We start from the raw sequence: 55,439 nt of genomic DNA, 5'->3' as shown, positions 1-55,439 counted from the left end.
ATTCATTAAAAGAGTTAATAAATTTATCCATATTCTCTTTATTTAATAAATTTATACCAAGCTTATCATCTTTATCTGCATTAGACTGATTATTAGAGCTCTCTTCTTTTGCATAAATTTGATAGCTCTTATTTGTCTTTTCATCACTTTTTAGCTCTTTGCTTAGTTTGTCGTCTTCATATATATTTATCTCATTTGATGAGATATTTTTATTTATATATAAGTAACTATCATTTTTTATTAAAGCATCGTCTTTATTATCACTAAGCTTTAATTTAGCATCAAATGCCTTCTCTTTTATAGCATGCTCAAACTCATATATAACTAGCTTATCATCTTTAAATTTAATATATAAAGGTATCTTTATATCTATTCTTATATGATTTTTGCCATATCTTGTATAAAACTTAAATTTATCCTTATCGCCTTCAAGATATGCAAAAAATACTATAGCATGACCACCTTGTTTTAGCTTATCTAGATCATCTTTTTGTATAACATCTGAAATTTTAAATGTTATCTCTTTACCTTTTTGATCTTTTAAGACTACTACATCTTTTGGATTTGATTTGGATAGCTCATCATACTCTTTACTTTTTATTACCTTATATCCCCAAAGTATCTCTTTATATCTCTTACTACCTTTTTCTTGTTTATATATAGCCTTTAAGCATATTGGCTCATTTGTCTTAAATGGATACTCACTATCAGAGATTACATTTGTTATATGATCTGTTATATCTCTTAACGAGACCTTATTGCTATAGCAAAAGTTAGAGCTACTCTTATCTTGATATCCTAAAGATATTACAGCTGTATCAGTGTGAGCATGAATATCTTTAGTGCTATAAACTTTACTTAGATCACTTGAATAAAGTATAAATTTAGTATCTCCTTTATTCTCTTTATCTATTGGGATATTAAATGTAGCTGTATATGAGTTCTTGATATCTGAGTCTTCATTTTTTACTAAAGATATACTCTCATATATACTTTTATCAAAGCAGTGATGAAGATATATCTTATCTATATCTTCACTTGCCTTACCATCTTCGTTTTCAATGATAAGATTGTTTATTGTAAGAGTAAGACCTGAACTTGATGCTGATGTAGGCACTACATTGTTGCCATGAGCTAGACGAAGCTTTATATCAAACATAGCTGAGTCTTTATCATCTCTTAGGGTAAAGTTATTCTCTTTGGCGAAATTTAATAAAGAGAAATTTAGGTGTTTGTTTTTGGATGTTTGGTCTTCAAAGTACTTCATACTTATAATGCCATCTTCTAGTTTATACTCTATATCATCGCTATTTTGCTTTATGCTAGTAAAGGTAGCACCATTTATCTTATCTTCTTCATTTTTGTTTTCTTGATAGAGTATTACCGTATCTTTGCTCTTTGCATTTTTAAATTTTATCTCTTCATTTTTACTATCTTCGTAAGAGTCAAATTTAAAGTCAGTAAGTATTAGCTCACATAAATTTACCTTGCCATAGTTTGGTCTACTAGAATTTAGCTCTTTTGGGTTTAGCTCACTGCAATCAAATGGAGTCTGACTAGCTAGCACAACGGTAAATTCGCTCTTTTTAGGTTGAAAGACTCTAATAGGAGTTGTCATCTTTCTTGGACATAGCAAGAGTATATTTTCTTGTTTGTAAAATTCCTCCTCTCTTTGCCTTAAAAGCTTATTTATTCTTGAAGTGTTTGAAGCATTTGAGCTGATTAAATTTACGCAGTATACATTTTCAAGGTTGAAGGTCTTTGTACTTTGAGTGCTTAATAAAGAATTTATCTTTGTAACAAATGGCTGAAATAAAGCCTCACACTTTGATACATCTGATGCGTTTAAATTTGATCCATTTTCTTGAAGCTTCATAAATTCTAAATGAGTGACGTTTTGGATGATCTCTTTATTGTTTTGGTTTTTTGATTTATATTTTACTTTGGATATATTTAAATGGCTAAAAACATCTATGCACTCGGCAAAATTAACATTTTGTTCATCACTTTCATAAAGCCCAAACTGAGTTGAAATTTTTTCTCGCAAAAGAGATATTTTATTGCTTGCTTCATCACTAAAGCTTTCATATGCTAGCCAAAACCAGGCCTTAAAACGATTTTTGCTTTTGATGTAGCTTGCTAGGGATGGATCAATATTGCTTTTCTTACTGATATAAAGAAGTGCTAAAAGTGCGACATGCTCTCTTGAAATTTGACCATTTTGCGTATCGGAAGTAAGTGAAACGGCTTGTAAATTTTTAAGCGGAGAGTTATTTAATTTTTGATTTATCTCTTGGATTAGCGGCGTAAGCTTTTGCTCCAAGATGGCATTTAGCTGATCTTCCGAGCTAAATTCAAACTCAGGCAAAGTATCGGCACCTCCAGACTTTGCATAAGCCCCTTTTGCGGCATCATTTATCTTTTTAAAAAGTTCATCTGTGTCTATCTTTTCTATGGTAGTCTTACTTGTGGTGTTAGCAATAGTTTGCTTGACATCTTTTATGACTTTGTCTTTGTTGTTTTTATAAATTTGAGCACAAATAAGTTCTATATCATCTTTTAGGCTAAAGCCATATCCAATAAGTAGTTTGTTGTTAGATATAAATGGTCTGCTTATGTCATTGTCATATGAAAATTTTATAATATCTATTAAATTTCTTTTAAAATTTACATCATTTCTGGGCGTTAGAGGCATTAAACTTCCTTGGAAATTTTTGCTAAATATTAGCACAAACTTAAAAAGTATTCAACAATAAAACTTTATAGTAAAAATTTATGTCAAAAACACAAATTTGCATGTTTTTATTTTTGACAAGGCTACTTAAAAGGGCTTGTAAATTTAAAGCGCCTTTATAAACTCTTTAAATTTATCGCCTCGCTCGGCATAGCTCTTAAACTGATCAAGGCTCGCAGCTGCCGGGCTAAGAAGTGCTATCTCGCTGGTCTTTAGCTCTTTATTTATCTCATTGACAGCATTTTGTAAAAAATCGCATTTTAAAGCCGGTATGCCAAATTTAGTCGCTAATTTCATAAGTTTGTCACTATTTGAGCCAATGGCGTAAATTTTTACTCTTAAGCTCTTTAAGTCTTCAAAAAGTAGCGTCATGTCAACACCCTTATCATCGCCGCCAAGTATTAGATGTATGAAATGATCTTTGTAGCGTTTTACAGCCTGTATGCTCGCATCAATGTTAGTCGCTTTTGTGTCATTGACCCAGGTTTTGCCATTTTTATCGCTAAATTCTTCGAGCTTGTTTGCTTCAATAACAAATGTGTTTAAAAGCTCCACGTCGCAGCGGTCAAATAAAATTTTCTCCACCGCAAGTGCTAGCAGCGCATCAAGCAAAAATGGCGTTTTAAAATTTATACTATCTACGCTTACACCGCAAAATTTAGCCAGATCGCTCTCGTCTTTGTAAGCGATCACTTTTGCCTTTGTTGGCGTATTGGCGTAAATTTCAGGCACGATCACCACGCTACTTTCGCTCATACTAGCAAGCGGCTTTAGCTTAGCCTTTTCGTACTCGCTCATGTCGCCATGCCAGCTTAGATGATCTGGAGTGATCGGCAAAAGCACGTAGATACCAGGTGTAGCGTGATTTGTGTAGTGAAGTGTAAATGAGCTAGTCTCAAGTATCCAAATTTTAGCGTTTGAGTCTAAATTTGCCAGCGCGATGCCAACGTTGCCGCCCATGACTGAGCCCTTGCTCCCTAGTAGGTGCTGTGTCATCTTGGTTGTCGTAGTCTTGCCGTTTGTGCCGCTTATCCAGATATTAAATGGCAGATTTTCTTTATAAATTTCATAAAAATAGTCATACTCGCTTACCAAATTTCTAGCTTTTTTAATAAGCTCGTGATGAGGCGGGATACCTGGACTTGGTATCTCTAGGCTGCTTTTTGCTGGATCAAATTCGCTAACTGGCAAAAAAGCGTTGCCAAACTCATCTTTTGAAATTTCACTAAATTTATCATCATAGATATCCCAAAGGCCGTCCTTTATGAAATTTTTAGCGATCGCCTTTATCGTGCCACCGTAGCCAAATAGCGATTTTCTCATGACTTTCCTTATCTGATCTTTAGCGCAGTTAATGCGATTAGATTTGCTAAAAGTGCGATGATCCAAAAGCGAACGATGATCTTATTTTCCGCCCAGCCTTTTATCTCAAAATGGTGATGTATAGGCGCCATAAGAAAAATTCTGCGTTTAAAAATTTTAAAGCTGCCAACCTGCAAGATGACGCTTAGTGTCTCAACGACAAAGATGAGGCCGATGATAATGAGTAAAATTTCATTTTTGGTCGCAACGCCCATAAAGCCGATATATGCGCCAACGCTTAGGCTGCCGCTATCGCCCATAAAGACCTCGGCCGGATGGCAGTTAAACCACAAAAAGCCCATGAGTGAGCCAATGAGCGCAGAGGCAACGACGACGCTCTCGCCAACGCCTGAGATCTTTGGTAAAAGTAGGTACGAGCTAAAGACAGCGTGGCCACAGATGTAGGCAAAAACGCCAAGTGTCAGAAGCGAAAATATAGATGGCACAGTAGCTAGCCCGTCAAGCCCGTCTGTTAAATTTACTGAATTTGAAGCAGCGACTATGACCAGTGTCCAAAAGAAAATGGCAAAAATTTTCATGTCAAAGATCGGTTGCTTATAAAATGGTAGGTAAAATTCAGTGTTTAACTCTTTGCTAAAGTACAAAAATGATGCGATCAAAAAGGCGATGAGAAACTGAAAAAAGAGCTTTGCTTTTGGGCTTAGGCCGGCGTGATTTTTTGCTCCTAAAATTTTGCTGTAATCGTCCTTGTAGCCAAGCAGCGTAAAGCAAACTAGGCAAAAGAGAGATGTTAAGACAAATGCGTTATCAAGCCTTGCGCAAATTACCGTGGAAAGTACGGCTGTGAAGACAAAAACAAGTCCGCCCATGGTCGGCGTTTTGGCCTTTTTTTGGTGAGTTTGTGGGGCAAGCTCGTAGATAGGCTGGGCGGCGTTTTTTGCCTTTGCCCAAGCGATAAATTTGGGCATCAAATAAGTTGTGAGTGCAAAAGCGATGAAAAAAGCGATACCAGCACGAACGGTGATGTATTGAAAGATATTAAAATTTAAAATTTCATAGATATAGTAAAACATGAGAGCCTTTATTTTTAAAAAAAAGCAATTTTAGTATAATGGCCTTAAAAATTATCTAAAATTAAGGATAAATTTTCAAAATGAGTCAAAAAACTATTTTAATAATAACTGATGGTATTGGATTTAATAAAAGCGCTAAATTTAACGCATTTGAGGCGGCTAAAAAGCCAAATTACGAGAAATTTTTTAAAGAAATTCCAAACTCGCTCATAAAAACCTCTGGAAACGCTGTGGGACTACCTGAAGGGCAGATGGGAAACAGCGAAGTAGGGCATATGTGTATAGGAAGTGGGCGAGTTTTGTATCAAAATTTGGTCAAAATTTCACGCAGCTTCGCTGATGGCTCGATAGCAGAAAATGAAGCGCTAAAAGCTCTTTTTAAAAAGTGCAAAAAGATCCACATCATAGGGCTTTATAGCGATGGCGGCGTGCACTCACATATGGAGCATTTTGATGGTATGTGCGAGCTTGCTAGCAAAAATGGCTGCGAGGTTTTTGCCCACGCTATCACCGACGGACGCGACGTTAGCCCAAATAGTGGTATAAATTTTATAAAAAGTTTGGAAGCTAAATTTAAGGTAGCTACCGTTTGTGGGAGATTTTATGCGATGGATAGAGATAAACGCTGGGAGCGCGTAAAAGAGGCCTATGATAGCTTGGTAAAGGGAGCAAATTTAAGCAGCTTATCGCCTAGCGAATATCTACAAAAAAGCTACGATGAGGGCGTGACAGATGAGTTTGTAAAGCCAGTAAGCTTTAATGGCTTTAAAGGCATAGGCGAAGATGACGGCGTGATCGTAATAAATTTTAGAAATGATAGAGCAAGAGAAATTTGCCAGGCTCTGGGCGAAGAGAAATTTAGCGAGTTTGAGCGACCTTTTGCTATCAAAAATCTAATTACTATGACCGAATACGACGCAAATTTTAAATTTGATGTGCTATTTAAAAATGAAAAGATAAAAAATACCCTAAGCGAGGTCATAGCAGCTGCTGGGCTAAGGCAGCTTCACACTGCTGAGACTGAAAAATACGCCCACGTAACATTTTTCTTTAATGGCGGCGTCGAGGAGTTAGCCAGCAACGAAACGAGGGTGCTAATCCCTAGTCCAAAGGTAAAGACCTATGATGAAAAGCCAGAGATGAGCGCAGCAGAAGTTTGCAAAGCCGTGCTAAAAGGTATGGATGACGAGCAAGATTTTATCGTGGTAAATTTCGCAAATGGCGATATGGTGGGACACACTGGCAACTATGAGGCCGCTATAAAAGCGGTAGAGGCAGTAGATACGGCTCTTGGAGAAATTTACGCTAAAGCAAAAGAGAAAAACTATGCGATGATCATCACGAGCGATCACGGAAACTGCGAAGAGATGCGCGATAGCAGCGGTGAGCTACTGACAAACCACACGACCTACGACGTCTTTTGTTTTGTGATGGCTGATGGAGTAAAAAAGGTAAAAAATGGCGGTCTAAATAATATCGCTCCTAGTGTTTTAAAGATCATGGGGCTTGAAATTCCAGCTGAGATGGACGAGGCGTTAATATAAAATAATGGAACTAGTCGAGTTTTTTGGAGCGGATAAAGTCATAACCTTTATGCTCCTTTTTGCACGTCTTAGTGGGCTTATTGTATTTTTTCCATTTTTTTCTCACAATCAAATCCCACTTAGTATAAAAACTTTGCTAGTTTTTGCTCTTTGTGTTGTGCTTTTTCCGCTCTCACACGCTCATGAGCATGCTATAAATTTTTTGATTATGGAAATTTTAAGTGAGGCTATGCTCGGACTTTGTGCTGGGCTTTTGCTAAATATCGTTTTTGCAATACTTCAAATGGCTGGCGAGCAGATCTCGATGATTATGGGTTTTTCGATGGCTTCAGTGCTTGATCCACAAACCGGTACAAATTCACCAGTGATCGCAAATATTTTAAATTTTATCGCGCTTCTTGCATTTTTGATGCTTGATGGGCACCATTTAATATTACAGTTTTATTCCACTTCACTTTCTGCTATACCGCTTGGAGATTTTTATCCAAGAAGTGGTGTGATGAGCTACGCCCTAAAGCTTTTTGGCAATCTTTTTATGTTTGGATTCGTTCTGGCTTTTCCTATCATCGCGCTTTCTATACTTTCAGATGCTATTTTTGGCATGCTTATGAAAACCATGCCACAATTTAACCTATTAGTCGTTGGCTATCCTATTAAGGTAAGTATCGGCTTTTCGGTTTTGATAGCTATTTTAGCTGGCATTATAAAAATCATAACTGATATGATGGTGCAGATTTTAAACGATATGCCAGCACTATTTTTTTAAGTAAATAGCAATGAAATTTATCATAGAATACAGCCTCAAGCTCTTCAAGGAGGGATCATGAAAGTTGCACTTGTAAACAAAAACCCAGCAGTTTCTCGTCTTATAACGTTAAGTTTAAATAAGCTAGGCATAGAATATAGCGAATTTGACGATGTTAATAGTGTTGGAGATCAATTTGATTATATTATCATCGATAGTGATATGGATAGCAGTGATGTTAATTTAAATCAAAAGATAATGTATCTAGCACCTAGAGGCGGTGAAAAGCCTGATTTTGCTGATGTTATGCTTGAAAAGCCCTTTTTACCAACAGAATTTATTAGTTTATTTGAACAAAACAAAAATACTGACAATGATAAAGAACTTGAACTTGGACTAGATGAGTCTGCAAATTTTAATGACTTTGACGAAAGCAATAAAAACTTTGATGATTTAGAAAATTTTGAGCTTCCAGAAATTGATATGGGTCTTGAAAATTTAGCAAAAGAAGATGATGAAGCAGATAAATTTGATAACGAGGCTTTAGATGACGAGTTTTTAAAAGAGGAGCTAAGTGAACTAGAGGCCGAGGATTTAAAGGATAAAGATATCAGTTTTGATGAAACAGATACTGAACTTATAGATGATGATATGATAAATGACATAGCTAGCAAATATATGGCTGATTCAGAAGATATAGACAAATCCTTAGAGCAAAACAATGAGCCGCCTGCGATAAAAGAAGAGCATAGCAATGACTTTGATGAGCTTAGTTCGCTTGTGGATGAGATAGATGATATGGGTGAGAGCGACTTGGCGGATGAAGAGGCTAAAAACGAGCTTGATAAAATGGTCGAGCAAAATTCTCAAAATTTAGAAACTGCCGAGCTTAATGAAGATTTTGTAGATGATATAAGTCAAAGTAAAAAAGAGCTCAGTGAGATCGAATCTTTGGATAAAGAGCTAAACGAAGAAGCTAGTGAAGATAGCGAAAATTTTGATGAGCTAGAGACTGATTTTGGTAGTGATGAAAATTTTGAGCCTGAAAGCAGCGAGGCAAATTTGATAGATGAAGCTAGTCAAAATTTAGAGGAAGATATAGATGAAGAATCTACCAAAGAAGCAGAGGAGATTTCTTTGGATGAAGATATAGACCTTGAAAAAGGGTCAGCCAAAGAAGATCATGAAGAAATTTCTGAAGAAGTCCTTGCTCAAGAAGATCTAGGTATGGTAGATGAGGTATTTGAGGAAGAAAATTTTAAAGAAGAGACGTTGGGTAGCCCAAATTTTGATGTAGCGTCTATTGAAGAAATAGATGAAAATACGATGCAAGCAGCATTTGGATTAAATATTGCTCCACAAACTAGCTCATGCGATGAAACAAAAATCGATGCTAACTATAAAGAAGAGCTAACCAAAAAGATCACAAAACACGTCCATGAGTCGTTAAATGAAAGCTCGCTAAGAGATGTGCTAAAAGATATGAACATAAAGATAAATATAAGTTTTGAGGAAAAGTAGTTGCAAGGACAAATTTTAGTAGTTTCTGGGCCTAGTGGAAGTGGGAAAAGTACGCTTTTGGGTCGTCTTTTAAAGGAAGAGAAGGATCTTTATTTTTCTATTTCAAGTACGACAAGGGCAAAAAGAGAAGGCGAAGTCGATGGAGTGGATTACTATTTTATAAAAGAAGATGAATTTAAAAGCGGCATAGAAAAGGGTGAATTTTTAGAATGGGCACAGGTGCATAAAAACTATTATGGCACGAGTCTAAAGCCTGTTTTAGCAGCACTTGAGGCTGGAAAGATAGTGATATTTGATATCGATGTGCAAGGCTTTCATATCGCACTTGAAAAATTTAAAAGCTACATAACTTCGGTTTTTATAACAACTGCAAATAAAAAAGAGCTTAAAAAACGCTTGAAAAACCGCGGAACTGATAGCGACGAAACGATAGAAAATCGCCTAATGAACGCGATTGGCGAGATGGAGCACATCTTAGAATATGATTATTTTTTGGTAAATGATGACATTGAAAAGAGTTATAAAGGCCTAAAATCAATTCTTAGAGCGATGAGGCTAAAAAGTACGAAAATAGACTTAAGGCGCGTTATTGATGAGTGGATAGATTGCTAGAAATTCAGGAATTTATGATAACATTTTGAAAAATTTATTGAGGAGAAAAAATGGGTTCTTTTAGTATTGGTCACTGGCTAGTTGTTTTAGCGATTATTGTTTTACTTTTTGGAGCAAAGAAGATCCCAGAACTTGCAAAAGGACTAGGCAAAGGCATAAAGACTTTTAAGGCTGAGATGGAGGACACAACCCCTGAAAAGAGCGAAAAAGTCGAGCATAAAGAAGAGAGTGCTCCTAGTCAAAAGATAGAAGAAACAACTAAAAACGCATAGGTTTTAGAGTTGAAAAATAAAATAAAAGCTGAAATTTCAAAGGTTTTAGAGCGTGAATTTGTGCTTGAAAAGCCAAAGGATAAAAATTTAGCCCACTATGCAACGCCACTTTTTAGCCTTGCAAAGGAGCTAAAAAAGTCTCCAGTTATGATAGCTAGCGAGTTTGCTGATAAATTTAGTGACAGTAAGATAGTCGAAGCCAGTGCGGTAAATGGATATTTAAATTTCAAGCTAAAAAGCGAGTTTTTAGATGAAATTTCAAAGCAAATTTTGCTAGACAGCGAAAATTTTGCAAAAGAAGATGTGAAAAAAGATAGCTATTTAATAGAATACATTAGCGCAAATCCAACTGGGCCACTTCACATCGGACACGTTAGAGGCGCAGTTTATGGCGATACTTTGGCAAGACTTGGCAAAAGACTTGGCTACGCTATCTCAACAGAATACTACATAAACGACGCTGGTAATCAAATCGACCTGCTTGGCACTTCTATATCGCTTGCGGCAAAAGAGCAGCTTTTTAATGAAAGCATCGTCTATCCAGAGAAATACTACCGCGGAGATTATATTTTAGATATTGCTAAGCTTGCAAATGAGAAATTTGGCAAGGAAATTTTTTATGACGAGAGCAGAAACCTTGAGCTTGCCGAGTTTGGCAAGGATATCGTACTTGAGATCATCAAAAAAGATTTAGCAGATGTTGGGATATTTATAGAGAGCTGGGCTAGTGAGAAGGCTCTTTATGACGGCCTAGAGCCAACTATAAATAAGCTAAAACGTTCAAATCAAATGTATGAAAAAGAGGGCGCTACTTATATCGCTTCAACCACGCTTGGTGATGATAACGATAGGGTTGTGGTTAGAAATGACGGCAGACCAACATATCTAGCTGGCGACATTATCTATCATAATGCTAAATTTGAGAGAAATTTTGACCACTACATAAACATTTGGGGCGCGGATCACCACGGATATATCGCAAGACTAAAGGCTGCGATAAATTTCCTTGGATACGATGAAAACAAGCTTGAAGTGATACTTATGCAGATGGTTAGTTTGCTAAAAGATGGCAAGCCATACAAGATGAGCAAGCGTGCTGGTAATGCTGTGCTAATGAGCGATATCGTAAGTGAGATCGGTGCTGAGGCACTTAGATTTATCTTTATAAGCAAGGCAAATACGAGTAGTTTGGAATTTGACGTAGATGAGCTTAAAAAAGAGGATAACTCAAATCCTATCTTTTATATAAACTATGCTCATGCTAGGATAAATCAAGTCTTTGCAAAGGCTGGGAAAAATATTCAAGATATAATCAATGCAAACTTCGAATGCCTAGATGAAAATGCGAAAAATTTACTTTTTGAGGCGCTGATATTGCCAGAAATTTTAGAAGATGCTTTTATCTCAAGGCAACTTCAAAAGATCCCAGACTATCTAAAGTCGCTGGCTGCTAGCTTTCATAAATTTTATAATGAAAACCGTGTGGTTGGAAATGAAAACGAGGATAGCTTACTAAAAGTTTTTGCAGTTGTCGCTATCTCGATAAAAACAGCATTTAATATAATGGGAATTACGGCTAAAGATAGGATGTAGAATTTACATTTATTTTGGCTAAAAGCAACAAAATTAAATTTGAAAAAAGGTTTATTTAAAATATCTCAAACTCATGATGCTCTTTAGAATTTAAACGCCTTTTTTCTCAAATACAATCGCAATAGTTTTTACTATGATCGTTATCTCTAGCCAAAGTGACCAGTGTTTGATGTAGTAAAGGTCGTACATGAGCTTTTGTTTTGCGTCGTGTGTATTTGAGCCATAAGGATAGTTTACCTGCGCCCAGCCAGTAATCCCTGGGCGAACAATGTGACGTTCATTGTAGTAAGGTATCTCTTTTTCAAAGAAATTTATCCAGTGTCTTCGCTCAGGCCTTGGACCTATTAGATGCATTTGCCCTCTAAAGACATTTATACACTGCGGCACCTCGTCTATACGAGTTTTTCGCATAAATTCGCCAAATTCAAATGCTCTCTCGTCATTTTCGCTAGCAAATTTTGCCCCATCTTTCTCGGCATCTTCCATCATCGATCGAAATTTTATGCACTCAAATTCTCTATTGTCCAGCCCAACTCTACTTTGTAAAAAGTAAAGGCTTCCGGGTGATTGCTCGTCTATCTTTCTCTTTACATAAAATTTTAGACCAAAAAGCAAGATAAAAAGCACCAAACAGCTAGCATAATCGATCATTCGCTTGAGTGCGTAAGCAAAAGCACCATAAGGCCTTATTTCATCTAAAAAATTAAGATTTTCGCCATTTTCTGGGATATAACATTTGTGTAGATAAATTTCTAAAAAATTCTCTACGTTTAGAAATTTTATCTTTTTATACTTTGTCTTAAACTGCAAAAGCGTGAGAAATCTAACCAATTTGCTATCGACTGGTTTTGCGGTATTTAGTACGATCAGCCTTTGATTGCCTGATTTTATAAGATTTTCTAGCGCACTTCGCAAGGCTTTTGCGTCGCTATTTTCATGGGATAAAAAATTTACTTGACCAAATTTCTTTCTAAGCTTTTCTAGTTCTAGGCTGGTAAAAGTATATTTTTCGCCAAGGATGATCATGGGCCTATCCCTTTATCTTTATTTTAAATTTGCATTATAAAATTCGTCTAATTATACCCAAACGTGCTAATTGCATTTTTAAAAAATATATTAAGGTTAAAATATGTCTCATAAATTTCTTGCTGTGCTTGTTTTAGCGCTGATCTCTGCCATTTCTTTTGCGCTCTCAAACACGATTTTAGCTAAATTTCACACCAGCCCGCTCATTATCTCTATCATTTTAGGCGCCATTTTTGCAAATCTTTTCACCAAACAGACACAAATTTTAAAATCTAGTGGCGTCGTAGCGATCGCTGGGAAGCAAATTTTAAGGCTTGGCATCATACTTTTTGGCTTTAATATAAGCCTTAGCGAGATCGCAAGTGTCGGCACTCTTGGCGTGATATATGCAGCTTTTATGGTCTTTGCGACCTTTTGTTTTGCACTTTTTACCGCTAAGGCTTTGGGGCTTAGCAAAGATAGTGCCGTGCTCATTGGCTCAGGGGCTAGTATATGTGGTGCAGCTGCTGTTATGGCTACTCAAAATGAGATAAAAGCAGACGCAAACAAGCTTGCTATCGCCATTTGCACGGTGGTGCTCTTTGGGACGATTGGTATGTTTATCTATCCATTTATCGCTAAATTTCTAGCTCTCACGCCACACCAAACCGGCTTTTTTATCGGTGGCTCACTTCATGAGGTAGCCCATGTAGTCGCAGCCTCAGCAGCATTTGATAGCACAGCAAGCAGCACCGCCGTCATCATAAAAATGCTTCGTGTCATCATGCTAGTACCATTTTTGTTTTTGTTAAATTTCTTAAATTTAAGCCAAAATAGCGGTGGCTCAAAGCTAAAGAGCATACCTTGGTTTGCGCTATTTTTCTTAGTGGCGATCTGCGTTAGATCTTTGCCATTTTTCCCTGAAAATTTGGTGCAAATTTTAAAGCTAACCGCTAGCATATGCCTTTGCGTTGCGATGTGTGCTTTGGGATTTGGGATAGATAGGAATATATTTAAAGCGACGGGCAAAAAACCATTTTTGCTAGCATTTTTTATATTTTTATGGCTTATTTGCTCATCGCTTGTTTTAGTTAAGACTCTTTACTAGTTTTTAGTTTTTGCAAAAACTCTTCGATGTTGTATTTTGCTCTGTAAGCTGGACTTAAAAGATGTATCAAAATGTCTCCAAGGTCCATCACGATCCAATCAGGCGAGCTCTCAGTCCCTATAAATTTTTCTCCAAGAGGTTTAAGCTCCTCTTTTAGATCCTCGCTCAGTGAGTAAGCATGCCTCTCACCAAGCGTTGTAGCGATAACTACGGCTTTTACGAAATAATCATCTCCACTCATATCAAATACTTGTATCTCTTCAGCCTTTTTTGAGTCTAAAACCTTAACTATACTTTCGGTGCGCTCTTGCATCGATCTCTCTTGCATCTTTAATCCTTGGTAAAAATTTATAATTTCATCTTTTATCTCGCTAGGCAGCTCATCAAGCCCCTTTTGGTGCCTGATCTGCGATGAGCTAACATCCACGTGTACGTCCATTTTTTGTAAATTACGTGGAATTTCTATGTGATTGCGCTTGGCGATCACAAACTGCACTAAATTTTTTAGCTCCTCGTACCCGTGCCATTTATTAAGTGTGGCTAGGTGGTCCGCGCCTATTATGAGATAAAATTTTTCTATCTTGAATTTCTCATACAAATACTTAACCGTCTCTATGGTAGGCACCGGGCGAGCTAAATTTATCTCATAGTCAGAAATCTCGACCTTCTCTAGGCCGCCCCAAATTTCTCTTATCCACTTTAGGCGAAGCTCTGGTGGAGCTGAAAATTCGCTCTTAAAGGGACTTATAAAAGTTGGCATGATGATGAGCTTGTCGATATCTAGGCTACTTAGTGCCATTTTCACAATGCTATCGTGTCCTAAATGAACCGGATCAAAGCTCCCGCCAAAAAGTGCTAACTTCATCTATTAAAGTGCCTTGTTTATATTTGTTTTAAAATTCTTTTTTGTAGAATTAGGCGTAATTATATCAAAAGGAGCTAAGATGTCAGTTAAAGTAGCAATAAACGGCTTCGGGCGTATCGGCAGGTGCGCTGCTCGTATTATTTTAGAGCGAGACGACGTTGAGCTTGTTGCCATCAACGATACGGCGACGCGCGACATGACGCGCTATCTGCTCAAATACGACAGCGTGCATGGCGAATTTAAGCAAGACGTTAAGGTGATAAGCGACGATTTTATAGAAGTAAATGGCAAAAAGATAAGAGTTTTTTCAACAAGGGATCTAAACGAGCTTAGCTACGCAGACTACGGTGCAGACGTGGTTTTAGAGTGTACGGGTAAGTTTTTGACCACTGAAAAGTGCGAGCCGTATCTAGCTCGAGGCATCAAAAAAGTCGTTATGAGCGCTCCGGCAAAAGACGACACGGCGACGTTCGTAGTCGGCGTAAACGACGATAAATACGCAGGCGAAGCGATCGTCTCAAACGCAAGCTGCACCACAAACGGCCTAGCTCCAGTGGCAAAGGTGCTAAACGATAAATTTGGCATCGTAAAAGGACTCATGACCACGATCCACGCCTACACCAACGGTCAGAGTCTAGTAGATGTAAAGGCTAAAGACTTCCGCCGCTCGCGTGCTGCAGCCCTAAATATCGGACCTACGACCACCGGAGCCGCAAAGGCGATCGCAAAAGTACTTCCCGAGCTAAACGGCAAGATGCACGGACAAAGCGTGCGCGTACCAGTAGCAAACGTCTCTATGGTAGATTTAACGGCGGTTTTAAAAAGACCTGCTAGCAAAGAGGAGATAAACGAGGCGTTTAGAGCGGCTGCTGAGTCAAATTTAAAGGGAATTTTATTCGTCGATGACGATTATAGGGTTAGCAGCGACTTTTGCACGAGCGCATACAGCAGCATCGTGGCGAGCGACACTACGCAGGTCATAGCTGATGATATGGTGAAGGTCTTTGCATGGTACGACAACGAGTGGGGCTACTCGACAAGGCTTGTAGACCTAGCTAAGATCGTGGCTACGAAGTAAATTTAAAGGGTAAAAAATGAGTGAAATTTTATCGATCAACGATCTTGAGCTCGGCGGCGCGAAGGTATTTGTCAGGTGCGATTTTAACGTGCCGATGGACGAGTTTTTAAACATCACCGACGACCGCCGTATCCGCTCGGCGATCCCTACGATCCGCTACTGCCTAGATAACGGCTGCAGCGTGGTTTTGGCTAGTCATTTAGGGCGACCTAAAAACGGCTTTGAGGAGAAATTTTCGCTGCGAGGCGTGGCAAAGAGGCTATCAAGGCTGCTTGATAGAGATGTGATATTTGCCGAGGACGTGGTCGGCGCGGACGCCAAAGCTAAAGTCGCAGCGCTAAAACCGGGCGAAATTTTACTTCTTGAAAATTTACGCTTTGAAAAGGGCGAAACCAAAAACGACGAGGCGTTAGCTGCCGAGCTCGCTAAATACGGCGAATTTTACATCAATGACGCGTTTGGCGTCTGCCACAGAGCGCACAGCTCGGTCGAGGCGATCACTAAATTTTACGACGAGAAGCATAAGGCGGCGGGATTTTTGCTACAAAAGGAGATAAATTTTGCCCAAAATCTCATCAAACATCCTGCGCGCCCGTTCGTCGCGGTCGTCGGCGGTAGTAAGGTAAGCGGCAAGCTTCAAGCCTTGCATAACCTTTTACCACGCATCGATAAGCTCATAATTGGCGGCGGTATGGCATTTACATTTTTAAAATCACTTGGAGAAAACATCGGAAATTCGCTCCTTGAAGAAGAACTCATCGAAGATGCAAGGCAAATTTTACAAAAAGGCAAAGAGCTAGGAGTGAAAATTTACCTGCCAGTGGATGTCGTCGCTGCTCAGACATTTTCAGCTGAAAGTGCCGTAAAATATGTCCCTGCGCAGGAAATCCCAAGCGGCTGGATGGGGCTTGACATCGGACCTGCGTCTATTAGGCTATTTAAAGAGGTCATCGCCGATGCGCAAACTATCTGGTGGAACGGACCTATGGGCGTTTTTGAGATGGATAAATTTAGCAAGGGTAGCATCAAAATAAGCCACGCTATCATCGACACTCACGCGACAACCGTCGTTGGCGGTGGCGATACGGCTGACGTGGTCGAGCGCGCGGGAGATGCCGACGAGATGACCTTTATCTCCACGGGCGGAGGTGCGAGCTTGGAGCTCATCGAGGGCAAGGAGCTGCCGGGTATAAAACCGCTTAGAAAGGCTGCGGAGTGAGGTTTTTAGCAAATTTAAAGTGCAATCACACGAGAGCTAGCTTTGCTAAATACGCTGAAATTTTAGATGCAAATTTAAGCGCAAACGACGACGTGACGGTATTTCCTCCGTTTAGCGCGCTTGATGGCGCGGCTCATAAATTTAAACTCGGCGCGCAAAATTTCTACCCGTGCGAAAGCGGCGCTCACACCGGCGAGATCGGCAAGGCGATGCTGGACGAGTTTGGCGTAAAAAGTGTACTGATCGGACACTCCGAACGGCGTGAGCTGGGCGAGAGCGAGGAGCTTTTGCGAGCTAAATTTGACTTCGCCGTAAAAGCGGGCTGGCAGATCGTCTACTGCATCGGCGAAAATTTGAGCGTGAACGAAGCTGGCGGTACGAAGGAGTTTTTGGCGGAGCAGCTGAAAAATATCGACCTTGGCTACGAGCGGCTACTGATCGCCTACGAGCCCGTGTGGGCGATAGGTACGGGCAAGAGTGCGAGCACGGAGCAGATAGAGAATGTTTTAAATTTCATCCGCGAGCAGACGAGCGCGCCGCTGCTTTACGGCGGAAGTGTAAATACCGCAAATATCGGCGGGATAGCTGGTATAGCGAACTGTGACGGAGTACTAGTAGGCACGGCGAGCTGGGACGCGACGAAGTTTTTGGAGCTTATACGCGTTGTCTCGCATCGCTATACTTCGTTGTCTTAAAATTTTGCTCGGTCATTACCTGCGTGGTAACTCCCGTCGCAAAATTTTAAGTCGCCTAGTCTAGCTTTGCGATACTGTCGCTATCCAATTTGGTTTCAAATTTGGCGTTTTCGCGAGATTTCGCGAATTTTAATTTATAGAATTTTAAGTCAAATTGCGCAGGATTTTTCGCTTAGTCAAGGCAAAATTTAAAAATAAACAGAGTAAGCATATAGTTTGTGAGTATTGCTTTTAAATTTTTAATGAAAGATAAATAACTCTGCTTGTAGCTGTAAGCTTGTGAAGCAGAAAAAGTTAAGTAGCTTTAATAAAAAGGAGAACAAATGATACTAAAAGGTAAAAAAGGTCTAATCATCGGCGTTGCTAACGCTAAGTCAATAGCTTATGGCATTGCAAAAGCTTGCTGCGATCAAGGTGCGCAGATGGCATTTACATATCTAAATGACGCTCTTAAAAAGCGCGTAGAGCCGATCGCAGAGGAGTTTGGTAGCAAATTTGTTTACGAACTTGATGTGAATAATCAGGCACATTTAGATGGGCTTGCTGGTCAAATCAAAAAAGACCTTGGCGAGATCGATTTTGTTGTGCATGCAGTGGCTTACGCACCAAAAGAAGCGCTTGAGGGTGAGTTTGTAAACACGAGCAAAGAAGCCTTTGATATAGCGATGGGTACTAGTGTTTATTCGCTACTAAGCCTTACTCGTGCGGTTTTGCCAGTGCTAAAAGAGGGTGGCTCGGTGCTTACTCTTACATACCTTGGTGGACCAAAATTTGTGCCACACTACAACGTAATGGGCGTTGCTAAAGCAGCACTTGAAAGCTCGGTTCGCTACCTAGCGCACGACCTTGGTGCTAAAAATATCCGCGTAAATGCAATCAGTGCAGGCCCTATCAAAACGCTTGCTGCAAGCGGTATAGGCGATTTTAGGATGATTTTACGCTATAACGAAGTAAATAGCCCGCTAAAACGCAACGTCACGACTGAAGATGTCGGTAACAGTGCTATGTATCTGCTTAGTGACCTAGCTAGCGGTGTAACAGGCGAAGTTCACTACGTAGACTGCGGCTATAACATCATGGGCATGGGCGACGTGGCTACCGACGCCGAAGGTAACACGATCCTAGCTTGGGACGCAAAATAATCTATTAATACAATTTTTTGGCGGGGCGACTCGCCAAATTATTCTTTAAAATTTCACCAAATTTACCGCAAGGGCATACAAAATGAGCTTTAGATGAGCTTATAGACGCAATAGGCTAGGCTGGGCACTGATCAAGGAATGGCTAAAAGAGGCTAATGAAATTTTGTCTCTTGATGAAAGCATGGTGCAAAGCGAGCTTTTAGGACTTCAAGTAACTACTCGCTCGCATATGGGAGCGCTTGTTTATGAGTGTAGCAACATTGTGAGGTGGTTGGCCGCGCCTACTTGGTTCAGGATGCGAGCAGATAAAGCGTGGAATTTATAGCTTTAACCTTGACAAAAGCTTTAGTGAGATAGGGCAGATGCCTAGCAATTTGCTCGTGGCAAACGATGTTTTGTGTAAAATTTTCGCTATAAACAGCGGTGTCTTTGGCGGCAAAGCTGGCAATGTCTTTTACTGCGTGCCAGATAGCGGCAAATGGGAGGATACGTAGCTTGGCTACTCGTAGTTTTTATACTGGGTGCTTTGTGGCGATATATCTAAATTTTACAAGCTTTATCACTAGGATGGCTGGCCTGAGGATGTAAGAAATTTTAGCCTTGATAGGATGATATTTGTACTACTGCCGATACTTTGGCAAGGCGTCGACATAAGTTTAAGACTAAAAGACTTTAAAAAAGATGATATTTATGTGAATTAATATTTCATTTTTGCCTTCAAGGGTGTCTAGTAAATTTATATAATACTTCCAGTAGATCCAAGAGTTTTGCTCTATCTTATTTAAAATTTATAATTTTTTTTCATAATCTACTTAAGAGTGTTTATAAAAACAATTCTGAGCATTAAAAAGCAAAATTTATTTTAGATTTCTTAAGCTTTTCTTGATAAAAATTATCTACAAAATTTAAGAATTTTTATACTTATAAGACTTTTTCTATTAAAAATTAACCTTATTTACTACCTTGATAAAATCATATAATTTTATCCTTTATTTCGATATCTAATTAATTTATTAGATAATTAGAATTTAAAAATAGTTTATATTTTTGCCAAAAAACTCAAAAATTTATCCAAAATTTATACTTAAAATTATAATATTCAATCTCAAAATTGTGCTATAAAATTAAAATAGTAATTTTAATAACCAAATTAGGAGGAAATATGAGATTTAAAAGCTTATTTAAACTCTCTCTTGCAGCAAGCATAGCAGTTTGTGCAAACGGGGCAGACGAGAGCGTATTAAGCGGAGTTGAGGTAACAAGTAGTAGTGGCGGATACGGCGTTGATGACATCAAAATTTCAACTAGAAATGCTAGCCTAGTAAAAGACGTGATGAGAGATATCCCTGGGGTTTACGTAGGCGGAACAAACGGCATGAATCAAAAAATTTACATGAGGGGCGTTAGCGACCGCGGTCTAAATATCACGATAGATGGCGCAAAACAAAACGGAAATACCTTTCACCACAATGCCGACTTGCTGATCGATCCAGATCTTATAAAAGCTGTTGATGTCGAGGTTGGCTCAAGATCAGTGGTAAACGGCTCGGGTGCGCTTGGCGGTTCAGTCGCCTTTAAAACGGTCGATGCAAAAGACTTGCTTAATGATGGTGAGATCATAGGCGCAAAGATAAAGACAGGATACGCCTCAAATAACAGCGAATTTTCACAAGGTCTTATGCTATTTACTACTCCAGTTGAAGGGCTTGATTTTATAGCAGCTATTAATCACAAGGGCTACGACTACGGCAAAAGCGGCAACAAAAGAAAGATAGGCGGCGACGGAAACGATCTTAGCTATCTTTTAAAGCTTGGTTATAGCTTCCTTGATGCACATAGAATTTCTATCTCAAGAGAACATAATGAATTTAAAGGCATGTATCCAATGAGAGCCGAGTTTGGCAGCTGGTATACTGGTCGATTTCCTGTTGATAACCGAAAATATGAACGTGATACTACAACGCTAAAATACGAGTACAAACCAAGCAATCTTCTAAATTTAGATGTAACGGTATACAATACCGAGCATAAAAAAGATGACCCGGTCTTAAAAATTTTAGGCGTAAAAACAAACGGCATAAATGCAAAGGCTAAGAGTATAGTCGAGACCGGCGCTTTGACGCAGACTTTTAGATATGGCGCTGAGTTTTACCAAAGTAAAAATTTCAACAAACCAGACAATCACTACCCAGAAAAGGTAAATAACTACTCTATCTACGCAGAAGATGCGCTAAATTTTAGCTCACTAACCGTTACTCCTGGCATCAGATACACTCATCACGAGCTAAAAAGCTACGATGGTAGAGCCGGAAATGTAAAGAGCTACACTTATAAATACAATGAATTTACCCCAGCACTTGCACTTGATTATGAGATACTTAAAGGTCTTAACGCTTTTGCAAGCTATGCAAGAGTCTTTAGAGGGCCTGATGTCATGGAGTCTATGAATGCTAGTAGAGCAGAAAATTTTGAAGCAAATAAAGATCTAAAAGCAACGACTGGTAATAGCTATGAAACTGGTCTTAAATATCATGGCGACATAAATGAAGCTAGCTCATATAGCCTCTCTGCAAAATACTTCATGACAAAATATAAAAACTTAATCGTAGATAATGGCTCTTATGTGACTGGAACGCCGCCAATAACTATATCCAGACGTATAAATGCTGGTGGAGCTGATATAAGTGGCGTTGAGCTACTTGCAAGGCTAAATTTAGACGCACTAAGCCTAGCTGCTAGCTACACTCACCAAAAGGTAAAATATAAAGATAGGGTCGCTAAGGCAAGCGGTGGCTACTATACCTCAAACGTTATCGGCTACCGCGATCAAGGTGATAAATATACATTTAATGCAGAGTACGCATTTTCTAGCATTGATACACTAATAGGCTACAACCTAATCTACTTTGCCTCAAAAAATACCATATCAGCTGGCGATAGTGAAAATGCCAAGATACCAAGCTATGCGGTCAGCGATATCTATGCTAGCTATACGCCAAGTAGCGGTAAATTTAAAGGACTAGAGATAAATGCTGGAATTTATAACCTCTTTAATAAAACTTATGCTTCGCAGTCTCAAAGAATGGCTGATTATACAGGCAATCCAGACTATGTAGACTGGGAGCCGGGTAGAAATTTCAAAGTAAACGTATCTTATAAATTTTAACTTTAAGGCAAGGTGAAAGCCTTGCCAAATTTCTCTTTTATATAAAAATTCTAGCTTTTTTCACCATGCTGTTTGTTTTAAAATTAATATAGTATCATTTTGGCGACTAAACTTTTTTGGGAGAAAAAATGAGGCAGAAGCACTTTGAAGTGGTAATTGTCGGAGCAGGCATTAGTGGGACGGCGCTCTTTTACGAGTTGGCTGCATTTAGTGATATAAAAAAGGTTGCACTTTTAGAAAAATATGACTGCGTAGCTACTCTAAATTCAAACGGCAAAGGCAACTCACAAACCATTCATTGTGGCGATATCGAGACAAACTACACGCTAGAAAAGGCAAAAAAAGTCTCTCGTGTGGCAAATATGCCAGTAAAATATGCTCTAAAATACAATCTTGATGGCAAATATATGTTCGCTCATCAAAAGATGGCACTAGCTATCGGAGATGCTGAAGTAGAGCGCATGAAAGAGCGATATGAGAGTTTTAGAGAGCTTTTTCCTTATCTTGAAATTTATGACAAAGAGAAGTTAAAACAAATCGAGCCAAACGTCGTTTTTGACGCAAATGGCAATGAGAGGCCAGAAAACATCATCGCCATAGGCACGCAAAATGGGCAGTTTACGACGATGGACTTTGGTGGCTTAGCAAACTCACTTGTGCAAAATACGCTAAATTTAGGCGCAGATGGTTATGAGATCAGCCTAAACTCAGAAGTAACTGATATAAAAAAGGCGGGCGATACATTTCACATAAAGATAAATGATGGCGAAGTGATCACTGCAAACTACGTTGTAGTAGATGCTGGAGGGCATTCGCTATTTTTGGCTCACAAAATGGGTTATGGGCTTCATCTTAGCACATTGCCCGTTGCTGGAAGCTTTTATTTCGCAAAAAAACGCCTACTAAATGGCAAAGTCTATATGGTACAAAACGATAAGCTGCCATTTGCCGCTCTTCACGGCGATCCAGATATCCTAGCTAACGGAAACACTCGCTTTGGACCAACAGCTCTAGTCATACCAAAACTAGAGAGATACCACGGCTGTTCAAGCTTTTTTGACTTTTGTAAATGCCTAAAATTTGATAAAAATGTCTTTGAAGTCTTTACAAATCTCTTAAAAGATAGCGACATCAGATCTTATATTTTGAGAAATTTCTTATTTGAAGTGCCATTTATCAATAAAAAAGAATTTGTAAAAGACGCCAGAAAGATCGTACCAAGCCTAAGTGAAAACGATCTGAGCTATGCTGTAAATTTTGGCGGCGTAAGGCCACAAGTTATCGACCGTAATAAAAAGTGCCTTGAGCTTGGCGAGGGCAAGATAAGTACAGGCGAGGGCATAAGTTTTAATATGACTCCAAGCCCTGGGGCTACTAGTTGCTTTGAAATAGCAAGAACTGATATGATCGAAGCCTGTAAATTTTTAGGTAAAAATTTTAACGAAGAGAAATTTAACGTTGAGTTTTTTGGGTAAAAATGGGAGTGTTTGATATTTTTAAAAAAGGTGCGGATATGCCAAAAACAGCACAACAAAGAAAAGATGAGAGCATAAAAATTTTAAAAAAAGAGGGTGTGGCTATGCTTGAGAGTCTGCCACTAAGGTATGACAATAGTGAAGTTACGCCAAGAAGCGTTGATGAGATCATTGCTCGTGCGGTTTGCTCATTTACGGCCATCATGTGTGCTTGCACTATCCGCGACAATGGCCACTTAAGTGAAGATGAGATAGCCTGGGCTAAAGACTTTTTGGGCGATTTTTATGGCGATCTAAGTGTAAAAGAAAAAGAGGTCGTAGAGGGAAGGGCTGATATAAATTTGGCCGTAAATATGGGCTGGAAGTATGAGTCGCTTTGGATCTTGCTTTGGGCGCTTGGCATAGCTGAGGATATCGGTGAGATGGATAAAATTTGCGACTGCGAGTTTGTGATGAATGTTTTTAGAGAGGGTGGACTCAAAAACCGCTCAAAATCGCGCAGTTTGGATGAAATTTTAAGCAAACTTGACCTAGTTTATCGTTATCACTGGGCGTGTGTGGACGCAAGGATAAATGGCAAAAAGGTTGCTGGACTTGACGAAGAGGTCGTTATGGAAAGACGTGCAGGGCTTGAGTGGTTATGTTGCAAAGGGCAAGAAAATGACGACTTAAGAGCTGAATTTAACGCTTGGGACTACCCTGATCTAAATACGTAAATTTACATTTCTGCACTAAAATAAGCCAAAAATGAAAGGAAAAATATGAAAATTTTAGTAACTGGAACAGCTGGATTCATAGGATTTCATCTTGCGAATACCCTTGTGGCACGTGGCGATGAGGTCGTTGGGTATGACGTGATAAATGACTATTACGACGTAAATTTAAAGCTTGCACGCCTAAAAACGGCTGGCTTTGACGTGAGCGAGATAGACTATGGCAAGCTTATCATCTCAAAAACACATCCAAATTTAAAATTTATAAAAGCTGATCTTGCCGACGAAAAGACGATGAAAGAGCTTTTTGCCAAAGAAAAATTTGACGTAGTGGTAAATTTAGCCGCACAAGCTGGCGTTCGCTACTCGCTCATAAATCCAAAAGCTTACATCGACAGCAACATCACAGGCTTTGTGAATATCCTCGAATGCTGCCGCCACAATGAGATCAAAAATTTAGTCTATGCAAGCTCTAGCTCGGTTTATGGCCTAAATGAGAACATGCCATTTTCTACGCACGAGGCGGTAAATCACCCTATAAGCCTCTACGCAGCGACTAAAAAGAGCAACGAGATGATGGCGCACACTTATAGCCACCTATTTAACGTGCCAACGACTGGACTTCGCTTTTTTACAGTTTATGGACCATGGGGACGCCCTGATATGGCGCTATTTTTGTTTGTCGACGCTGCGCTTAAAGATAAAACTATCGACGTCTTTAACTACGGCAAGATGAAGCGTGACTTTACCTACGTGGATGACATAGTAAAGGGCATCATTAAGTGCATCGACAACCCTGCTAAGCCAAATCCGGCTTGGGATGCGAAACACCCAGATCCTGCTACTTCAAAAGCGCCGTTTAAGGTCTATAATATCGGCAACAACAGCCCAGTCGAGCTCATGGACTACATCAAGGCAGTTGAGATAAAGATCGGTCGTGAGATCAAGAAAAATTTCCTCCCACTTCAAGCAGGCGACGTACCAGCGACATTTGCTGATGTGAGCGACTTGGTGGCTGACTTTGACTACAAGCCAAATACAAAAGTAAACGACGGCGTGGCCAAATTTGTCGAGTGGTATTGCGAGTTTTACGGAGTTAAAATTTAAGGAAAGCAGATGAGGCGATGTGAATGGGCAAAAGGCGAGCTTGATATAACTTACCACGATAACGAGTGGGGTAAAGTAGTAAAAGATGATAGAAAATTTTTCGAAATGATAGTTCTGGAGGGCTTTCAGGCGGGACTTTCGTGGCATGGAGTGCTTCAAAAAAGAGAAGCCATGAGAGAGGCGTTTGATGGCTTTGATCCAGAGAAGATCAAGCTTTACGGCGAGGCTGAGATAGCGAAATTTATGCAAAATGAGAGGCTGATCCGTAATAGATTAAAACTAAAATCACTCGCTATAAATGCCCTTGCATTTTTATCCGTAACCAAAGAATTTGGCAGCTTTTATGACTATTTGTGGGGATATTTGTTAAGAAAATTTGACCCAAAATTTGACGGCAAACAGATCATAAATCACTATCAAGATATCAAACAAGTGCCAGCCACTACGCCGATGTCTGATTTTGTGGCAAAGGAGCTAAAAAAGCGAGGGTTTAAATTTTTAGGCTCTGTTAGCACCTATGCATTTTTGCAAAGTGTGGGCGTTGTAGACGATCATATGGATTATTGCTTTTGCAAGGCAAAAGCTTGATTAGAATATTTTTTGCGGTTTTACTCCTTTTAAATTTTGCATTTTCTCTTGACTTGCTGAGACTTAGCGAGTATAAAGAGCAAAACGTCTCAGGCTGGCTAGCTAGCGAAAAGCTTGATGGCGTGCGTGCCTACTGGGACGGAGAGAATTTACTCTCAAGGCAGGGTAAAAGGCTGAATGCGCCGCTAAGTTTTACTAAAAATTTCCCAAAATTTGCACTCGATGGCGAGCTTTACGCAAAAGAGCTTAAATTTGAAGAAATTCAAGCAACAGTGATGGATAAGTTGCCCGATGAAAAAGCGTGGGGCAGGCTTAAATTTCACGTTTTTGACGTGCCAGAGGCAAGTGGTGGCTTACTTGATAGGCTTGAAGTTTTGGCTAAATTTCTAAAAAATAAGCCAAATGACAATTTAATCATCATAAAACAGATAAAAATGCGTGATAACGCTCAATTTTTGAAATTTACTGAAAGTATCATCGCAAAAGGCGGCGAGGGAGCAGTGGTGCGTGAGCCAAATGCACCGTACGAGCGAAAAAGAAGCAAAAATGCACTTAAATTTAAGAAATTTAAAGATGCCGAGTGTGAAGTGACCGCTATAAATAAAGGTAGTGGCAAATACGCAAAATTTGCTGGCTCGCTTACCTGCAAAGCGCTTGGTGGCAAGCAAGGTGAAGAAAAAGCTGGCGAGCCAAAATCTGGCACTATCTTTAAAATAGGCTCAGGACTAAGCGATGAAAAGCGCCGAAATCCCCCAAAAACAGGCTCTATCATCACATATAAATTTCAAAATTTAACCTCTAATGGCAAGCCAAGATTTCCAATATTTTTGAGGGTTAGAGAGGATTAAATTTTATTCAAAAGCCTTGCTTTACTTTTGCTTTACCCTATTTTTGATAAAATTAACCACTTTTTACGAAAGGCTTAAACTTGAAAATTTTAGTAACAGGTGGTGCTGGATACATCGGCAGCCACGTAGTAAAAGCACTTTTAAAGCAAGGCAATGATGAGATAACCATCATCGATAATCTCTGCAAAGGCTCACAAAAAGCACTTGAGGCGCTCCAAAAAATCGGAAATTTTAAATTTATAAATGCAAATTTAGAAGATGATCTAAGTGAAATTTTCGCAAATGGTAAATTTGATGCTATCATCCATTTTGCGGCGTTTATCGAGGTTTTTGAGAGTATGAGCGAACCACTAAAATACTATCTAAACAACACCGCAAACGTTGCGAGGGTGCTAAGATACGCAAAGACTTACAATGTAAATAAATTTATATTTAGCTCAACAGCCGCAGTTTACGGCGAGCCAGAAGTGGCAGAAGTTAGTGAAACAACGCCTACAACCCCTATAAATCCATACGGCAGAAGCAAACTCATGAGCGAGCAGATCATCAAAGACTACGCCATTTCAAATGGAAATTTTAAATTTGCAATACTTCGCTACTTTAATGTCGCAGGCGCGGATGAGGAGGGGTTAATCGGTCAAAACTATCCAAATGCTACGCACCTTATCAAAGTAGCTGTGCAAACTATACTTGGCAAGCGCGATAGCATGGGTATCTTTGGCGATGACTACGCTACAAAAGACGGCACATGCGTAAGAGACTATATCCATGTTAGTGACCTAGCAGATGCACACGTAAGCGCACTTGAATACATCGGCCAAAATGGCAGCGAAACTTTTAACGTGGGATATGGTAGAGGATTTAGCGTAAAAGAGGTCATCGAGACCGCAAAAAAAGTAAGCGGAGTAAATTTTAAAGTGCTAAATGCGCCAAGAAGGGACGGCGACCCAGCTATCCTAATCTCAAACGCAAGCAAACTACGCTTGCTAACAAGCTGGAAGCCAAAAAGAGATGATCTGGCTCTCATCATAAAAACCGCCCTTGAGTGGGAAAAGAAAATTTAAGGATAAGTATGAAAGTAGCTGTGATTGGAACCGGATACGTTGGACTAGTAAGTGGTGCATGCTTTGCTAAGATGGGCAACAGCGTGATCTGCGTCGATGTTGATAGCAAAAAGATCGAAGCGCTAAAAAACGGCGTCGTGCCTATATATGAGCCAGGGCTTGCTGATATCGTGAGCGAGTGCTACAAAAATGGCTCGCTTAAATTTAGCACGCAGATAACTGAGGCGCTAGAGCATGCAGATGTGCTATTTATCGCAGTTGGCACGCCTATGGGCGCTGATGGACAGGCGGATTTAAAATATGTCCTCTCAGTTGCGAAATCGATCGGAGAAAATTTAAGCAAACCGCTAATCGTAGTTGATAAATCAACCGTTCCAGTGGGCACTGGAGCTAAGGTGCATGAGGTTATCGAGGCTGAGCTTAAAAAGCGAAATGTAGAGGTTAAATTTGAAGTCGTCTCAAACCCAGAGTTTTTAAAAGAGGGCGCGGCGGTTGAGGACTTTTTAAAGCCAGATCGCGTAGTTATCGGAGCTAGCAGTGAGTGGGGCTTTAGCGTGATGAGAGAGCTTTATGAGCCATTTATGAAAAATCACGACAGGCTCATTTGTATGGATGTAAAGTCAGCCGAGATGACAAAATACGCTGCAAATTCGATGCTGGCAACCAAAATAAGCTTCATAAACGAGATAGCAAATATCTGTGAACGTGTGGGTGCTGATGTAAATTTAGTAAGAAAAGGTATCGGCAGCGACTCAAGGATCGGATATAGCTTCATCTATCCCGGCTGCGGATACGGCGGTAGCTGCTTTCCAAAAGACGTCGAGGCGCTTATATACACCGCTAGACAAAACGGATTTGAGCCAGAGCTTTTAAACGCGGTCGAGTCAAGAAATAAGGCTCAAAAAAGAGTGCTATTTGAGAAAATTTATAACTTTTTTGGCGGCGATCTAAAGGGCAAGACGATTGCGCTTTGGGGGCTTGCATTTAAGCCAAATACCGATGATATGAGAGAGGCTAGCTCGCTAACTTTGATAAAACTTTTAGACGAAGCTGGCGCGAAAGTGGTGGCGTATGATCCAAAATCAAGCGAAGAAGCTAAAAAATATATGCCAAATTTAGATGTAAAATACGCTAAAAATAAATATGACGCGCTTAATAACGCCGATGCTATGGTGCTTGTGACCGAGTGGAGCGAGTTTAGATCGCCTGATTTTATGGAGATCAAAGAGAGGCTAAAAAATGCTGTCATATTTGACGGACGCAACCAATACAACGCTAAAATTTTAGCCGAGCATGGATTTAAGTATTTCCAAATCGGAGTAAAGGCATGAGAAAAATTTTACTTTTTATCGCAGCTTGCACGCTTCCTTTTGCACTTTTGGCGGGCGAAAACGCACCAAAAACCGAGGAAAATATTTTTGAGCTACCTATTTCAAAGATGCCGCCTGATTATTTTAAATACGAAGTCGCTTTTTTTAAAGATATAGAAATCGACTGCAACTTCGCCTTTTTGCTCGGCGGAAAGCTTGAAGAAAAAGAGGACGCGCGCGGGATTTATTACGAATTTAGCGGCGGGGATGAGCTAGCGCAAACGATGATGCTCTGCAAGGACGGAAAGAAAAAGAGGCGGGTTTATTACGAATTCACTAAAATTTTACCAGGCATTAGCCCTATTAGAATCATAACTCCAAAAGGTGTAAGTGCGGAAATAAGAATGTATGAACGCGTAAAAAAGATAGAAGCAAAAAAAGAAAGGAAAAGTAAATGAAAATAGCAGTAGTAGGACTAGGATATGTTGGACTTCCACTTGCAGCAGCTTTTAGCGAAAAGTACGAAGTAGTAGGTTTTGATGTAAATGCAAAACGTATAGAAGAGCTTAAAAGTGGCTATGATAGAACGCTTGAGCTTAGCAATGAGCAGATGAAAAAAGCGATCGATAATGGCATGAAATTTAGCTTAAATTTAGATGATATTAGAAGTTGCAACTTCTTCATCGTGACCGTCCCGACTCCGATAGATAAGAACAAACGCCCTGATCTAACTCCAGTCGTAAAAGCGACTGAGAGTGTGGCAAAAGTGCTTAAAAAAGGCGACATCGTTGTTTATGAGAGCACCGTTTATCCAGGCGTTACAGAAGAAATTTGCGTGCCACTTCTTGAAAAAAGTGGGCTTAAATTTAACAAAGATTTCTTCTGCGGCTACTCTCCAGAGCGTATAAATCCAGGTGACAAAGAGCACACTGTAACTAAGATCAAAAAGATTACAAGTGGTTCAACCCCAGAGATCGCTGACAAAGTCGATGAAATTTATCGCTCGATCATCACAGCTGGCACTCACAAAGCTTCAAGTATCAAAGTAGCCGAGGCTGCAAAGGTCATCGAAAACACACAGCGCGACATCAACATCGCCTTTATAAACGAGCTTGCGATGCTGTTTGAAAAGCTTCACATCAACACTATTGATGTGCTTGAGGCTGCAGGTACTAAGTGGAATTTCTTAAATTTCCGCCCAGGTCTAGTTGGTGGTCACTGCATCGGCGTAGATCCATATTATCTAACTCACAAAGCTCAAGAGGTAGGCTATCATCCTGAAATGATCCTAGCAGGCCGCCGCATCAATGATGATATGGGTAGATACGCAGCTGATCAAGTGATAAAACTAATGATAAGAAAAGGCGTGCTTATCAACAAAGCCCGCGTGCTTGTTCTTGGTATGACATTTAAAGAAAACTGCCCAGATATAAGAAATTCTCGCGTTATAGACGTGGTTGATGAGTTAAAAGACTTTGGCTGCAAGGTCGATGTGACCGATCCTTGGGCTGATAGCACTGAGGTAAAACACGAGTACGGCTTTGATCTAGTAAAAGAGTATAACCTAGATGACTACGACTGCATCGTGATTGCCGTAGCTCACAATGAGTTTAAAAAGCTAAATTTAAAAGGTCATTTAGTTTATGATATAAAAAATATCTACCCAGAGGCTGACGCTAGACTGTAAGGAATTTAGTGCATAAAGTAAGCATAAATTTAAAAATTTTACTTATATTTCTAGCTGCTTATCTGTTTGGATTTGCAGCTAGGATGCTCTGGGTCTTGTGGGCAAAGGATATGCCAGAGTTTTATTTTAATGGCGAGTTTATGCTTACGACAAATGACGCCTACTATTACGCAGAAGGTGCTAGAGATATGCTGACCGGCTTTCATCAGCAAAATGACTTTAGTCCATTTAATCACCCAATCTCAACTATGGTTTTTTATATTTGCAAAATTTTTCCTTTTAAGATCGAAAGCGTGATGTTTTACATGAGCATCTTTTTAGCTCCTCTTATCACACTTCCAGTTATTTTAATATCAAATGAGTTTAAGGCTCTAAACGTAGGAGTTGTGGCAGCGTTTATGAGCGTGATCTTACCAGGGTATCTTTCAAGGACATCACTTGGCTATCTTGATAGCGATATGCTAAATGTTACATTTGCACTTTTTATCATCTTTTTTTTAATTAAATTAATAGATACAAGAGATCGTAAATTTATCATTCTTCCAGCTCTTTTTGTAGCAATCTATCTTTGGTGGTATCAAAGCTCATATGCACTTATTTTAAGCATTATATTTATTTTTTTGCTTTACACTCTTGTTTTTATGCGAGGTAGATTGGAAAATTATCAAGCAGTATTTTTTATGTTTATAAGCATTGTAAGCTTAAATATTTTTACAAAAGATCCGCTAATAGCAAATAAAATTTTAATTTTTAATACAGCCATCATAGCTTCATTTTACGTCATTTTTTGCAAATATAAAAATTTACTCTCAGCTAGAAATTTAGCTATTTTTCTTACTTTAATGCTAGCTATTTTTATCTATTTTGGTGGGTTTGACTTTATCATTTCAAAGATGGGCATTTATGTTTTTAAGGGTGCTGAAGCCATTAGTGATAAATATTATTTTATAAACGGATATAACCTTATTAGTGAAATAAAAGGTTCTAGCCTTTTGTATTTTATCTATTTTATGTCTGGCAATATCCTTATATTGATGGCAGCCATTGTTGGATACTTGCTACTATGCTTTAAATTTCGCCCATTTTTGCTTACATTGCCAATACTTGGACTTGGACTCCTTTCTTTCTTTGGCGGAGTTAGATTTGTTATGTATATAACACCACTTGTTGCACTTGGTTTTGGGTATTTCTTACATTTTTTTTTAAATTTATTTGACCTTAGAAATTCTGTCAAAAATTTATCATTTTTGGTTTTTGCAATAGCCGCCATTGCTATAAATTTAGATTTTGCTTATTCGTATAGACCAAATACCTTAATCACTAACGATGAGGCAGTTGCGCTTAGTGATATTAAAAAGGTAGCAAAGCGCGATGATTACGTACTTTCATGGTGGGATTATGGATACGCGATAAGGTATTTTGCAGATGTTATGACTTTGAATGATCCTGGTAGGCAAGGCTATGAACACAACTACTTTGTTAGCCTCACTTTGAGAAAAGGCCAGGCATTTTCAGCTAGACTCGCAAGAGTGGCAGTTACGTATAACGACATCTCGCTTGAGCAAAATACTAGGCTGATAGAAGAAATTTTAAAAGACTACAACACAAGCGACGTAAATACTTTTTTAAGTCAGCTTGAAAGTGAAAATTTTTCTCCACCAGTGGCAAAGAAGGCGGTTTATTACTATCTTGTGCCTAATATGATTGACATCGCGCCAAATATCTTTAGATATAGCTATATCGACGTCACAACTGGTAAAAGGCAAAAAGAGGATTTTTATCATGTTAGTGCATTAAATGGCATTGGTGAAGCTGGTATTGACCTTGGAGACGGCTATACTTTGCCTGTAAATGAGCAAAAATTTATCATACATAACGGTGAAAAAATAGCTGTAAAATCATTTTATAAAGTAAAAGGATCTGGAAAAGATTTACGAATAGATGAAAAAATCATAGATGAAAACGCTAAAATTTATGTGGTTTTTTTGGAAGATTATGCGCGGATATTGTTGCTTGATGAAAATGCTTTTAACTCATCTTTTGTGCAGCTTTTTATATTTGAGCGAGCTGATGAGCGATACTTTGAGCCATTTATCATTTCAAGTGGCGTAAAAATTTACAGGTTAAAAGTCTAATGCTGATCAATCTAATAAGCTCGATCGTTGTTTTTGTCGTATCAATGGGCATAAATTTCTTTCTTACGCCATTTATCTTAAAAAGCCTTGGCAACGAGGCTTTTGGCTTTGTGGGACTTAGCAACGCCATCGTTAGCTACGCAGCAGTCGTAAGTGTAGCCATAAACTCGGTCAGTGGGCGCTTTGTCGCTCATGCGTGGCACAAAAAAGATCTAAGCCTTGCAAACACCTACTACTCATCAGTCCTTGTTGTAAATATCTTCTTTTGCGCCGTTATCGTGGTACTTAGCTCCATTTTCATACTAAATTTGCAAAGCTTTTTAAATGTCCCTGAAAATTTACTCTTTGACGTGAGAATGACCCTTGTCTTTTACTTTATAAATTTCTGCGTTGGGCTATTTAACGGCGTTTTGACGGTTTGTGCTTTTGTGACAAATAAGCTCTATCTACTCTCCATCAGAAACGCTATCTCAAGCGCGATCCTAGCAGCTCTCATCGTGGCGCTCTTTTTCTTTTTTAAGCCATTTATCTCATACATCGCCATTTCAGCGCTAGTTGCAAGCCTTTTTGTCTTTTTTAGCACCATTTTTATGTCAGCTCGCATCACGCCGGAGCTAAAATTTAGCCTTAGTAAATTTGACTTTTCCAAGATCAAAGAGCTTTTAAGTTCTGGCATTTGGAACAGCTTTAATGCGCTAAATCGCATACTTTTAACAGGTATGGACCTATTTATCTGCAACATTTTCGTAAATGCAAATGCCACTGGTCTTCTTTCTGTCGCCAAGGCCGCCCCTATCATACTTGAGAGCTTTGTAGCGCAGCTTAGCGGTATCTTTGCGCCAAAATTTGTCGAGCTTTACTCTAAAAATTTGATCACGGACCTCATAAAAGAGGCTAAATTTTCAATGAAAGTGATCGCCTTTGTGATGAGCGCTCCGGCTGCATTTTTCGTCGTTTTTGGGCTTGATTTTTACACGCTTTGGCTACCTTTTAAAAGCGCAGATGAGGTCAAATTTATTTACAATGTCTCGATGATCACGCTAGTGCCGATTGTGTTTATAAGCTTTGTTTTTTCGCTTTTTAACCTTGATGGCGCGACAAACAAGCTTCGCCGACCAGCCATTGCCAACACTATCCTTGGCGTTAGCACGATCATAGCGCAGATCGCGCTACTTAAATTTAGTGACTACGGCGTTTATGGCATCGTCATCGTCGCAGCCATTTTTTATAGCATAAGAATTCTTGGCTTTGACCTCATAAATACTGCTTTAAATTTAGAGGTAAAGCTTACCACCTTTTATGGGGTTTATTTTAAAAATTTAGCCGTTTTTGCGCTTTGTGTGCTTGCGATGTTTGCCTGCAAAGACTTTGTGAGCTTAGATAACTGGCTAAAATTTGCTATCTTTGCTGTGATATACGCCGGTGCAGCTTATATTTTGGGATATTTTTTGTTTTTTAATGCTTTTGAGCGAGGCATAGTCTGGCGTAAAATTTTAAAAAAATTTAAAAGGTCTTAAATGAATGAAATTTATCTGATCTCTTTGGCCAAAGACAGCAAAAGGCGTGAGCTTTTGCAGCAGAAATTTGGCTCTTATGATAGCTTTAAGCTAATAGACGCAATAGACGGCAGAGAGTTAAATGCGAGGGAGTACTATAAGATCATTTCGCTATCATTTAAAGCTTATGGCAAGGTTTTAAGCCCAGCAGAGGTTGGCTGCTCGCTCTCGCATGCGAAAGCCTACGAGGCGTTTTTAGCAAGCGAGGCTAAATTTGCCCTCATCTTTGAAGACGACGTGATAGGGAGTGATCAAGCTATAAAAGAGGCCTTTTTAGCAGCTAGTAAAATGCCAGAAAACAGCGTGCTCATATGTGGCATGCAAGATGGGCTAGAGGGCAGGTTTAGCGCCTTTGGCAAAAAGGTGGATACTAGCCTAAGTAGGCCACTTTGGCAGGTCTCAAAGCACTCATTTTCAAGTATTTATAGAGCAGGAGCATATGTGCTAACTAAAAAAAGTGCTAAAAATTTGCTTGAAATCCACAAAAATGCGCTTTGCACGACCGATGTTTGGGACTATTTGCTAGGCGTTAATGATATGCAGATGTATTTTTGCGACCTCTTTGCGCACCCAACCGATCTAAGTGGCTCAAACATCGAGGGAGAGCGCCTTGAGAGGGGATACAAGGCAAATTTAAAGGCCTACATCAAAACATTTAAATTTATACTTTTCTCACGGCTTGAAAAGCTTCAAGGCTATGAGAGAATTTTTAAAAGGGGTTAAATGAGCGAGCCATTAATCAGCATCGTAACCGCAACTTACAAGCGTCCAGAGCTTTTAAAAAAGGCCATAAAAAGCGCTCTAGCTCAAAGCTACAAAAACCTAGAGATAGTTGTAACAGATGACGGCGATGACGAGAGTGCGAGTAAAATTTGCAAGAGTTTTAATGACGCAAGGATCAAATTTGTAAAAAACACCGCTCACAAAAAGAGCCCAAATGGCAATAAAAATAACGGCTTTGACAACGCAACAGGCGAGTTTGTCTGCTTGCTTGACGATGACGATGAGCTTTTGCCAGAGGCGATTGCTGAGTGCTATGAAATTTTAAAAAGTGGCGAGTATTCGTGCGTTTTTGCAGATGCGATCTGCGAAAAAGATGGCGTGATGACCGAGGTCGTGGCTGGCAGAAGCCCATATAGCAAGAGCGGGGCGATGAGCAAGGTTGATTATCACTGCGGGCGGATAAATGGCGAGTATTTTAAACTTTTTTCGCGTGAATTTATAGATGATTTTAGGTTTGATGAGAGCAGTTTTGGCGGCGAAAATGAGCTTTATATCCGCTTTTTTGAAAAAAATGTCTTCTATCTTAAAAAGCCACTTTACATCTACCGCATCGCAAGAAGCGATAGTGCGACGTTAAATGCCAGCAAACACGCGCTAAATGTGGCAAATGCTTACATCAAAACAGCAAATTTGCACTACGACATCGCTATCAAAAATGAGCCAAAATTTCTAGCTATGCAGTATAAAAATGCCGCTTACTACGCCAAAATAGCAGGCGAATATGGGCTGATGCTAAGGTGTATCTTTAAAAGTCTTAGCATTAAATTTAGCAAAGAGGCGCTTATTTTCTTGCTGCTTAGCCCACTTCCAAGTGGCATTTTACCAGCACTTTCAAAGCTTAGAGTAAAGATCAAACAAAGGTTTGGCGTATGAGGATATTATTTGTCACATCAACGCTTAGAAGTGGCGGTGCGGAGCGGGTTTGCGCGGTGATCGCATCAAGATTTAGCATGGATCACGAGGTAAGCCTTGTTAAATTTGACAAAGACGAGCCATTTTACGAGCTAGCAAGCGGCGTGAAGCTCATAAATTTAGGCGTTGGGGCCGATGAGCTTGGCTTTTTTGGAAATTTAAAAAAAAGAGTTTCAAAGGTGCTTGCCTTAAGGGCGCTCATAAGAGAGGGTAAATTTGACGCTGTGATATCCTTTTTAGACGCCGTAAATACCTTGGTACTCTTTAGCTCAGCTGGGCTAAAAACGCCAATAATCATAAGCGAGCACACAAACTATCTTGCGCCAAAAAGAGCGATCTTTAAGGTGCTAAGACGCATAAGCTATCCATTTGCAAATGCTCTTAGCGTCTTAAGCGACGAGGATCTAGGATATTACTCGAAATTTTGCAAAAATGTGATGAAAATTTACAACCCGCTCTTTGAAGAGATACGCAGCGAGAGCTTTGCTAAAGAAAATTTAATCATCTTCGTTGGCAGGCTAAATAAGATAAAAAACTGCGAAATGTTTGTAAGAGTGGCTGCAGGCTTAAAGCAAAGCGGCTATAAATTCGCTGTCGCTGGAGATGGCGGCGAGAGGGCAAATTTAGAAAATTTAGCCAAAAATTTAGGCGCAAATGTCGAATTTTTAGGCAATGTAAGCGACATCGCTTCGCTTTATAAAAGGGCAAAGGTGCTGTTATCTTGCTCAAATTTCGAGGGTCTTGGAAATACCTTGATAGAGGCGATAAACTACGACTGCGTGCGTGTTGCGACAAGAACTAGCGGGGCAAAAGAGCTTATAAAAGATGGTTTTGATGGCTTGCTTTGCGAGATAAATGACGCTAAGCAGATGAGCAAGAAGCTTACAAATTTGCTGCGAGATGAAGCAAAAATGGGCGAATTTACCAAAAACGCAAGAGCTAGGCTTGATGAGTTTAGCGTGGAGCAAATTTATAAAAAGTGGCTGGAGCTTTTAAAGCTTGGAGGTGTGAAGTGAAAATTCTTTTTGTCATAGCTGCACTTAGAAACGGTGGGGCCGAACGTGTGCTAAACGTGCTTGCAAATGAGCTTAGCAAGGACAATGAGATCACTATCGCTCTTCTTGAAGAAGACCTTGGACTTTATAAATTTAGTGAAAAGATAAATATCATAAATCTTAACATCACTGGCTCAGGGCTGGCTTTAAAATTTAAGAAAATCCTAGCTCTTAGAGCGCTTTTTAAAGAGCAAAGGGCTGATCTTATAATTAGCTTTATTGACTGGACAAATGTCACTTGCGTGCTGGCAAATGCTGGGCTAAAGAGCAAACTAATAGCAACCGAGCATCACGAGCATAGCTACTTAAAAAGTAAAATCGCAAGCGCTATGCGTGACTTTTCGTATAAATTTGTAGATGGCTTAAGCGTGCTAAGCAAAAGCGACTATGACTACTATAAATTTGCCAAAAACCGCGAGGTCATCCACAACCCACTTTTTATTGATGTGCCTGAAATTTGTGAGAAGCAAAATGTCATCCTAAGCGTGGCAAGGCTGGAGGCGGTAAAGGGCTATGATGTCTATTTTGAGGCACTTAGCAAGGTAGATAAGAGCTTACTTGATGGCTGGGAGATAAAGATCGCAGGCAGTGGCAGGCAAGAGGCCGAACTGAAGCAAATGGCGTCAAATTTAGGGCTTAATGTCAAATTTCTAGGCCATATGAGTGATGTCATAAAACTTTATAGCGAGGCAAAAATTTTTACTCTTTGCTCAAGAAGCGAGGGGCTTTCAAACGTGCTAATAGAATCAGGCGCTTTTGGTTGCGCTAGGCTAAGTAGCGACACCGTGGGCGCAAGAGAGCTTATAAATGACGGCATGGACGGGCTTATCTTTAAAAATGGCGACGCTGATGATTTAAAAGATAAGCTTGAGATGCTTTTAAAAGATGAAAATTTAAGGCAAAAACTAGCAAAAAACGCCAGAGAAAGTGCAAATTTATTTAGCAAAGAAAACATCATCAAGCAGTGGCGAGAATTTATAAAAAAGGTTGTTGGCAAGTGAAAAAATTAGCCGTTTTTTTATACTCGATGGGGCCTGGTGGGGCTGAGCGAAATGTGGCAAATTTACTGCCATTTTTGGTTAAACGTTATGAAGTTCATCTCATCTTAATGAGCAAGGTCATCGCCTACGAGATCCCAAGTGAGGTGCAAATCCACTTTATAGAAAATAGCGATCCTTATGAGAGCGGACTAAAGAAGCTTGCAAGGCTCTTTTTGGCGATGCCAATGCTTGCGTTTAAATATAAAAAGCTTTGTCAAAATTTGGGCATCGATATGCAGTTTGTGCTGATGAACCGCCCTTGTTATATTGCTGGGCTTGCTAGAATTTTGGGCTTTAAAAAGAGGCTAGTTATCAGCGAGCGAAGCTGTCCGTCGATCTTATATAAAGACGATCTAAGCGGACGAGTTAATAAATTTTTACTCACTCATCTTTATAAAAAGGCTGATCTAATCCTCGCAAATGCAGCTGGGAATAAAGAGGATCTGGTGCGAAATTTTGGCATGAGCGAGGACAAAACAAAGGTGCTTTATAACGCTCTTGATCTAAAAACTATAAATTTGCTAAAAGATGAGCCGCTTGAGAGCGACTTTAAGCCATTTTTCATAAACATAGGTCGCCTTGATAGCGGTAAAAATCAAGCCATGCTAATAAAAATAATCGCTTCGATTAACGACCCTCGTGCCACGCTTGGCATCCTTGGCAAAGGGCCTTTAAAGGATGAGCTGCAAAATTTGATAGACAAATTTGGCGTGGGTGATCGAGTAAAGCTTCTTGGCACTGATAAAAATCCTTTTAGGCATATAAAAAACGCCTCTTGCTTGCTTTGTGCTTCACGTTTTGAGGGCTTTTCAAATGTCTTGCTTGAAGCACTAGCATGTGAAAAAACTATCATCTCGACCGAGCACAAGAGCGGTGCAAAGGAGCTTTTGGGCGAGAGTGAGTTTGGCATCTTAGTGCCTGTTGATGACGAAAATGCGATGAAAGAGGCGATGATAAAGGTGCTTAATGCGCCTGAAATAAGGCAAAATTTTGAAAATGTTGCGTATAATCGGGCTAAATTTTTCGATAGTGAAAATATAGCGAGCAAGCTTATAAATTTTTTGGAAAATCCTAATGAATAGAAATTTATTTTTTAAAAATTACTCTTTATACTTGATGATATTTGTCGCGGTCCTTTTTGGCATGGTTTGTAGGCTCTACTGGGTCTTTTGGGCGAGTGAATATCCGGTATTTTTCTGGAACAACGAGCTAATGATCAGCACAAACGACGGCTACGCATTTGCCGAGGGTGCAAGGGACATGCTAGCTGGCTTTCACCAAGAAAACGACCTTAGCTACTACGGCTATCCGCTCTCGACGCTTACTTACTGGATCGTGAAATTTCTAGGCGTCAAGCTTGAGACAGCGATGATTTATATGAGTGTATTTTTTTCATCGCTTGTCGCTGTGCCAGTTATCTTGATCGCAAATGAGTATAAGCTAAAATTTGCTGGCTTCATCGCTGCACTTCTTGCGGTAGTCGCAAATAGCTACTACAACCGCACGATGGCAGGATACTACGATACTGATATGCTCATCATTCCACTTAGTGTCTTTGTCGTCTGGGGACTTATTAGAGTACTCGAGAAAAAGGACGCAAAGAGCCTAATAATCGCGCCTTTAAGCGTGCTTATTTATATGTGGTGGTATGCGAGTGCCTTTTCGCTTATTAGCATTTTAACTGGGCTATTTTTACTTTACACGCTCGTTTTTGATAGGAAAAATCCACTTTTTTATCTTGAAATTTCGCTGCTTTTACTTGCCATTTCAAATCTTGATCTAACGCTTAAATTTATTGCTATCATCGCTATTTATGCGTTTTGTCTTTTTAAAAAAGAGGTGATAAATTTAAAAATTGCTCTTGGTATTTTGGCAGTTGTTTTTATTGTTTTTGTAATTCGTGGCGGACTAAATCCGATTATTTTTCAGCTTAAATTTTACGTCTTTAGAGATGCGCCTGAAGTTGGAGGCATGAGCTTTCACTTTTTTAATGTCAATCAAACCATCCAAGAGTCAAGCATCGTTGATTTTACGCTATTTTGCGAGAGGATCAGCGCAAATGTTATCACATTTTTGATCTCACTTGCTGGCGTTGCTCTTTTTTGCTACAAACACCGCTCGTTTGCCGTCTCGCTTGGTATGCTAGCACTTGGCTTTTTAGCCTTTAAAAGTGGCCTTAGATTTACTATTTATGCTGTGCCTATCATGGCACTTGGCTTTGGCTACTTAGTAGAGTTTATACTTTCAAATTTAAAGCTAAAAGGAGCGGTGCTAAATCTTGCGAGAGCTTTTATAACCGTGCTTGCTCTAACTCCAGCGCTCATTCATATCTATGGTTACAAAGCTGAGCCGGTTTTTGTACACAAAGAGGTTGAAATTTTAAATAAGCTAAAAGGCATCGCAGGACGCGAGGACTACGTGGTTGCATGGTGGGACTATGGATATCCGATCAGATATTACAGCGATGTTAAGACGCTCATTGACGGCGGAAAGCACCTTGGACGTGAAAATTTTGCCGTGAGTTTTGCGCTTGGAAGCGATGAGATGAGCTCGGCAAATATGGCAAGACTTGATGTTGAGTACACAGAGAGAAATTTTAAAGAGCGATTTAATGGCAATTTGGCTCAAATTTTAAAAGAAAGAAACACAAGTATTGATCAGTTTTTTAGCGATATAAAAGAGGCAAATTTTAGCCTGCCAGCAAAGACTAGGGATATTTACTACTACTTGCCAGATAGGATGCTTGGTATTTTTCCGACCATTTTGCAGTTTAGCAAGATCGATCTAAAAAGCGGTAAAAATTTAAACAACGGCCTTTTTATCGTCACAAGAGCGATCTCGCAAAATGAAAATGGCATTAGACTAAATGGTGGATTTACGCTCACAAGTGATGTCACAAATTTAATCTATGATGGTAACATCTTGCCTCTTAAATCTTTCATAGAGACTGATTATAACGAGGCTGGCAAGCTAAATGTCAAAGAGTATAAAAATAACGAACTTTCAAATATTTCTGTCATTTTTATGAGAGATTATGGTAGGTTTATCATCCTTGATGAAAGTATTTTAAATAGCGCATACATCCAGCTTTTTGTGCTTGAAAGGTACGATCTAAAAATTTTTGAGCCAGTTATACTTGATGGGGCAGCAAAAATTTATAAACTAAAGAGGTAAAAATGGCAAGGATAGGGTTTTTAAGCCATGCTGATATGAGCATACACTTTTTTAGGCGGCCGATAATGCAAGCCTTAAAAGATATGGGGCATGAGGTTTTTGCTATCGCTCCAAAAGGCGACTTCACTGGCGAGCTTGCTAAAAGCTTTCACTCTGTCACCTACGAGCTTGACAAAGCCAGTCTAAATCCACTAACGGTGATAAATAACTCAAAACAACTATCTCAAATTTTGGGCGAGCTAAATTTGGATCTGCTGCAAACTGGCGCTCACAAGTCAAATGTTTTTGGTACATTTGCCGCTAAAAACGCTGGCATAAAGCACGTGATAAATTTGGTTGAAGGCCTTGGTAGTTTTTATATCGATGATGATATTAAGACGAAGGCTGTGCGTTTTGTCATGGAGAGTCTTTATAAATTTTCATTCGCAAAGGCCGATGCTTGCGTGTTTGTAAACGACTCGGATGCTGATTATATGATCTCTCGTAATTTGATAGATAAAAGCAAAGTGTACCGCATAAAAAGTGTCGGTGTTGATACTATCAAATTTGACCCAGCCATCACGCAGGCGGCTGATCTTGGCGATAAAAAAGTCATTTTAATGATCGCAAGAGCCATGTGGCACAAGGGCGTTCGAGAATTTTACGAGGCAGCTGAAATTTTAAATGGCTACAAAAACTGCGAATTTGTCTTTGTGGGTGAGGGTTTTGCTGGTAATAAATCAACCGCAGATGAGAGCTTTTTAAAAGGTGGCAAAGTACGTTATCTTGGCGCTAGAAATGATATACCACAGCTTTTAAAGGCTTCTTACTTGCTAGCACTTCCTAGCTATAAAGAGGGCTTTCCAAGAACGGTTTTAGAGGCGATGAGCATGGCTAAAGCAGTCGTTGCAAGTGACGTGACAGGCTGCAATGAAGCTGTAAAAGATGGCTACAACGGACTTTTATGCAAGGTAAAAGACTCAAATGATCTTGCTGGAAAGATAAAAATTTTGCTTGATGACGAGGCGCTTTGTGCTAGACTTGGGCAAAACGGCAGAAACTGGGCGCTAAGCGAGTTTGACGAGAAGCAAATCGCAAAAAGATATATAGAAATTTATAGGAAATTTATAGATGTATAGAAATTTTTTAAAGAGAGTGATTGACATTTTGGGGGCTTTGTTTTTGCTCGTTTTAACATCGCCTATTATCATAGCAACGGCGATTTTTATCTATTTTAAGGTAAGCCGTGATGTCATTTTTACGCAGGCAAGACCAGGTCTTAATGAGAAAATTTTTAAAATTTATAAATTTAAAACGATGAGTGACGAGCTTGACGCAAATGGCGAGCTTTTGCCAGATGACCAGCGTCTTGGTAAATTTGGCAAACTTATCCGCTCACTTAGCCTCGATGAGCTGCCACAGCTATTTAACGTGCTAAAAGGTGATATGAGCTTCATTGGACCAAGGCCGCTTTTAGTCGAGTACCTACCCATCTATAACGAAACACAAAAGCACCGCCACGACGTGCGCCCTGGTATCACGGGTCTAGCGCAGGTAAATGGCAGAAACGCCATAAGCTGGGAGAAAAAATTTGAATACGACGTCTATTACGCTAAAAATTTAAGCTTTATGCTTGATGTAAAGATCGCTTTGCAGACCATCGAAAAGGTGCTAAAACGAAGTGGTGTCAGCAAAGAGGGGCAGGTGACGACGGAGAAATTTAATGGCAAAAACTAAGAAAATTTACATCTACGGAGCGAGTGGGCATGGTCTTGTGATCGCTGACATCGCTAGAAATAACGGCTATGATGAGATAGCTTTTTTAGACGATGCTAGTGAGCGTAAATTTAGCCCAGAGCTTGAAAAAGCTGACATCATAATAGCCATAGGTGATAATAAAACAAGGCAAAAGATCAGCCAAAAAGTAGAGGCTGCTGGCTTTGAGATAGTAAATTTGATCCATAAAAGCGCGGTTGTGAGCGAGAGCGCTGTGATAGAAAAAGGTGCGGTCGTCATGCCAAATGCTGTGATAAACGCAAAAGTACGCATAAAAGAGGGCGCTATCATAAACTCTGGTGCGGTGATAGAGCATGAGTGCGTGATAGGTAAATTTGCTCACATTAGCCCAAATGCAGCCCTTGCTGGAAACGTTAGAGTGGGCGAATTTACGCATGTAGGAATTGGCTCAAGCATTATTCAAGGTATAAGCATCGGCAGCAACTGCATCATCGGCGCTGGAAGCGTGGTCGTTAGAGATATAAAAGATGGCACAAAGGCTTACGGCGTGCCAGCATGCGAGCGCGCTAAGATATAAATTTAAAAATAAGTGCTAAAATCGCCAAAAAATCACGAAAGGGATGAAATGGATAGGGTTTTTTTATCTCCACCAAATATGAGCGGAAAAGAGCAAGAATATATAAAAAAAGTTTTTGAAAGCAACTATATAGCGCCACTTGGCGAGTATGTTAATAAATTTGAAGAAAGTATAAAAAACTACACTGGAGCAAAAGACGCACTAGCACTAAGCGCTGGAACCGCGGCGCTTCACCTAGCACTTCGCGTCCTTGGCGTGAAAGAGGGCGACTTTGTGCTGGCTTCTAGCTTTACTTTCATGGCTTCAGTCTCGCCTATACTTTATGAAAAAGCAACTCCAGTCTTTATAGACTGCGATGAGAGCTGGAATTTAAGTCCAGAACTACTTAAAAAAGCGATCTCAAATTTACCTAAAAAGCCAAAGGCATTAGTCGTTACTCATCTTTACGGACAAGCTTCAAAGATGAAAGAAATTTGCGAAATTTGCCAAAATGAGGGCATCGCTTTGGTTGAAGATGCAGCTGAAGCACTTGGCGGATTTTACGGCGGTAAGGCACTTGGCACATTTGGTGTGATGGGTGCATATAGTTTTAATGGCAATAAAATAATCACCACTTCAGGTGGCGGTATGCTAGTTGGTGACAAGGAATTTGTAGAAAAAGCTAGATTTTACAGCACGCAAGCAAGAGAGCCATTGCTTCACTACGAGCACAAAGACTATGGCTATAACTACCGCTTAAGCAACGTCCTAGGCGCTATTGGCGTGGCACAGATGGAAGTTTTGGAAAAAAGGGTTGAACAAAAGAGAAAAGTCTTTGAAATTTATGAAAAAGAGCTTGGCGATGTTTTAGAATTTATGCCAGAACTGCCAAATTCTCGTGGTAACAGATGGCTCACAACTGGCGTTTTTGCTAAAAAAGATGCACATTTAAAAGTTATCAAAGCACTAGCAGATGAAAATATTGAGAGTCGCCCACTTTGGAAGCCTATGCACTTGCAGCCTGTATTTAAAGGTGCGTTAAGCTTTATCGATGGATATAGCGAAGATCTATTTTCAAAAGGAATTTGCTTGCCAAGTGGCAGCGATATGAGTGAGCAGACACAAGAAAGAGTGATAAAAATAGTCAAGGAAAATGCGTAAATGTTTCATGCAACGAAGTTAAAAAGGCTCGTATTTTTCCTTCTTGGTGATGTTTTTATATTTATCTTTTCGATATATGTGGCTTATCTTTTAAGATTTAACGCTGACATCCCAGATATCTACGTGCAAGGGCTTTTTGTAACGGCTGGATTTTTGATCGTATTTAAGCTCTTTTTTATGTGGATGTTTAAAATTTACAAGGTGCCGTGGAGGTTTTTTGGATTAAATGAAGCAAGAAAAATTTTCTTAGCTCACGTTTGCTCAGCTATTTTATTTACGATCATTTTTTTTATCATTCAAGATTTTTTAAATCCATATCCAAGAAGCGTTATTTTCATTGATCTTCTTATTTCATGCTTACTTGTTGGGCTTTTAAGAATTTCAAAACGCATGGTGCTTGACTTTTCAAACAAACCTCACAAAGGTGAGCCTTGTATCGTTATAGGCGCAACGTCAAAAGCGCTTCACGTCTTGCGCGGCTTAAAACAAGGGTATCTTGACTACTACGCGGTTGGAGTGGTAGATGGCAGGAGTGATCTTGTTGGTACTTATTGTGATGGTTTTTTAGTGCAAGATAAAAAAGAGATACCAAGCCTTATAAAAGATTATGATGCAAAGACCGCTATCATCGCGCTTGCACTAGATCAAGATGAGCTTCAAGCCTTAGTTGATGAGCTAAGCGGATATGGCATAAGAGATATGAAGCTCTTCTCTCTTATCGAAAATGAGCCGATCAAGGATATCTCAATCGAAGACTTACTTGCTAGAAAGCCAAAAGATTTAAACCCAGAGGCTATTTCAAATTTCTTAAAAGATAAAAGAGTACTTGTCACCGGAGCTGGCGGTAGTATAGGAAGTGAAATTTGTAAGCAGTGTTTGAAATATGGTGTAAGTGAGCTTATAATGGTTGAGCACAGCGAGTTTAATCTTTATAAAATAGGCGAAGACACAAAAGATAAAAGAACTGTTAGCAAGCTTGTAAATATCACAAATTTAAAAGACTTTGAAGAGGTTTTTGAAGAATTTAGACCAGAGATCGTCATCCACGCTGCAGCCTACAAACACGTGCCACTTTGCGAACTAAATCCTCGCTCAGCAGTTGAAAACAACATCCTTGGCACAAAAAATGCAGTCGATCTTTCTAAAAAATATGGCGTTAAGAAATTTGTCATGATCTCATCAGACAAGGCTGTGCGCCCAACAAACATAATGGGTACAACTAAGCGTGTTTGCGAGCTTTACGCACTAAATTCAAATGAAGCAGGTGTATGCGAGATAGTTTGCGTGCGCTTTGGTAACGTCCTTGGCTCAAGCGGATCTGTTATACCTAAATTTAAAGCGCAGATCGCTGCAAATAGGCCACTAAGCGTCACGCACCCAGAGATTACAAGATATTTTATGCTTACATCAGAAGCTTGTCAGCTAGTCCTTCAAGCGGCCTCTATCGCAAAAGGTGGCGAGCTTTTCGTGCTTGATATGGGTGAGCCTGTTAAGATCGTTGATCTTGCTAAAAAGATGCTTCTTCTTTCAAACAAAGAGCATTTGGGTATAGAATTTGTAGGTCTTAGACCGGGCGAGAAGCTTTATGAAGAGCTACTTATTAACAAAGATGATGTGCAAACCAAGTATGAATCGATCTTTGTAACGCATTCAGAGCCTTACGATTTAGCGCTTTTAAACTCACAGATAAGTGAGCTTTTGCAGCTTGAAGATGATGAGGTAGCACCTGCACTTAAAAAGATCGTTCCTGAGTTCAATCACGCATTAAATTTAAAAGGTTAAATTTGGTTATAAAAGATATTAAGAGATTTAGTGACACGAGATATAAGGCAAGGGCGTATATTTGTTATTTATTTAGTAGAAATTTGCCAAATAGACTGCCCGGAGTTTGTTTAGAGAACATAAAAGCTGGCTTTGATAAGATCAGCCACGAGATAGAAAATTTTGACGCACTGTATATCTTAGACGAAAATGGCGTGCAGATCGAAGACTCGATCAGCCTAAATGAGAAGTATAAAATTCCAAAGGGCGAAAACCGCGCAAATAAAGCCTACTACTACACTGCAGTGCGTGAGAAAAGATGCGTTTTAAGCGATCCATATCCATCAAGCCTAAATGGAGGTTTATGCGTCACAGCAAGCGTGCCTATCTATAATGAAAAAAATGAGCTTAAATTTATCGCCTGCATCGACATAAGCCTAGAAAATATCCTAAATATGGTCGATAGCGGCTTTGTTGAGGAGCATTTTGGTAGATTTTTAAAGACTATTTATACACTTTTTTGTGCATCGCTTTTTATGATCTGCGCATTTTTGTTTTGGCACGGTGTAAAGAGCTTTATCTCAAAGAGCATCGAGCATATAAATGTCGAAGAAATTTTTGAATCAACTATCATTTTAACGCTAGCCCTCGCCATTTTTGACCTTGTTAAGACGATATTTGAAGAAGAGGTGTTAGGTAAAAATCACGAGGAAAATAGCGTTATTTATAAGACGATGGTGAGATTTATCGGCTCAATTATCATCGCACTTGCAATCGAGGCACTCATGCTAGTCTTTAAATTTGCTATCACTGCACCTGAAAATATCATAAATGCTATCTATCTAATAGGCGGTGTGGCGATGCTGATGGCGGCACTTAGCTTTTATCTTTTCAGCGTAAAAAGACAAGAGAACAGATGATCGCTATTATTGATTATGGTGCGGGCAATATCAAAAGCGTGATAAATGCTTTTAAATTTCTTGGACATGAGTGCGTTTTAGTAAGTGAGCCTGATAGTTTAAAAGAGTACTCTCACATCGTTTTACCAGGCGTTGGAGCTTTTGGTGAGGCGATGATAAAGCTAAAAAATAATGGCATGGATGAAGCCGTAAGAGAAGCCGTAAAAAGCGGCAAAGCATTTATTGGTATTTGTCTTGGCATGCAGCTTTTATTTGAGCGAAGCTTCGAGTTTGGCGAGCATGAGGGACTTTCTCTTTTGCCTGGTGAGGTCGTAAAATTTAATGAAGCTAATTTCGATAAGCCACTAAAAATACCTCACATTGGCTGGAACGCCTTGGAATTTAAGCAAAATAGCCCATTAAATTTAGGACTAAAAGAGCTTGAGTATTTATATTTTGTACACAGCTATCACGTGGTTTGTGATGATAAATTTGTACTGGCAAAGACAACTTATGGATATGAATTTACAAGTGCGGTTTGGCATGAAAATATCTTTGGCTTTCAGCCTCATCCAGAAAAAAGTCATGAAGCTGGACTTAAAATTTTAGAGAATTTTGCGAGGTTATGATGGAAATTTTTCCAGCGATTGATTTAAAAGAGGGACAAGCGGTTAGACTTAGCAAAGGTCTTATGCAAAGTGCAAAAATTTATAGTAACGAGCCAAGTGAACTTGCTAAGAAATTTGAAGATTATGGCGCAAAATGGCTTCATGTGGTTGATTTGGATGGTGCATTTGCTGGAGAGACGATAAATTTTAAAACAATTGAAAAAATTAAAAAGGCTACAAATTTAAGCGTCCAAGTGGGCGGTGGCATAAGAGATGAAGAGCGTATAAAGCGCTATTTAGACCTTGGAGTTAGCAGAGTGATCCTTGGCTCAGTTGCTCTTAGAGATCCAGAATTTACAGCAAAAATGGCTGAAATTTATAGAGTTGTAGTTGGTATTGACGCAAAAGATGGCTATGTGGCCGTGCAAGGTTGGGGCGAGATCTCAAATATAAAAGCAGTCGATCTTGCAAGAAAATTTGCAGATGTTGGCGTGGAAGCTGTGATTTGCACCGATATTAATAAGGATGGAATGCTTGGCGGAGTTAATGTTGAGTTTAGCTTGCAAATAGCCAGGAATAGCAAGCTTGAGACAATAGCAAGTGGTGGCGTGAGCGATATAAATGATGTTTTGATGCTAAAAGCCACAAATGAGATTAGTGGCGTAATAGTTGGAAAAGCCTACTATGAAGGGTTGCTTGACCTAAAAGAGGCCTTTAAACTACTTAGATAGCGTTAAAGCTTTTATAAATTTAAATTAGCTAGAATAGGGCAATTTTTACTAAAAGGATATTATGTGAAGATTTTGGTTGTAGATGACAGTTCAACAATGAGAAGAATCATAAAAAATACTTTACAAAGGTTAGGACATCAAGAAATTCTTGAGGCTGAGCATGGGCTTGAGGCTTGGAATATCTTAACTCAAAATGAAGGTATCGAAGTTCTTATCACTGACTGGAATATGCCTGAGATGAATGGTCTTGAGCTTGTTAAAAAGGTAAGAGCAGAGCAGAAGTATGTTGATATGCCTATTATAATGGTAACAACAGAAGGCGGAAAAGCTGAAGTTATAACAGCTTTAAAAGCAGGTGTTAATAACTACATCGTTAAGCCTTTTACGCCACAAGTTTTAAAAGAGAAGCTTGAAGACGTTCTTGGTTAATGAAAGATAAATTCTACGAATTAAGCATAAAAACATCAAATTTTTATGATGAAATTTTAGAGCTAGTTTTCTCTTTTGGAGTTACCTGTGTTGAAGAGCTAGATCACGAGATCATCGTCAGGGAAGAATATGATCTAAAAGATATAGCATGGGGTATTGAAGAGTATGCAAAAGGGCTCTCTAGTGTTCGTAAAATTTCAAATGATTTAAAAATTTCTCTTAATTTAAAAGAAAATAAAGACTGGCTAGGTGAATATAAAAAGGCAGTTAAGCCTATTTTGGTTGATAAAATTTATGTTAGACCTAGCTGGGAAGAGCCACTTAATGGTGTAACAAATATCATAATCGACCCAGCTCTAGCTTTTGGCTCAGGGCACCATGAAAGCACAAATTCTTGCTTGCAGCTTTTACAAAAATATGCAAAAAGTTGCAATACTACTTTAGACGTGGGGTGTGGAAGTGGAATTTTAAGTATTGCCCTGGCAAAGCTTGGTTGCAAGGTCGATGCTTGCGATACAGATGAGCAAGCCACGCAAAGCTCACTTAGCAACGCCGAGTTAAATGAGGTTAAATTTAATAAAATTTGGACAGGCTCTATCGCGAATTTAGAGCAAAAATATGACATTGTCGTAGCAAATATCATTGCTGATGTCATTTTTATGCTCTCAAATGACTTAAAAAAATCGCTTAAAAAAGGCGGCTACTTGGTATTGTCAGGAATTTTAAACAAGTACGAAGATAGGATTAAAGATACATTTAAGGATTTGGAGCTAATTGAGATAAAACAAAGTAACGATTGGAGTAGCTTTGTTTATAAGGAAATAGATGAATAACCAAAATAATAACCAAAATAATGGCAACAATAACGGTTTTTTTAATAAAAATCCTATTTTTATTTTTGCCATTTTTGCAATAGTTATAGTTTTAGCTTTTAGAAGCTTTAGTGGAGACGGACTAGGTGGCTCTTTTGGGCTAAATAGCAATGCCCAGAGTAAAATGGTAGCTTATTCTGAGTTTAAAGATATGTTAAAAAATAAGCAACTAAATGAAGTTGCGATATCTGAAACCACGATAAAAGGCGTTGGTAATGACAAAACCATCTACCTCGCAAAGCGCATAAACGATCCAACGCTCATTGGCATACTTGAGCAAAATGGCATAACTTACAGCGTTTATAGCGAAAATAACTGGTTTGGAGATCTTATATTTTCATGGATAATCCCAGTATTTATATTTTTTGCCATTTGGATGTTTATTGCTAGTCGTATGCAAAAGAACATTGGCGGTGGCATACTTGGCATAGGAAGTGCAAAGAAACTTATAAATTCTGAAAAGCCAAAAGTAAAATTTGATGATGTTGCAGGTGTCGAAGAGGCAAAAGAAGAGGTTCAAGAGATAGTTGATTATCTAAAAAGTCCTGATAAATATCTAAGACTTGGGGCAAAAATTCCAAAGGGAATTTTACTAGTTGGCCCTCCAGGCACAGGTAAAACGCTTCTTGCAAGAGCAGTTGCAGGTGAGGCTAGTGTGCCATTTTTCTCTATGTCAGCATCAAGTTTTATAGAGATGTTTGTCGGTGTTGGCGCAAGTAGGGTTAGAGATCTTTTTGAAAATGCTAAAAAAGAGGCTCCAGCGATCGTTTTTATAGATGAGATCGATGCAATCGGTAAAAGTAGAAATTCTGGTCCGATGGGCGGTAATGACGAGAGAGAGCAAACGCTAAATCAGCTTCTTTCTGAGATGGACGGCTTTGATGCGGATAAGTCACCAGTTATCGTTATAGCGGCTACAAACAGACCTGAAGTTTTGGATGCTGCACTTTTAAGGCCAGGTAGATTTGACAGGCAAGTACTTGTTGATAAGCCTGATTTTAAAGGACGTTGCGATATTTTAAAAGTTCACATGAAAGATGTAAAGATCGGTAAGGATGTAAATATCGAAGATATTGCAAGGCTTACGACTGGTTTAGCTGGTGCTGATCTTGAAAATATCATAAATGAGGCAGCACTTCTTGCAGGACGTAAGTCAAAGACCTTTGTCGAGCAGGCCGATCTTGTGGAGGCTGTTGAGAGATCGATTGCTGGACTTGAGAAAAAGTCTCGCCGCGTAAATCCAAAAGAAAAAAGAATCGTCACTTATCATGAGTGCGGTCATGCCTTGATAGCTGAGCTAACAAAAGGTGCAAAAAGGGTAACAAAAGTCTCAGTCGTACCACGTGGTCTTGCGGCACTTGGCTATACTTTAAATACACCTGAAGAGAATAAATTTATGATGCAAAAGCATGAGCTGATAGCAGAAGTAGATGTACTTTTGGCTGGTAGAGCTGCTGAAGAGGTGTTTATTAAAGAAATTTCAACTGGAGCTAGCAACGACCTAGAGCGCGCGACCGATATCATAAAAGCTATGGTTAGTATGTATGGTATGAGTGATGTTGCTGGTCTTATGGTGCTTGAAAAACAACGTACTACGTTTTTAAATGGCGGTCAAAGTATCAAAGACTATAGTGATAAGATGGCTGAAAAGGTTGATGAGTTTGTAAAAACGCTTCTTCATGAAAGATACACTGCTGTGCTTGGTTTGCTTGAAATTTATAAAGGCGCCATTGAAAATATGGTATCAGCACTTTATGAAGAAGAAACAATCGAAGGAAAAAGAGTTAGAGAGATCATTAAAAACTATGAGATCGAAAATGATCTAGAGAGCAGACTCGTAGAGATAGAAGAAAACGAAAAGAGTAAAAAAGAGGAATAAAAATGAGTGGCTATATCGCGAAAGCAGGATATAAATTTATATTATTTTTTCTAATTTTATTTGTTTTATCTTTGCTGTTTGGGATCTTGCCACTACTTTTTGCTATTTTACTTTTTTTGGGGCTTTATTTTTTTAGAGACCCTGAGAGAGAGCCATTTTCTGATGATAAATTGGTTTTACTATCGCCAATTGATGGCAAGATAAAAGAGATCAGTGCTTCAAATTTTGACAATAATGAAGTAGCTAAGATCGTCATAAAAAAATCTTTTTTTGATGTTGGTACATTAAGGGCTGTAAGTGATGTAAAAGTAGCTGAAATACGAAAAAGACATGGCTTATTTTTGTGCCAGGCTATGAAAATTTCAGAATTTTTAAATGAAAGAGCTATTATTCGCTTTGAAAAAGAAAATATAAAATTTGTTATGAAAATTATAGCTGGGGCTTTCAGTAGAAGTTTAGAAATTTCAAATGTTACTAGCCTAAAAGCATCTAGAAAATTTGGTTTTTTAGGAAGTGGTGAGGTGATTTTATACCTACCAAGAGATACTAAGATATGTGTAAGTGTCGGAGAAAGCGTAAAGGCTGCTTCACTTTTGGGATATTTTGAAGAGGGAAAAAGAGATGAATAACATACAAAAGATGCAACTAATGTATATCTTGCCAAATTTATTTACAGCAGCTAGCGCTTTTTTAGGTGTTATTAGCATTATTTCATCTATTCAAGGTAACTATTTTAAAGCCATTATTTATATAATCTTATCGCTTATTTTAGATGGGCTTGATGGGCGTGTGGCTAGACTTACAAAGACAACTAGTAAATTTGGAGTAGAGTTTGATAGCCTTGCAGATCTTGTTGCTTTTGGTGTAGCACCAGCGATTTTATTTTATTTGACTATTGGTAAAAATTTTGGCAGATTCGGAGCACTTATAGCTGCTATGTTTGTGGTTTTTGGAGCTATTAGGCTTGCTCGTTTTAATGTCACTACTGGTACATATGAGCCAAATGTTTTTATCGGACTTCCTATTCCATCAGCAGCTATTGTGAGCGTACTTTGGGTTGGAATTTATATCGACTATACTTTTTTAGAGGGATTTGAGTGGTGCTTGATGCTACTTGAAGCTACTTTGGCAGCTTTAATGGTTAGCAACATCCGCTATCCAAGTTTTAAAAAAATAAATTTAAAACAAACCCATGTGATAAGAATTTTAGTAGCTCTTGTAGTTGCGTTTTCGATACTTTATCTATATCCATTTGAAAGTGCGACTTTGGTTATGAGCATCTATATGCTTTATGGTATAGTAAGAGCCACTATAATGTTTAGTAAAAATTCCAAAAAAAAGGAGAGCGAATGAGCGAAAATGGCGTCATAAAATCATGTAAATTTTTACCAAAAATCGAAATCAAAAACTCTCTACTGCTGCTACTTAGGTAGCAAATTTCTCTTTACTTAACTTATCAAATTTAAAATTTAAATATAAAAAATAAAAAAGGACAAAAATGGATAAGAATAAAATTATAATCTTTGATACAACTTTAAGAGATGGCGAGCAAAGCCCTGGTGCATCGATGAATACAGCTGAAAAACTACAGATCGCACTTCAGCTTGAAAGGCTTGGTGTGGATGTTATGGAGGCTGGATTTGCAGCAGCAAGCCCAGGGGACTTTGATGCGGTAAATCAAATAGCAAAGCAAGCCTCAAATATCACGGTTTGCTCTCTTGCACGCGCAGTTGAGCGTGATATTAAGGCAGCTGGCGAGGCATTGGCTCCAGCTAAAAATAAGAGAATTCATACATTTATAGCGACAAGCCCAATTCATATGGAGTACAAGCTAAAAATGAGCCCAGATGAAGTAATAAAACGTGCAATCGAGTCTATAAAATACGCAAAAACCTTTTGCGATGATGTGGAGTTTAGCTGCGAGGACGCTTGTAGAAGTGAAATGAGCTTTTTAAAAGAAATTTGTGATGCTGCCATAAATGCGGGTGCAAAAACTTTAAATATCCCTGATACGGTTGGTTATTTATATCCTGAAGAGATAACTGCTCGCATTAGTGAAATAGTAAAATTTGTAGGCGATAGAGCGATAATCTCTGTGCATAATCACAATGACTTAGGCATGGCTACAGCAAATTCACTAGCGGCCATAAAAGCTGGTGCAAGGCAGGTCGAAGGCACGATAAATGGCATAGGTGAGCGCGCCGGAAATGCTGCGCTTGAAGAGATCGTGATGGCTATTAAAACTCGCCAAGACGTCTTTGCTCCATTTTATACAGACATTATCTCAAAAGAAATTTATCCAACTTCAAGACTGATTGCTAGTATTATAGGCATTGAGCCTCAACCAAACAAAGCTATCGTTGGTAGAAACGCATTTGCTCATGAGAGTGGCATACATCAAGACGGCGTGCTAAAACACAAAGAGACCTATGAGATAATTAGCGCTGAGAGTATAGGCCTTGAGAAAAATTCCCTTGTTTTAGGTAAGCATAGCGGTCGCCACGCGTTTAAAGATAAGCTTGCTAGCCTTGGATTTGACCTTGATAGCGATGCTCTTAATAAGGCTTTTGAAAAATTTAAAGAGCTAGCTGATAAGAAAAAAGAGATATTTGATGACGATATTAGGGCTCTTGTGGCTGAAGAGATTACAAAAATTCCACAAGCTTATGAGATCACGGCTCTTCTTCAAAGTAGTGGCGGAAGCCTTGCAAGTGCTTCAATTAGCATAAAACACAATGATGAGATCATTAGTGACTCAGCTCTAGGAAATGGCACAGCAGATGCGATATTTAAGGTAGTTGATCGCATTAGTGGCATTAGTGGCACACTAAAAGACTATAAAGTGGCATCCGTTTCCCAAGGTAAAGATGCACTTGCAAAGGTTGATGTAAAGGTCGAGTTTGAGGGTAAAACGGCTGTAATAGGCCATGGACTTGACATAGATACTATGATGGCAAGCGCAAAAGCCTATGTTGGAGCACTAAATAGCTACCTTCGCATACATAAAAACTAAAATTTTAGCTAGCTGCTAAATTTGCAGCTGGCTACTTTGAATTTAATCCAAAAAATATATAAATTTTTAAAATTCAAAGTCTTTATTTAAAAAAATAGAATTTTACTATCTTGACAAATTTTAAAATCTTACTCACTCACCTTAGCAACTTACTAATTTTATGGCTCATAAACATTCACCACTAAATTTAGAAGCGTGATATGCTCGCTCGTAAGTTTTAAAATTTGATAGAGTTTAGACCGCATGCAGTGCGAAGCACTAGAGCATGCCCCTTGAATGTGCGAGGGATTTGGGGGATTAAAGGGGATGAGGGGATGGACTTCGTGTCTGCCACGCAGTTGCGAGCCTGAGAAGTAAAATTAAGTCCCCTTGCCTCCATTTTGAATAAAAAAATGCAAATTTAATCAAGCCGTCTTTGCAAATTTTAAAACTTTCATTCACTCGCAAGAGTCGACTACTAAAATTTGGCTTCGCTCACCGCTTAGCTCAAATTTTAGAGCCGAAAATACTCGTTCACAAATTTTTAAAATTTACTAGACGCTCATTGTGAAATTCAATAAAAGTTGCGAATAGTTCAATAAAAGTTGCGAACATATGTTGTTTTTATAATTTATTAAAATATTTTATTTTAAAAAGGATTATTTCATGGTTGACTACAATACAAAAGCAAAG

49 protein-coding genes and 1 pseudogene are annotated in these 55,439 nt (G+C 39.1%); 45 read left to right on the top strand and 5 right to left on the bottom strand.

Translation table 11 applies throughout. The features are described from left to right. The 3 genes from G6W45_RS09210 to mraY form a co-directional block, all read right to left on the bottom strand. Positions 1-2,695, bottom strand: a 2,695-nt coding sequence (locus G6W45_RS09210; RefSeq protein WP_194168291.1) for a hypothetical protein, incomplete at its 3' end; no start/stop codon positions are given. Between the two features lie 144 nt (positions 2,696-2,839). Beyond that, positions 2,840-4,057: a UDP-N-acetylmuramoyl-L-alanine--D-glutamate ligase gene (murD, locus tag G6W45_RS09205; RefSeq protein WP_194168290.1), complete on the bottom strand. Its 1,218-nt coding sequence runs from the start codon at positions 4,055-4,057 to the stop codon at positions 2,840-2,842. Between the two features lie 8 nt (positions 4,058-4,065). Next, positions 4,066-5,130 carry a phospho-N-acetylmuramoyl-pentapeptide-transferase gene (gene mraY / locus G6W45_RS09200; protein ID WP_194168289.1) on the bottom strand — a complete coding sequence of 355 codons (1,065 nt, stop codon included), beginning with the start codon at positions 5,128-5,130 and terminating at the stop codon, positions 4,066-4,068. Positions 5,131-5,210: 80 nt separating this feature from the next. Here mraY and gpmI point away from each other — a divergent pair, with 80 nt between their 5' ends. The 6 genes from gpmI to argS are packed head-to-tail and all read left to right on the top strand — an operon-like array spanning position 5,211 to position 11,417. Beyond that, positions 5,211-6,674 (top strand): 2,3-bisphosphoglycerate-independent phosphoglycerate mutase, encoded by a 1,464-nt coding sequence (gene gpmI / locus G6W45_RS09195; protein ID WP_194168288.1) that lies wholly within the window; start codon positions 5,211-5,213, stop codon positions 6,672-6,674. Positions 6,675-6,678: 4 nt separating this feature from the next. Continuing rightward, a complete protein-coding gene (gene fliR / locus G6W45_RS09190; RefSeq protein WP_107776306.1) occupies positions 6,679-7,440 on the top strand; it encodes a flagellar biosynthetic protein FliR in 762 nt (253 codons plus the stop codon). 57 nt (positions 7,441-7,497) lie between these two features. Further along, the gene (locus G6W45_RS09185) at positions 7,498-8,940 is read left to right on the top strand and encodes a putative sodium/potassium/calcium exchanger (RefSeq protein WP_194168287.1); all 1,443 of its coding nucleotides are present in this window, start codon (positions 7,498-7,500) and stop codon (positions 8,938-8,940) included. Then, positions 8,941-9,552 (top strand): guanylate kinase, encoded by a 612-nt coding sequence (gene gmk / locus G6W45_RS09180; protein ID WP_194168286.1) that lies wholly within the window; start codon positions 8,941-8,943, stop codon positions 9,550-9,552. It abuts the gene before it with no gap. 50 nt (positions 9,553-9,602) lie between these two features. Next, positions 9,603-9,824, top strand: coding sequence for a twin-arginine translocase TatA/TatE family subunit (locus G6W45_RS09175; RefSeq protein ID WP_194168285.1), 222 nt, complete (start codon positions 9,603-9,605; stop codon positions 9,822-9,824). A 9-nt stretch (positions 9,825-9,833) separates the two neighbouring features. Beyond that, positions 9,834-11,417, top strand: coding sequence for an arginine--tRNA ligase (gene argS, locus G6W45_RS09170; RefSeq protein WP_194168284.1), 1,584 nt, complete (start codon positions 9,834-9,836; stop codon positions 11,415-11,417). 90 nt (positions 11,418-11,507) lie between these two features. Here argS and G6W45_RS09165 read toward each other — a convergent pair whose 3' ends face one another. Continuing rightward, on the bottom strand, positions 11,508-12,443 hold the full coding sequence (locus G6W45_RS09165) for a sugar transferase (RefSeq protein WP_194168283.1): 936 nt from the start codon (positions 12,441-12,443) through the stop codon (positions 11,508-11,510). A 103-nt stretch (positions 12,444-12,546) separates the two neighbouring features. Here G6W45_RS09165 and G6W45_RS09160 point away from each other — a divergent pair, with 103 nt between their 5' ends. Continuing rightward, positions 12,547-13,530, top strand: coding sequence for a YeiH family protein (locus G6W45_RS09160; RefSeq protein ID WP_194168282.1), 984 nt, complete (start codon positions 12,547-12,549; stop codon positions 13,528-13,530). On the opposite strand, the gene nadD is transcribed toward G6W45_RS09160, so the two are convergent. After that, positions 13,514-14,395 (bottom strand): nicotinate (nicotinamide) nucleotide adenylyltransferase, encoded by an 882-nt coding sequence (gene nadD, locus G6W45_RS09155; RefSeq protein ID WP_194168281.1) that lies wholly within the window; start codon positions 14,393-14,395, stop codon positions 13,514-13,516. The genes G6W45_RS09160 and nadD overlap by 17 nt on opposite strands. Positions 14,396-14,474: 79 nt before the next feature. On the opposite strand from nadD, the gene gap reads away from it, so the two are divergent. From gap to G6W45_RS08970, 38 genes and pseudogenes are all read left to right on the top strand, one after another. Beyond that, positions 14,475-15,473, top strand: coding sequence for a type I glyceraldehyde-3-phosphate dehydrogenase (gap, locus tag G6W45_RS09150; protein WP_084041155.1), 999 nt, complete (start codon positions 14,475-14,477; stop codon positions 15,471-15,473). 16 nt (positions 15,474-15,489) lie between these two features. Beyond that, positions 15,490-16,692 (top strand): phosphoglycerate kinase, encoded by a 1,203-nt coding sequence (locus tag G6W45_RS09145; RefSeq protein ID WP_194168280.1) that lies wholly within the window; start codon positions 15,490-15,492, stop codon positions 16,690-16,692. After that, a complete protein-coding gene (locus G6W45_RS09140; protein ID WP_194168279.1) occupies positions 16,689-17,387 on the top strand; it encodes a triose-phosphate isomerase in 699 nt (232 codons plus the stop codon). The genes G6W45_RS09145 and G6W45_RS09140 overlap by 4 nt, the downstream gene beginning before the upstream one ends. 323 nt (positions 17,388-17,710) lie before the next feature. Further along, positions 17,711-18,529, top strand: a complete 819-nt coding sequence (fabI, locus tag G6W45_RS09135) for an enoyl-ACP reductase FabI (protein WP_194168278.1) — start codon at positions 17,711-17,713, stop codon at positions 18,527-18,529. Positions 18,530-18,692: 163 nt separating this feature from the next. After that, positions 18,693-18,854, top strand: a complete 162-nt coding sequence (locus G6W45_RS09970) for a DUF2625 family protein (protein ID WP_275944607.1) — start codon at positions 18,693-18,695, stop codon at positions 18,852-18,854. Further along, positions 18,811-19,023, top strand: a pseudogene (locus G6W45_RS09965) (DUF2625 family protein); the annotation flags it as partial. The gene G6W45_RS09970 and the pseudogene G6W45_RS09965, both read left to right, overlap by 44 nt. Before the next feature lie 668 nt (positions 19,024-19,691). Beyond that, positions 19,692-21,695: a TonB-dependent receptor domain-containing protein gene (locus G6W45_RS09125; protein WP_194168277.1), complete on the top strand. Its 2,004-nt coding sequence runs from the start codon at positions 19,692-19,694 to the stop codon at positions 21,693-21,695. A gap of 128 nt (positions 21,696-21,823) precedes the next feature. Next, complete coding sequence (locus G6W45_RS09120; protein WP_194168276.1) at positions 21,824-23,170, top strand: FAD-dependent oxidoreductase; 1,347 nt, start codon at positions 21,824-21,826, stop codon at positions 23,168-23,170. Between the two features lie 38 nt (positions 23,171-23,208). Continuing rightward, complete coding sequence (locus tag G6W45_RS09115; protein WP_242039093.1) at positions 23,209-23,886, top strand: DUF4272 domain-containing protein; 678 nt, start codon at positions 23,209-23,211, stop codon at positions 23,884-23,886. Positions 23,887-23,931: 45 nt separating this feature from the next. Continuing rightward, complete coding sequence (locus G6W45_RS09110) at positions 23,932-24,990, top strand: NAD-dependent epimerase (protein ID WP_194168274.1); 1,059 nt, start codon at positions 23,932-23,934, stop codon at positions 24,988-24,990. Positions 24,991-24,999: 9 nt separating this feature from the next. Then, the gene (locus G6W45_RS09105; RefSeq protein ID WP_194168273.1) at positions 25,000-25,578 is read left to right on the top strand and encodes a DNA-3-methyladenine glycosylase I; all 579 of its coding nucleotides are present in this window, start codon (positions 25,000-25,002) and stop codon (positions 25,576-25,578) included. Then, positions 25,578-26,426, top strand: coding sequence for a DNA ligase (locus tag G6W45_RS09100; protein ID WP_194168292.1), 849 nt, complete (start codon positions 25,578-25,580; stop codon positions 26,424-26,426). Before G6W45_RS09105 ends, G6W45_RS09100 begins: the two co-directional genes overlap by 1 nt. A gap of 80 nt (positions 26,427-26,506) precedes the next feature. Then, positions 26,507-27,490 (top strand): UDP-glucose 4-epimerase GalE, encoded by a 984-nt coding sequence (galE, locus tag G6W45_RS09095; protein WP_194168272.1) that lies wholly within the window; start codon positions 26,507-26,509, stop codon positions 27,488-27,490. Between the two features lie 8 nt (positions 27,491-27,498). Beyond that, entirely contained in the window at positions 27,499-28,821 is a 1,323-nt protein-coding gene (locus G6W45_RS09090; RefSeq protein ID WP_194168271.1) for a UDP-glucose dehydrogenase family protein, read from the top strand. Further along, positions 28,818-29,258: an ecotin family protein gene (locus G6W45_RS09085; RefSeq protein ID WP_194168270.1), complete on the top strand. Its 441-nt coding sequence runs from the start codon at positions 28,818-28,820 to the stop codon at positions 29,256-29,258. Before G6W45_RS09090 ends, G6W45_RS09085 begins: the two co-directional genes overlap by 4 nt. Continuing rightward, on the top strand, positions 29,255-30,487 hold the full coding sequence (locus tag G6W45_RS09080) for a nucleotide sugar dehydrogenase (protein WP_087586191.1): 1,233 nt from the start codon (positions 29,255-29,257) through the stop codon (positions 30,485-30,487). Before G6W45_RS09085 ends, G6W45_RS09080 begins: the two co-directional genes overlap by 4 nt. A gap of 8 nt (positions 30,488-30,495) precedes the next feature. After that, positions 30,496-32,622, top strand: a complete 2,127-nt coding sequence (locus tag G6W45_RS09075; protein WP_194168269.1) for an STT3 domain-containing protein — start codon at positions 30,496-30,498, stop codon at positions 32,620-32,622. Then, the gene (locus G6W45_RS09070; protein WP_194168268.1) at positions 32,622-34,139 is read left to right on the top strand and encodes an MATE family efflux transporter; all 1,518 of its coding nucleotides are present in this window, start codon (positions 32,622-32,624) and stop codon (positions 34,137-34,139) included. Before G6W45_RS09075 ends, G6W45_RS09070 begins: the two co-directional genes overlap by 1 nt. Further along, on the top strand, positions 34,140-34,901 hold the full coding sequence (locus tag G6W45_RS09065; protein WP_194168267.1) for a glycosyltransferase family 25 protein: 762 nt from the start codon (positions 34,140-34,142) through the stop codon (positions 34,899-34,901). Beyond that, a complete protein-coding gene (locus G6W45_RS09060) occupies positions 34,902-35,834 on the top strand; it encodes a glycosyltransferase family 2 protein (RefSeq protein WP_194168266.1) in 933 nt (310 codons plus the stop codon). Continuing rightward, positions 35,831-36,889, top strand: a complete 1,059-nt coding sequence (locus tag G6W45_RS09055) for a glycosyltransferase (protein WP_194168265.1) — start codon at positions 35,831-35,833, stop codon at positions 36,887-36,889. Before G6W45_RS09060 ends, G6W45_RS09055 begins: the two co-directional genes overlap by 4 nt. Then, complete coding sequence (locus tag G6W45_RS09960; RefSeq protein ID WP_194168264.1) at positions 36,886-37,929, top strand: glycosyltransferase; 1,044 nt, start codon at positions 36,886-36,888, stop codon at positions 37,927-37,929. The genes G6W45_RS09055 and G6W45_RS09960 overlap by 4 nt, the downstream gene beginning before the upstream one ends. Further along, on the top strand, positions 37,926-39,050 hold the full coding sequence (pglJ, locus tag G6W45_RS09045) for an N-acetylgalactosamine-N,N'-diacetylbacillosaminyl-diphospho-undecaprenol 4-alpha-N-acetylgalactosaminyltransferase (protein WP_194168263.1): 1,125 nt from the start codon (positions 37,926-37,928) through the stop codon (positions 39,048-39,050). The genes G6W45_RS09960 and pglJ overlap by 4 nt, the downstream gene beginning before the upstream one ends. Next, a complete protein-coding gene (locus tag G6W45_RS09040) occupies positions 39,043-41,142 on the top strand; it encodes an STT3 domain-containing protein (protein ID WP_194168262.1) in 2,100 nt (699 codons plus the stop codon). Before pglJ ends, G6W45_RS09040 begins: the two co-directional genes overlap by 8 nt. Positions 41,143-41,144: 2 nt before the next feature. Continuing rightward, positions 41,145-42,260 (top strand): N,N'-diacetylbacillosaminyl-diphospho-undecaprenol alpha-1,3-N-acetylgalactosaminyltransferase, encoded by a 1,116-nt coding sequence (pglA, locus tag G6W45_RS09035; RefSeq protein WP_194168261.1) that lies wholly within the window; start codon positions 41,145-41,147, stop codon positions 42,258-42,260. After that, positions 42,253-42,858 carry an undecaprenyl phosphate N,N'-diacetylbacillosamine 1-phosphate transferase gene (gene pglC / locus G6W45_RS09030; protein ID WP_194168260.1) on the top strand — a complete coding sequence of 202 codons (606 nt, stop codon included), beginning with the start codon at positions 42,253-42,255 and terminating at the stop codon, positions 42,856-42,858. The genes pglA and pglC overlap by 8 nt, the downstream gene beginning before the upstream one ends. Beyond that, positions 42,845-43,435, top strand: coding sequence for a UDP-N-acetylbacillosamine N-acetyltransferase (gene pglD / locus G6W45_RS09025; RefSeq protein WP_194168259.1), 591 nt, complete (start codon positions 42,845-42,847; stop codon positions 43,433-43,435). The genes pglC and pglD overlap by 14 nt, the downstream gene beginning before the upstream one ends. Before the next feature lie 48 nt (positions 43,436-43,483). Next, positions 43,484-44,575, top strand: coding sequence for a UDP-N-acetylbacillosamine transaminase (gene pglE, locus G6W45_RS09020; RefSeq protein ID WP_194168258.1), 1,092 nt, complete (start codon positions 43,484-43,486; stop codon positions 44,573-44,575). Further along, complete coding sequence (gene pglF / locus G6W45_RS09015) at positions 44,576-46,357, top strand: UDP-N-acetylglucosamine 4,6-dehydratase (configuration-retaining) (protein ID WP_194168257.1); 1,782 nt, start codon at positions 44,576-44,578, stop codon at positions 46,355-46,357. It abuts the gene before it with no gap. A gap of 2 nt (positions 46,358-46,359) precedes the next feature. Continuing rightward, complete coding sequence (locus G6W45_RS09010; protein ID WP_103560684.1) at positions 46,360-47,256, top strand: PDC sensor domain-containing protein; 897 nt, start codon at positions 46,360-46,362, stop codon at positions 47,254-47,256. Next, complete coding sequence (gene hisH, locus G6W45_RS09005; RefSeq protein ID WP_194168256.1) at positions 47,253-47,864, top strand: imidazole glycerol phosphate synthase subunit HisH; 612 nt, start codon at positions 47,253-47,255, stop codon at positions 47,862-47,864. The genes G6W45_RS09010 and hisH overlap by 4 nt, the downstream gene beginning before the upstream one ends. Then, positions 47,864-48,574, top strand: coding sequence for a 1-(5-phosphoribosyl)-5-[(5-phosphoribosylamino)methylideneamino]imidazole-4-carboxamide isomerase (gene hisA / locus G6W45_RS09000; protein ID WP_194168255.1), 711 nt, complete (start codon positions 47,864-47,866; stop codon positions 48,572-48,574). The genes hisH and hisA overlap by 1 nt, the downstream gene beginning before the upstream one ends. A 63-nt stretch (positions 48,575-48,637) precedes the next feature. Further along, positions 48,638-49,003, top strand: a complete 366-nt coding sequence (locus tag G6W45_RS08995; protein WP_002939933.1) for a chemotaxis response regulator CheY — start codon at positions 48,638-48,640, stop codon at positions 49,001-49,003. Then, on the top strand, positions 49,003-49,836 hold the full coding sequence (locus G6W45_RS08990) for a 50S ribosomal protein L11 methyltransferase (protein ID WP_194168254.1): 834 nt from the start codon (positions 49,003-49,005) through the stop codon (positions 49,834-49,836). Before G6W45_RS08995 ends, G6W45_RS08990 begins: the two co-directional genes overlap by 1 nt. Continuing rightward, complete coding sequence (gene ftsH / locus G6W45_RS08985) at positions 49,829-51,754, top strand: ATP-dependent zinc metalloprotease FtsH (protein ID WP_194168253.1); 1,926 nt, start codon at positions 49,829-49,831, stop codon at positions 51,752-51,754. The genes G6W45_RS08990 and ftsH overlap by 8 nt, the downstream gene beginning before the upstream one ends. Positions 51,755-51,756: 2 nt before the next feature. After that, positions 51,757-52,383 carry a phosphatidylserine decarboxylase gene (locus G6W45_RS08980; protein WP_194168252.1) on the top strand — a complete coding sequence of 209 codons (627 nt, stop codon included), beginning with the start codon at positions 51,757-51,759 and terminating at the stop codon, positions 52,381-52,383. After that, positions 52,376-53,107, top strand: a complete 732-nt coding sequence (pssA, locus tag G6W45_RS08975) for a CDP-diacylglycerol--serine O-phosphatidyltransferase (RefSeq protein ID WP_194168251.1) — start codon at positions 52,376-52,378, stop codon at positions 53,105-53,107. Before G6W45_RS08980 ends, pssA begins: the two co-directional genes overlap by 8 nt. A gap of 145 nt (positions 53,108-53,252) precedes the next feature. After that, the gene (locus tag G6W45_RS08970; RefSeq protein ID WP_194168250.1) at positions 53,253-54,767 is read left to right on the top strand and encodes a 2-isopropylmalate synthase; all 1,515 of its coding nucleotides are present in this window, start codon (positions 53,253-53,255) and stop codon (positions 54,765-54,767) included. The last annotated feature ends 672 nt before the right edge of the window (positions 54,768-55,439 follow it).

The organism is Campylobacter concisus (assembly GCF_015229955.1).
Classification (GTDB): Bacteria; Campylobacterota; Campylobacteria; order Campylobacterales; family Campylobacteraceae; genus Campylobacter_A; species Campylobacter_A concisus_AT.
The sequence above is the reverse complement of the archived record's forward strand: the minus strand, read 5'-3'. Positions and strand labels throughout refer to the sequence as shown.

What these genes read in the sequence shown, in the direction of transcription:
- murD (WP_194168290.1), bottom strand. Translation starts at nt 4,057, where the DNA reads ATGAGAAAATCGCTATTTGGCTACGGTGGCACGATAAAGGCGATCGCT.
- mraY (WP_194168289.1), bottom strand. Translation starts at nt 5,130, where the DNA reads ATGTTTTACTATATCTATGAAATTTTAAATTTTAATATCTTTCAATAC.
- gpmI (WP_194168288.1), top strand. Translation starts at nt 5,211, where the DNA reads ATGAGTCAAAAAACTATTTTAATAATAACTGATGGTATTGGATTTAAT.
- fliR (WP_107776306.1), top strand. Translation starts at nt 6,679, where the DNA reads ATGGAACTAGTCGAGTTTTTTGGAGCGGATAAAGTCATAACCTTTATG.
- G6W45_RS09185 (WP_194168287.1), top strand. Translation starts at nt 7,498, where the DNA reads ATGAAAGTTGCACTTGTAAACAAAAACCCAGCAGTTTCTCGTCTTATA.
- G6W45_RS09175 (WP_194168285.1), top strand. Translation starts at nt 9,603, where the DNA reads ATGGGTTCTTTTAGTATTGGTCACTGGCTAGTTGTTTTAGCGATTATT.
- G6W45_RS09165 (WP_194168283.1), bottom strand. Translation starts at nt 12,443, where the DNA reads ATGATCATCCTTGGCGAAAAATATACTTTTACCAGCCTAGAACTAGAA.
- G6W45_RS09160 (WP_194168282.1), top strand. Translation starts at nt 12,547, where the DNA reads ATGTCTCATAAATTTCTTGCTGTGCTTGTTTTAGCGCTGATCTCTGCC.
- nadD (WP_194168281.1), bottom strand. Translation starts at nt 14,395, where the DNA reads ATGAAGTTAGCACTTTTTGGCGGGAGCTTTGATCCGGTTCATTTAGGA.
- gap (WP_084041155.1), top strand. Translation starts at nt 14,475, where the DNA reads ATGTCAGTTAAAGTAGCAATAAACGGCTTCGGGCGTATCGGCAGGTGC.
- G6W45_RS09145 (WP_194168280.1), top strand. Translation starts at nt 15,490, where the DNA reads ATGAGTGAAATTTTATCGATCAACGATCTTGAGCTCGGCGGCGCGAAG.
- fabI (WP_194168278.1), top strand. Translation starts at nt 17,711, where the DNA reads ATGATACTAAAAGGTAAAAAAGGTCTAATCATCGGCGTTGCTAACGCT.
- G6W45_RS09125 (WP_194168277.1), top strand. Translation starts at nt 19,692, where the DNA reads ATGAGATTTAAAAGCTTATTTAAACTCTCTCTTGCAGCAAGCATAGCA.
- G6W45_RS09120 (WP_194168276.1), top strand. Translation starts at nt 21,824, where the DNA reads ATGAGGCAGAAGCACTTTGAAGTGGTAATTGTCGGAGCAGGCATTAGT.
- G6W45_RS09115 (WP_242039093.1), top strand. Translation starts at nt 23,209, where the DNA reads ATGCCAAAAACAGCACAACAAAGAAAAGATGAGAGCATAAAAATTTTA.
- G6W45_RS09110 (WP_194168274.1), top strand. Translation starts at nt 23,932, where the DNA reads ATGAAAATTTTAGTAACTGGAACAGCTGGATTCATAGGATTTCATCTT.
- G6W45_RS09105 (WP_194168273.1), top strand. Translation starts at nt 25,000, where the DNA reads ATGAGGCGATGTGAATGGGCAAAAGGCGAGCTTGATATAACTTACCAC.
- G6W45_RS09090 (WP_194168271.1), top strand. Translation starts at nt 27,499, where the DNA reads ATGAAAGTAGCTGTGATTGGAACCGGATACGTTGGACTAGTAAGTGGT.
- G6W45_RS09085 (WP_194168270.1), top strand. Translation starts at nt 28,818, where the DNA reads ATGAGAAAAATTTTACTTTTTATCGCAGCTTGCACGCTTCCTTTTGCA.
- G6W45_RS09080 (WP_087586191.1), top strand. Translation starts at nt 29,255, where the DNA reads ATGAAAATAGCAGTAGTAGGACTAGGATATGTTGGACTTCCACTTGCA.
- G6W45_RS09070 (WP_194168268.1), top strand. Translation starts at nt 32,622, where the DNA reads ATGCTGATCAATCTAATAAGCTCGATCGTTGTTTTTGTCGTATCAATG.
- G6W45_RS09065 (WP_194168267.1), top strand. Translation starts at nt 34,140, where the DNA reads ATGAATGAAATTTATCTGATCTCTTTGGCCAAAGACAGCAAAAGGCGT.
- G6W45_RS09060 (WP_194168266.1), top strand. Translation starts at nt 34,902, where the DNA reads ATGAGCGAGCCATTAATCAGCATCGTAACCGCAACTTACAAGCGTCCA.
- G6W45_RS09055 (WP_194168265.1), top strand. Translation starts at nt 35,831, where the DNA reads ATGAGGATATTATTTGTCACATCAACGCTTAGAAGTGGCGGTGCGGAG.
- G6W45_RS09040 (WP_194168262.1), top strand. Translation starts at nt 39,043, where the DNA reads ATGAATAGAAATTTATTTTTTAAAAATTACTCTTTATACTTGATGATA.
- pglA (WP_194168261.1), top strand. Translation starts at nt 41,145, where the DNA reads ATGGCAAGGATAGGGTTTTTAAGCCATGCTGATATGAGCATACACTTT.
- pglC (WP_194168260.1), top strand. Translation starts at nt 42,253, where the DNA reads ATGTATAGAAATTTTTTAAAGAGAGTGATTGACATTTTGGGGGCTTTG.
- pglD (WP_194168259.1), top strand. Translation starts at nt 42,845, where the DNA reads ATGGCAAAAACTAAGAAAATTTACATCTACGGAGCGAGTGGGCATGGT.
- pglE (WP_194168258.1), top strand. Translation starts at nt 43,484, where the DNA reads ATGGATAGGGTTTTTTTATCTCCACCAAATATGAGCGGAAAAGAGCAA.
- pglF (WP_194168257.1), top strand. Translation starts at nt 44,576, where the DNA reads ATGTTTCATGCAACGAAGTTAAAAAGGCTCGTATTTTTCCTTCTTGGT.
- hisH (WP_194168256.1), top strand. Translation starts at nt 47,253, where the DNA reads ATGATCGCTATTATTGATTATGGTGCGGGCAATATCAAAAGCGTGATA.
- hisA (WP_194168255.1), top strand. Translation starts at nt 47,864, where the DNA reads ATGGAAATTTTTCCAGCGATTGATTTAAAAGAGGGACAAGCGGTTAGA.
- G6W45_RS08990 (WP_194168254.1), top strand. Translation starts at nt 49,003, where the DNA reads ATGAAAGATAAATTCTACGAATTAAGCATAAAAACATCAAATTTTTAT.
- ftsH (WP_194168253.1), top strand. Translation starts at nt 49,829, where the DNA reads ATGAATAACCAAAATAATAACCAAAATAATGGCAACAATAACGGTTTT.
- G6W45_RS08980 (WP_194168252.1), top strand. Translation starts at nt 51,757, where the DNA reads ATGAGTGGCTATATCGCGAAAGCAGGATATAAATTTATATTATTTTTT.
- pssA (WP_194168251.1), top strand. Translation starts at nt 52,376, where the DNA reads ATGAATAACATACAAAAGATGCAACTAATGTATATCTTGCCAAATTTA.
- G6W45_RS08970 (WP_194168250.1), top strand. Translation starts at nt 53,253, where the DNA reads ATGGATAAGAATAAAATTATAATCTTTGATACAACTTTAAGAGATGGC.